This window comes from Agrococcus sp. DT81.2 (genome assembly GCF_049844935.1).
GTDB lineage: Bacteria > Actinomycetota > Actinomycetes > Actinomycetales > Microbacteriaceae > Agrococcus.
The window spans coordinates 332,340-387,337 of record NZ_JBNCLZ010000002.1 but is presented as its reverse complement, the minus strand read 5'-3'; the positions used below and the strand labels follow the sequence as shown (position 1 = coordinate 387,337).

The following is a 54,998-nucleotide window of genomic DNA, read 5'->3' as shown; positions in this document are numbered from 1 at the left end:
TCGAAGAGCGTCGACTCGCTGAAGAGCGTGGCGAGCTCGGTCGAGAGCAGTCCGACGCCGGGCTTCTTCATGTTCGCGTCGGTGAGCACCTGCACGAGGCCGAGGAAGATCGGCATCTGGATGAGCAGCGGGAGACAGGACGCGAAGGGGTTGGTGCCCGCCTTCTTGTAGGCCTCCATGGTCTCGCGCTGCATCGCCTCGCGCGAGAACTGGTCCTTCTTGCCCTTGTACTTCTTTTGGATGCGCTGGATCTCGGGCTGGATCTCGAGCGACTTCCTGGAGGAGACGATCTGCCGCACCGTGAGCGGGATCATCGCGCTGCGGATCACGAGCACGAGCCCGACGATCGACAGGACCCACGTGAGACCGGACCCGGGGTCGCCGCCCAGGGCGGTGACCAAGGTGTGGAATCCGACCAGGATCGCCTCGATGACCCACTTGATGGGCCACATCAGCAGGGCGAAGATGTCCAAGCTGTCACTGCTCCTTGCGAGCGAGGACGAACCCCGCTCGAGTCGTTGCGAACCGCGAGTGCGGCTCAGGGATGTCATCCACTCCACCGGCCGCCCAGGGGTGGCAGCGCAGGATGCGTCGAGCGCCCAACCAGATGCCGCGGACCACTCCGTGCTGCTGGATGGCCTGGAGGGCGTAGCTCGAGCAGCTGGGGTAGTAGCGGCACACGTCGCCGTAGAGCGGTGAGATCACCGCGCGATAGGCGACGAGGATCGCGACACAGATGTTGCGAGGAAGCAGTCCCAGCCTCATCAGGCTCCGACTCATGACCGACGCACCAGCAGCGGCGCAATGCCGGCCCTCAGTGTAGCGAAGTCGGCGCTGCCCGCCGCTGGCAGTGCACGGATGACGATGTCGGCCGTCTCGATCGAGTCGAGCTCCGCTCTGACGATCTCGCTGAGGCGCCGCTTCACGCGGTTGCGGATCACGGCGTTGCCGACCTGCTTGGACACGATGAACCCGAAGCGGCTGACTGCCGCTTCGGGCTTCGCGCGGTGCACCACCGCGAATGGGCCGCCCGCGCGGCGACCGGTGCGCACGATGCGACGGAAGTCGTCGCCACGCACGATCCGGTTCGCCTTCGCGAGCACCTCTTCGGCTACGCCGACAGCTCGGTGCGGCCCTTGGCGCGACGCGCGGCCAGGATGGCGCGACCGGCACGCGTGCGCATGCGGAGGCGGAAGCCGTGCTTCTTGGCGCGACGGCGGTTGTTCGGCTGGAACGTGCGCTTGCTCATGGTGATTCTCCCGTGGTCCGGCGCGAGCGCGCCGTAAGTCGTCTGGTCGAGCTGCGAGGCTCGACGATGCGCCGCACGACGGGCGCGGCAACCTGGCAATCATACGCGAGTCCTGGCATTCGGTCAACGGAGGCACGACGGCGGATGCGCCACGCCGTGCCCATGATGCCGGGACTTGCGAGGTGTGCGCTATGCGTGCAGACTCTTGGGATCCGCGCCGCGGCAGGTGCCCGGGGAGCAGCGCGAAGCGCGGATCTCTCATTCGCTCACCTGTGGATAATGGTGTGGACAGCACACCCCGTCCACAGCACCGAACAGGAACCGCATCCCGATGGCCCCGGACCCCCGAACCGGACAGCTCTGGTCCTCCGTCCTGGCGACCCTCGAGGGCGATGCGCGGATTCCCCCGTCGTTGCGCGGGTTCTTGGACCTTGTGGAGCCGCAGGGAGTCATGGGTTCGGTGCTCTACCTCGAGGTGCCGAACGACCTCACGCGCGACATGCTCGAGCAGCGGCTGCGCGTTCCCATCACCGACTCACTTGTGGACAACGCTGTGGACATCGCGTCGTTCAAGATCGTCGTGAACCTCGAGCTCGAGCGCGAGGAGCCGCTGCCGGACGTCATCGACGACCCGGGCTCGGAGCCCACCGTCTCGCCGATCGCCTCGTTCGAGCGCGAGCCCTCGGAGCAGTCCTCGCGCCGTGTCGACTCGCGGCTCAACCCGAAGTACGTCTTCGACAACTTCGTCATCGGCGGTTCGAACCGGTTCGCGCACGCCGCCGCGCTGGCCGTCGCCGAGACGCCGGCCAAGGCCTACAACCCGCTCTTCATCTACGGCGACTCGGGCCTCGGCAAGACGCACCTGCTCCACGCGATCGGCCACTACGCCGAGGGCATGTACCCGGGCATCCGGGTGCGCTACGTGTCGAGCGAGGAGTTCACGAACGACTTCATCAACTCGATCGCCAACAACCTGAACCAGTCGTTCCAGCAGCGCTACCGCGAGGTCGACGTGCTGCTCATCGACGACATCCAGTTCCTGCGCGGCAAGGAGTCGACGCAGGAGGCGTTCTTCCACACCTTCAACACGCTGCACGACCACAACAAGCAGGTCGTCATCACCTCGGATGTCGCGCCGAAGCACCTGCAGGGCTTCGAGGGGCGCATGGTGAGTCGCTTCGAGTGGGGGCTCATCACCGACGTGACCCTGCCGGACGTCGAGACCCGCATCGCGATCCTCCGCAAGAAGGCGGAGGCCGAGCGCATCCAGATCCCGGCAGAGGTGCTCTCGGTCATCGCCGACAAGGTGCAGTCGAACATCCGGGAGCTCGAGGGCACCCTCATCCGCGTCACCGCCTTCGCGAGCCTCAACCGGCTGCCCGTGACGATGGAGCTCGCCCAGACGGTGCTCAAGGACCTCTTCTCGTTCGACGAGGAGGCAGTGGTGTCGCCGAGCGACATCATCAGCCACACTGCCGCCTACTTCCGCCTCACCGTCGAGGATCTGCACGGCTCGTCGCGATCGCAGACGATCGCGCTGGCGCGGCAGATCGCGATGTACCTCTGCCGCGAGATGACGAGCATGTCGCTGCCGAAGATCGGCCAGCTGTTCGGCAACCGCGACCACACCACGGTCATGTACGCGAACAAGAAGATCGAGAAGCTCATGCAGGAGCGCCGCTCGGTGTACACGCAGGTGACCGAGCTGACGTCGAGGATCCGGTCGGTCTCAAGGTAGGGCGCCGTACGCCCCTTCCCGGGATCGAGTAGCTGCCGTGAGGCGGCACTTCTTCCCGTTGATCGAGTAGCTGCCGTGCGGCGGCACCTCTTCCCGTTGATCGAGTAGCTGCCGTGCGCCAGCACGGCCGCGTATCGAGATCGCGCCGGCGTCGACGGACGGGTCTCGATACGCGGCCGGCTTCGCCGGCTGCTACTCGACCTTGCTGCCTCCGCGCTCAACGCGACTGCGTCGCATTGAGCGCTTCGGCATCAGAACCTTCAACGTGCAGTTCATGTGGTTCGGGTGTGGACGGCGTCGGCGAGCCTGTGGACAACGGCGACGGGAACTGTGGACGGCGGACCACCATGCCCGCGCCGAGTCCACCGATCTGTGGATGCGCGTCAACAGCCGCTCAACAACTTCCACTCTTGTAGTTCCCAATCGGGCGACGGCGAGGAGGTGAGTCATCCACAGAACCCACAGGGGTTATGAATGACAGGTTTCGATGATGATGATCCGGCGAGTCACCAACCATGAGCGTCGAACGGCGTCGGCGCTGGGGTCGGCGGATGACAACCCTGTGCCAGAATCGACAGCGCCGTGCACGCCCTGCCGTGCGGCCTCTGCCCAGCAGGGCCACGTGCCACCGAAGGAGGATGCCGAGTGAAGTTCGTCATCAATCGCGATGTCTTCAGCGACGCCGTGTCGTTCGCCGTCAAGCTGCTCCCGCAGCGGCCGACGATGCCCATCCTCAGCGGTGTCCGCATCGAGGCCACCGCCGAAGGCGTGGTGTTCTCGTCCTTCGACTTCGAGTCGTCGGCACGCACGTCGGTGCAGGCCGCGGTCGACACCGAGGGCGTCGTGCTCGTCTCCGGCAAGATGATGAGCGACATCGCAGCGAAGCTGCCGCAGCGCGAGGTCCGCATCGAGGACGACGGCCAGAAGGTGTCGATCCGCTGCGGCAACTCGAACTTCTCGCTCGCCAAGATGCCGCTCGAGGAGTACCCGACGGTCCCGACCGTCGAGGGCCGCACGGGCGTCGTCGAGGGCAAGGCCTTCGCGGAGGCCATCTCGCAGGTCGCGATCTCGGCCTCCCGCGAGGACGTCACGCCGGTCATCACGGGCGTGCAGCTCGAGGCCGCCGACAACGTGCTGACGCTCATCGCGACCGACCGCTACCGCGTCTCGGTCCGCAGCATCCCGTGGGATGCCGGCGCGCAGACCGATGCACTCACGTCCCTCGTGCCCGCCCGCACCCTCACCGAGGTCGGCCGCACGTTCGGCGGCGCAGAGCGGATCGAGATCACGATGAGCGAGGCGGGGGAGCGGCAGCAGATCGCCTTCTCGACCGCCGACCGCACCGTCACGAGCCTGCTCATCAAGGGCAACTACCCGCCCGTGCGCCGGCTGTTCCCTGAGCAGGTCGAGCATCACGCCGTCGTCAACACCGCGGAGCTCGTCGACGCCACGCGCCGCGTGCAGCTCGTGCTCGACGCCGAGGCGGCCATCCGCTACACGTTCAGCGACGGCCAGGCACAGCTTGAGGCGATCGGCTCCGAGCAGGCCCAGGCCTCCGAGATCATCGACGCCGTGCTGCAGGGCGACGAGATCGTGCTCTCGATCAAGCCGCAGCTGCTCATCGACGGCATCCAGGCGACCCACTCCGAGTTCGTGCGCATCGCGTTCACGCACTCCGAGAACACGAACAAGCCCGGCCCGATGCTGATCCGCGGCCAGACCTCGCGCGACGACGCCGAGGCCACCGACTTCAAGTACCTGCTGCAGCCCAACCTGCTGCTGCGCTAGCCGCGAGCTCGAGGGAGCACCATGACGCACATCGGCCTGATCGGACTCGGCAAGATGGGCGGCAACATGCGCACCCGACTGCGCGCCGCCGGCATCGAGGTGACCGGCTTCGACCGCAATCCCGAGGTCACCGACGTCGCGAGCGTCGACGAGCTCATCGCGGCGCTGCCGGCGCCGCGCATCGTCTGGGCCATGGTGCCGGCCGGTGAGATCACGGATGCCGTGGTCACCGAGCTCGGCGAGAAGCTGTCCGCCGGCGACCTCGTGATCGACGGCGGCAACTCCCGGTTCACCGAGGACGAGCGCCACGCGGCGCAGCTCGCCGAGCGCGGCATCCGCTTCGTCGACGTGGGCGTCTCGGGCGGCGTCTGGGGCCTGGAGAACGGCTACGGCCTCATGGTCGGCGGCGACAAGGCCGACGTCGACGAGCTGCTGCCGGTGTTCGACGCGCTCCGACCGGAGGGACCGCGCGAGGAGGGCTTCGTGCACGCCGGCCCCACGGGCGCCGGGCACTACGTGAAGATGGTGCACAACGGCATCGAGTACGGGCTCATGCAGGCCTACGCGGAGGGCTTCGAGCTGCTCGAGCGCAAGGAGCTCGTGCACGACGTCGCCGGCAGCTTCAAGGCGTGGCAGCGCGGCACGGTCGTGCGCTCCTGGCTGCTCGACCTGATGGTTCGCGCGCTCGACGAGGACGACGACCTCTCCGAGATCGAGGGCTATGTCGACGACTCCGGCGAGGGGCGCTGGACGGTCGAGGAGGCGATCGCGAACGCGGTGCCGATGCCGGCGATCTCGGCCTCGCTGTTCGCGCGGTTCGAGTCCCGGCAGGACGACAGCCCGGCGATGAAGGCGGTCGCCGCGCTGCGCAACCAGTTCGGCGGCCACTCGGTCAAGAAGGCCTAGGTGCGCGTCAGCCGACTCGCGCTGACCGACTTCCGCAACTACGCCACGGCGGACGTCGCGTTCGAGCCCGGCGCCAACCTGCTTGTCGGGCGCAACGGGCAGGGCAAGACGAACATGGTCGAGTCCCTCGTGTGGATCGCGACCGGCTCGAGCCACCGCGTGCCGACCGACATCGCGCTCATCCGCGCGGGGGAGCAGCGCGCGATCATCCGCTGCTCGGTCACGAACGACGAGCGAGCGTTCCAGCTCGACGTCGAGCTCAACGCCAAGGGCGCCAATCGCGCGCAGGCGAACGGGCAGAACCTGCGCATCCGTGACCTGCCCCGCTACCTGCAGGCGGTGCTCTTCAGTCCTGAGGACCTGCAGCTCGTGCGCGCCGACCCCTCGGGCAGGCGCCGCTTCCTCGACGAGCTGGCCGTCATGCGTGCTCCGCGCCTCGCCGGCGTGCACAGCGACCTCGACCGGGTGCTCAAGCAGCGCAACTCGCTGCTGAAGAGCGCCCGCGCGGCGCGGCTGCGGCCCGACGACCTCACGACGCTCGAGGTGTGGGACGGGCGCCTCATCGATCTCGGGCTCGAGGTGATGCGCACTCGCCGGGCGCTCGTCGCCGACCTCGCGCCGCACGTCGACGCCGCCTACCGGGTGGTCGCGGGGGATGAGCATGCGGCGCGCATCGCGCTCGTGACGAACGTGCCGGATGACGCGGACGCGTTCCGATCGCTGCTGGCCGAGCGCAGGCGGGACGAGCTCGAGCGCGGCGTGAGCCTCGTCGGGCCCCACCGCGACGACCTCGAGCTGCATCTCAACGACCTCCTCGCCCGGCACTACGCGAGCCACGGGGAGTCCTGGTCGTTCGCGCTCGCGCTCAAGCTCGCCTCCGCGGAGCTGCTGCGCGACGGCTCGGGCGGTGACCCCGTGATGATCCTCGACGACGTGTTCGCCGAGCTCGACGCCGGGCGACGGCAGCGCCTCGCCGAGGCGGCGGGCGCCTTCGAGCAGGTGCTGATCACCGCCGCGGTCGAGGACGACGTGCCGGGTGCGCTGCGCGACCACCGCATCCGGATCGACGCCGGCTTGGTCGTGGAGAGCGCTGCGCTCGACAGTGCCGCGGCGGACAGCGCCGTGGTCGACGCCGCGGGGGTGGACGATGCGTGAGCTGGCGGCGAGCGAGCCGGAGCGGGTCTGGCTCCGGCTCAAGGCGAAGTTCGGCGACCCGGAGCTGGTCTCGCGCGACGGCCGCCGGAGGTCGAGGCGCGAGCCGGGCGCCTCGGTGCCCTTCGGGAAGGGCCGCGACCCGCGTGCGCTCGGCGACGTGCTGGTCGGATTCGCAGACGACCGGGGCTGGACCGCGACACTCGCTCGAGCGGACGTCATCACGCACTGGAGCGAGCTCGTCGGCGAGGAGAACGCCGACCGCACCGAGCCCGTGTCCTTCGACGAGGGCGTGCTGACCGTGCGCTGCGCGTCGACGGCGTGGACCCAGCAGATGCGGATCCTGCGAGCGGAGACGACCACGCGCATCCTGGCCCGCTTCCCGGACTGCGGCCTCGAGCGGGTCGAGTTCGTCGGCCCGAGCCTGCCCAGCTTCTCGCGCGGGCGGCGCTCGGTGCCGGGTCGCGGACCGCGCGACACCTGGGGGTAGCCGCCGGATCGACCCCTGCAAGGGTGAGTAGGCTGTCTGACATCTACGCTCGAGGAGGAGCAATGCCGAGGCCTTCGCGCACCCAGGACGCCGTCGACCAGCTGTTGGACGCGATCATCGCCGGCACGCTGACCGCGGGGGAGCAGCTGCCGCCCGAGGGTCAGCTCGCCGCCGAGTTCGGCGTCTCGCGGCTCACGCTCCGCGAGGCGGTGCGGCTGCTGCAGGCCCAGGGCGTCATCGTGCAGGTGCCCGGCAGCCGCCACCGCATCGCCCCCGTCTCCGAGTGGACGGGCATGGATGCCGTGGTGCGCCACGCGCGCAGCGCGGGGCAGCGACGCCGGTCGTCGTTCGAGCTGCTCGAGGTGCGCGTGATGATCGAGACCGGGGCCGCGCAGCTCGCGGCCGAGCGCCGCACGTCAGAGCACCTGGACGCGCTCCAGGCCTCGCTCGACCGCATGGTCGAGCACCACGAGGCCGGCGACGTCGAGGCGTTCGTGGCTGCCGACCTCGAGTTCCACGACACGATCCTGCACGCGGCCGACAACCGCATCCTCATCGCCGCGATGCTGCCGCTCACGTCGATGCTCGAGGAGACGCGCGGCGAGACGAGCGCCGTGCCCGACATCCGCGAGCACGCGATCGCCGAGCACGGCAGGCTGCTCGACGCCATCCGCGACGGCGGTTCGATCGCCGCCCGCGACGCGATGTGGCACCACATGATGCAGACACGCGACGACCTCGTCTCGCTCGTGCAGGATTGAGCGTGCGCGGTTGACATCCGGGCGCTCGCGCCCGATCATGTCTGATATCAGACAACGAGCGGTCCGCTAGGGCCCCGCGAACGAAGGAGTTCACGTGCACCTGGACGACCTGCTGGCGACTGCTCCTGCGGCGCTCGACATCCCCGCGGCCGCGGTCGCGGCCTCGCGCAGCGACGATCTCGTGTTCGTCGTGCTCGACGACGACCCCACCGGCACGCAGTCGGTCGCGGGGCTGCCGGTGCTCACCCGCTGGGAGGACGACGACCTCGACTGGGCGCTCGCGCAGTCCGCGCCCGCGGTCTACGTGCTGACCAACACCCGCTCGCTCGACGAGGACGACGCCGCGGCGCGAGGCCGCGAGGTCGTGGCTGTCGCTGTCGCCGCTGCCGCGCGCGCCGGCAAGCGCGTCTCGTTCGTCAGCCGCAGCGACTCGACGCTGCGCGGGCACTTCCCGCTCGAGACCGACGTGCTGAGCGCCGCGGCCGCCGAGCACACGGGCGCGGCTCCCGACCTCGTCATGCTGGTGCCCGCGTTCCCGGACGCCGGCCGCATCACCGTCGACTCCGTCCACTACTGGGTCGTCGACGGCGAGGCGACCCCGGTGGGCGAGACCGCCTTCGCCGCGGACGCCACCTTCGGCTACCGCTCTTCGGACCTCAGGGACTGGGTCGAGGAGAAGACAGCCGGACGCATCCGCCGCGACGACGTCGCCGCGCTCACGCTCGACATCATCCGCGCGGGCACGGAGGCTGTCACCGCCTTCCTGCGCGACCTGCCGGCCGGCACGGTCGTCGCAGTCGACGTGGTCGACGAGCACGACATGCGGCAGGTGGCGCTCGCGCTGCACGCGCTCGACAAGGAGGGGATCACGAACCTGCTGCGCATCGGGCCTCCCTACCTGCGCGCGCACATCGGCCAGGACATCGCGAGCCCCGTCACCGCCGACCGCATCGAGATGGTGCACGACCGCGGCGGGCTCGTCGTGGTCGGCAGCCACGTGCCGCTCACCACGGCCCAGCTCGCCGCGCTCCAGGCCGACCGGCCCGACACCGTGACGATCGAGCTCGACGTGCGCTCGCTCATCGACGAGCGCCGCGAGGCCCACCTGGACGAGCGGGCGGATGCGGTGGCGAGCGCGATCGAGTCGGGCACGGTGATCGTCCACACGAGCCGCGAGCTCGTCACCGGTCGCGACGGGGAGGAGAGCCTGGAGATCGCACGCCGCGTGTCATCCGGGCTCGTGGAGCTCGTCGCTCGCGTGCTCGAGGCGGCGCCGCCCAGATTCGTCATCGCCAAGGGCGGCATCACATCGAGCGACGTCGCGTCCGAGGCCCTGCAGATCCGTCGTGCACAGGTCGTCGGCCCGATGCTGCCCGGCATCGTCTCGCTCTGGCAGCCGCAGGTCGGCCCTGCTGTCGGCATCCCCTACGTCGTCTTCGCCGGCAACGTCGGCGAGCCCGGGTCGCTCGCGCTCGTCGTCCGCACACTCGCCGACTGACCGCCACCCCACTCGAGGAGAGCACCATGACCACCACCGTCGCAGTCATCGGCCTCGGCGCCATGGGCCTGCCCATGGCCGCGAGGCTCGCGGAGCGGTTCGACACCCGAGGCTTCGACATCGCGCAGCAGCGGCTCGAGCTCGCCGCTGAGCACGGCGTGACGCCGACCGACTCCGCTGTGGCCGCCGTCGCCGGTGCACGCGCGGTGATCGTCGCTGTGCGCACGGGCGAGCAGCTGCGCGACCTGCTGTTCGGCGACGCCGGGCTCGCCGGGCACCTCGACGAGGGCGCGGTCGTGATCCTCACGAGCACGGTCGGGACCGATGGCATCGCGGAGATCGCCGAGCGGCTCGACGCCGTCGGCGCCGCCCTCGTCGACGCCCCGCTCTCCGGCGGCCCGGTGCGCGCGGCCGAGGGCGACCTGCTCATCGTGGTCGGCGCGACGCCCGCCGCGCTCGAGGTCGCGAGGCCGGTGCTCGAGCAGCTCGCGTCGACGCTCTCGGTCGTGGGCGACCGGCCGGGGGACGGGCAGGCGCTCAAGACCGTGAACCAGCTGCTGTGCGGGGTGCACATCGCCGCCGCCGCCGAGGCGCTCGCGCTCGCCGACGCGCTCGGCCTCGACCGGGAGCGCACGCTCGAGGCGCTCACCGCGGGTGCGGCCGGCTCCTTCATGCTCGGCAACCGGGGCCCTCGCGCGCTGCAGGCGTACGACGAGGGCGGGGCGGCCGTGCTGAGCCGGCTCGACATCTTCGTGAAGGACCTCGGCATCGTCGGCGACGCCGCCCGGAAGGCGCATCTCGCGGTGCCGGTCGCGGCCGCCGCGGAGCAGCTCTTCCTGCTCGGCGAGGCGCAGGGGCTGGGCGAGCTCGACGACTCCGCGGTCATCCGCGTGGTCGCGCCGACGCGTCGGAGCGACGCCGACCGCTGACGCGTCGACCGGGTGCACGGCGAACACGTCGGGCGCCGACGGTTCTGACCGGGGGATCGTCCTCCCGCAAGAGCGTGCCCGGAACGGCCGTTGAAGGCCTCCTGAGCATCAGAACTCGACTTCGGCGGTGTGTTCTGTCCTCGGAAGTCGAGATCGTGGCTCAGAGGCGCGTTCGTCGCGGCGCTCCGACGCGATCCGGGGTAGAATCGGAGGGTTGCGCTGCCCCCGGTGGTGGCGCGGAAGGCGGACGCAGGAGCGATGGCGAACGAGCAGGATGCACGGCCCGAGGATCAGACCCGAGAGCAGCGCGAGCAAGGCGACTACGGCGCCGACCAGATCCAGATCCTCGAGGGTCTCGAGGCGGTGCGCAAGCGCCCCGGCATGTACATCGGCTCCACCGGTCCTCGCGGCCTCCACCACCTCGTCTACGAGATCGTCGACAACGCCGTCGATGAGGCGCTCGCCGGCCACTGCGACAACATCGAGGTGACCATCCTGCCCGACGGCGGCATCCGGGTGGCCGACAACGGCCGCGGCATCCCGGTCGACCCGCACTCGAGCGACCCCTCGAAGTCGACCCTCGAGGTCGTGCTCACGGTGCTGCACGCAGGCGGCAAGTTCGGCGGGGGTGGCTACGCGGTCTCCGGCGGCCTGCACGGCGTGGGCTCGTCGGTCGTGAACGCGCTCTCGTCGAAGCTCGAGGTCGAGATCCGCCGCCAGGGCCACGTGCACCGCCAGTCGTTCTCGGTCGGCGAGCCCGACGGCCCGCTCGTGACGGGTGAGAAGGCCGACACCACCGGCACCACGCTCACCTTCTGGCCGAGCACCGACATCTTCGAGACCGTCGAGTTCGACTACGAGACGCTCGCGAAGCGCTTCCAGCAGATGGCGTTCCTCAACAAGGGGCTGCGCATCGCGCTCGAGGACCTCCGGCCCGAGGCGCTGATCCAGCCCGACGGCGACGACAGTGCGGCTCCCGTGCAGCGCTCCGACGAGTTCCTCTACGAGCAGGGCCTCAAGGACTACGTCGCCTACCTCAACGAGTCGAAGAAGTCGGAGCCGGTGCACCCGGAGATCATCGACTTCGAGTCGGAGGACAAGGAGCGCCGCATCTCGGTCGAGATCGCGATGCAGTGGACCGGCTCCTACCAGGAGGCCGTGTACACCTACGCGAACACCATCAACACGCACGAGGGCGGCACCCACGAGGAGGGGTTCCGGGCTGCGCTCACGACGCTCGTCAACCGCTACGCCCGGCAGACGAACCAGCTCAAGGAGAAGGACGAGAACCTCACCGGTGAGGATGTGCGCGAGGGCCTCACCGCGATCGTCTCGGTGAAGCTCGGCGAGCCGCAGTTCGAGGGCCAGACGAAGACCAAGCTCGGCAACACCGAGGCGAAGTCGTTCGTCCAGCGCGTCACCGGCGAGCAGCTCGGCCACTGGTTCGAGTCGAACCCCGCCTCCGCCAAGGAGATCATCCGCAAGGCCATCCAGGCCGGCATGGCTCGGCTCGCCGCGCGCAAGGCTCGCGAGCAGACGCGCCGCAAGGGCCTGCTCGAGTCGAGCGGCATGCCCGGCAAGCTCAAGGACTGCCAGTCGAAGGACCCGACCATCTCGGAGATCTTCATCGTGGAGGGCAACTCCGCAGGCGGTTCGGCCGTGCAGGGGCGCGACCCCTACCGGCAGGCGATCCTGCCGCTGCGGGGCAAGGTGCTCAACGTCGAGAAGGCGCGACTCGACCGCGCGCTCGGCAACGCCGAGATCCAGTCGATGATCACGGCGTTCGGTGCCGGGCTCGGCGAGGACTTCGACCCCGAGAAGGCCAGGTACCACAAGATCGTGCTGATGGCCGATGCCGACGTCGACGGGCAGCACATCACGACGCTGCTGCTCACGCTGCTGTTCCGCTACATGCGGCCGCTGATCGACAAGGGCTACGTCTACCTCGCAGCTCCGCCGCTGTTCAAGATCAAGTGGTCGAACGCCGAGCACGAGTACGCCTACAGCGACCGCGAGCGCGACGCGATGATCGCGAGCGGCGCCGCCGGCGGCAAGCGCATCCCCAAGGACAACGGTGTGCAGCGCTACAAGGGCCTGGGCGAGATGAACTACGCCGAGCTGTGGGAGACGACCATGGACCCGAAGACCCGCACCCTGAAGCAGGTGACGATGGACGACGCCGCCGTGGCCGACTCGATCTTCTCGACCCTGATGGGCGAGGACGTCGAAGCGCGCCGCTCCTTCATCCAGAAGAACGCGCGCGACGTCCGCTTCTTGGACATTTGAGGCCGCAGCGCTCAATGCCGCGGAGCGGCGTTGAGCGCGGAGGCCTCAAGGTCGAGTAGCACGGCGAAGCCGCGCGTATCGAGACCCCCGGAACCTCCCTCCCCGACGTCACCCCCCACGCATCCGCACTCGCAGAACCGAGGCACCCATTGACTGACACCACCCCCGCCGAGCCCATCGACCGCGACGCGCCGGACCACGGCGCCATCGAGCAGGTCGATCTGCAGCTCGAGATGCAGCGGTCGTACCTCGACTACGCGATGAGCGTCATCGTCGGACGCGCGCTGCCCGAGGTGCGCGACGGCATGAAGCCCGTGCACCGTCGCGTCATCTACGCGATGTACGACGGCGGCTACCGTCCCGACAAGGCGTTCTCGAAGTGCTCGCGCGTGGTCGGCGACGTCATGGGCCAGTTCCACCCGCACGGCGACTCGGCGATCTACGACGCGCTCGTGCGCCTCGTGCAGCCGTGGAGCCTCCGCTACCCGCTGGCGCTCGGCCAGGGCAACTTCGGCTCCGCCGGCGACGACGAGGCCGCCGCCCCTCGATACACCGAGACGAAGATGTCGCAGCTGGCCATGGAGATGGTGCGCGACATCGACGAGGACACCGTCGACTTCCAGGACAACTACGACGGGCGCACGCAGGAGCCCGCCGTGCTGCCGGCGCGGTTCCCCAACCTGCTCGTCAACGGCTCCGTCGGCATCGCCGTCGGCATGGCCACGAACATCCCCCCGCACAACCTGCGCGAGGTCGCGGCGGGCGCGATCTGGCACCTCGAGCACCCGGATGCGTCGAAGGAGGAGCTGCAGGCGGCGCTGCTGCAGCGCATCCACGGTCCCGACTTCCCGACCGGCGCCCAGATCCTCGGCACCAAGGGCATCCAGGAGGCCTACCGCACGGGTCGCGGCTCGATCGCGATGCGCGGCGTGGTGACGGTCGAGGAGATCCAGGGGCGCACGGCGCTCGTGGTCACCGAGCTGCCGTACCAGGTGAACCCCGACCGCCTCGCGGTGCGCATCGCCGACCTCGTGAAGGACGGCAAGCTGCACGGCATCGCGAACCTCGAGGATCAGACGTCCGGCCGCACTGGCCAGCGCCTCGTCATCACGCTCAAGCGCGACGCGGTCGCGAAGGTCGTGCTCAACAACCTCTACAAGCACACGCAGCTGCAGGAGAACTTCGGCGCGAACATGCTCGCGATCGTCGACGGCGTGCCCCGCACGCTCTCGATCGACGGCTTCATCACGCACTGGGCCGACCACCAGGTCGAGGTCATCGTGCGCCGCACGCAGTTCCGCCTCGCCAAGGCCGAGGCGCGCATGCACATCCTCGAGGCGTACCTCAAGGCCCTCGACGCGCTCGACGAGGTGATCGCGCTCATCCGCCGGTCGTCCACGACCGAGGCCGCGCGCGACGGGCTCATGGAGCTGCTCGAGATCGACGCCGAGCAGGCGAGCGCGATCCTCGAGATGCAGCTGCGGCGGCTCGCTGCCCTCGAGCGGCAGAAGGTGCACGACGAGGCCGAGGAGCTCACCGTGCGCATCGCCGACTACAAGGAGATCATCGCGAGCCCCGTGCGACAGCGCGCGATCATCGTCGAGGAGCTCACCGAGATCGTCGACAAGCACGGCGACGACCGCCGCACCGAGATCATGCACGGCTACGGCGGCGACGTGTCGATGGAGGACCTGATCCCGGAGGAGCAGGTCGTCGTCAGCCTCACGAACGGCGGCTACATCAAGCGCACCCGCATCGACCAGTACCGGGCGCAGCACCGCGGCGGCAAGGGCGTGCGCGGCGCGCAGCTGCGCAGCGACGACGTGGTCGAGCACTTCAGCGTCAACTCGACGCACGACTGGATGCTGTTCTTCACCAACCTCGGCCGCGTCTACCGCATGAAGGCCTACGAGGTCGCCGAGGCCGGCCGTGATGCGAAGGGGCAGCACGTCGCGAACCTGCTCGCCTTCCAGCCGGACGAGCGGGTGCAGACCGTGCTGACGCTGCGTGACTACGCGCAGGCCGAGTACCTCGTGCTCGCGACGCGCGACGGCCAGGTCAAGAAGACCCGTCTCGAGCTCTACGACACGAACCGCACGGGCGGCATCATCGCCATCAACCTCGCCGAGGGCGACCGGCTCATCTCGGCGATGCTCGCGGATGCATCGGACGAGATCCTCGTGGTGACGAAGTCGGGTCGCGCCGCGCGCTTCGCTGCCACGGACGAGGCACTGCGTCCGATGGGCCGCAACACCGGCGGCGTCAGGGGCATCCGCCTCCGCGACGGCGACGAGGCGCTCGCGGCGATGGTGATCGGCGCCGAGGGCTACGTGTTCGTCGTGACCGAGCAGGGCTTCGGCAAGAAGACGCCGGTCGCCGACTACCCGTCCAAGGGCCGCGGCACGCAGGGCGTGCTCACCTTCTCGTCGGGCGACCACGACCGCGGCGCCCTCGTGGGCGCGACGATCGTCGGCGACGGCGAGGAGCTGCTCCTCATCCGCGCGTCCGGCAAGGTGATCCGCTCGCACGTCGATGAGGTGCGAGCGACCGGCCGCACGACCATGGGCGTGCAGTTCGCCGAGAAGTCGACCACCGACTTGGTGATCTCGATCGCCCGCAACATCGAGCGCGAGGTCGAGGAGGAGGCCGTCGCCGACGAGGTCGCCCACGTCGAGGACGCCGCCGAGGCCGCTGCCGAGGCCGTGGATGCAGCGGTCGCCGAGGCGGATGGCGCTATCGTTGACGCCACGGACGCGGCCGCGCCCGAGGCCGTCGAGGCCGATGAGTCCACCGAGGAGACCGACGGATGAGCATCGCCGAGAAGCTGACGAGCAAGACGCCTCGGCGCGGCGGATCCAGCAAGCAGGTGCGCCTGCGGCTCGTGCACATCGACTTCTGGTCGGCCATGAAGGTGTCGGCGGTGCTCGGTCTCGTGCTCGGCATCGTGCAGCTCGTGGTGACGTTCGTCATGTGGACGCTGCTGCAGGTCGTCGGCCTGTTCGGCAAGATCGACGAGGTGCTCCAGGACATCCTGGCGCAGCCCGAGTTCGCCATCACGTCGATCATCTCGCTGCCGCAGGTGATGATGTTCACGCTGCTCGTCGCGGTGCTGAACTTCGTCGTGATCACGGTGCTGGGTGCGGTCATCGCGGTGCTCTACAACCTCTCGGTGCGCATCACCGGCGGGCTGCAGGTGGGCTTCGCCAACCAGTGACCGGGTCCCCCGTGGCCGGCACAGTGCCGAGCATCGCGATCCTTCTGGTAGAGTCGATGCTTGTGCTCGGGGCTATAGCTCAGGCGGTTAGAGCGCTTCGCTGATAACGAAGAGGTCCCTGGTTCGAGTCCAGGTAGCCCCACCACGCACAACTCCCATGGCTTCGCCGCCACGGGGCCTTAGCTCAGTTGGTAGAGCGCCTGCTTTGCAAGCAGGATGTCGGGAGTTCGATTCTCCCAGGCTCCACAGTCAGACCCCCGGCCCCGCAGCCGGGGGTCTTCTGCGTCCCCGAGCCGCGCGCGTACCCTTGCCTTCCGCGACAGCGACAGGAGGCTCGACCATGGAATTCACGCCCCGCTCCGCCATCGTGACCGGCTCCGACTCGGGGATCGGCCGCGCGACCGCCGTGGCGCTCGCGGCCGGAGGCATGGACGTCGGCATCACGTGGCACGAGGACGAGGCCGGCGCCCAGCGCACCGCGGAGGAGGTCCGCGAGCACGGCCGCCGCGCGGTGGTCGCGCGCCTCGACACCACCGATCTCGAGGGCGTCGGGGGAGTGGTCGACGACCTCGCCGAGCGGCTCGGCGGCCTCGACGTGTTCGTCAACAACTCCGGCGTCGGAGCGAGCGTGCCCTTCCTCGACCTGTCGATGAGCGAGTGGCGCATGGTGCTCGCGACCGACCTCGACGGGGCGTTCGCCTGTCTGCAGGCCGCCGCCCGGCGCATGGTGGCGGGCGGCGGCGGCGGTCGGCTCATCGCCGTGACGAGCGTGCACGAGCACCAGCCGCGCGTGGGCTCGAGCGCGTACGACGCCGCGAAGCACGGCCTCGGCGGCCTCATGAAGACGATCGCGCTCGAGCTCGGCCAGCACGGCATCACGGCGAACTGCGTCGCTCCCGGCGAGATCGCCACGGCGATGACCGGTCAGGAGGACGAGGATCCGCGCTCCACCCACCGGCCTGGCGTGCCGCTGGGACGACCCGGTGACGCGCGCGAGGTCGCCGCCGTCATCGCGTTCCTCGCCTCCCCGGCGGCGGCATACGTCACCGGCGCCTCGTGGCCCGTCGATGGCGGGATGCTGCAGATGGGCCCGCAGGCGGGCTCGCACCTGACCGGAGACGAGTGGCGGGAGGGCTGAGCCGACCCCGAGCGCACCCGTGTCCGCTGCGGCATCCGGACGGATGCGACAATGGGCGGGATGGATCAGCGCAAGGACTGGCGGCAGCGCCTGGTGAGCGCGATCCGCACCGACCCCGCGTCCCGCCCGATGACCGAGGCGCTCCTCACCATCGATGAGGTGTATGCCCGGAAGGTCATCGACCTCGCGATGCGGATCGCCGAGGCGCTCACCGCCGTCGGGGCGTCGGCCAACGATGTGGCGCTGGCGACGATCCGCGTCGCGGGTGCGCTGGGCATCCGTCCCGTCCACGTCGACGTCACCTACAACTCGATCGGCGTCTCGTACCACCGTCACGACACCGACCTGCCGATCACGCTGCTCCGGGTGGTGCGAGCGCCCGTGCCCGACCACTCGAAGCTGCAGCGGCTGCAGGCCCTCGTCGCCGAGATCGAGGGCGGCCTCGAGCTCGAACAGGCTCGCGCGAGGTTCCACGGCATCCGCCGCACGCCGTTCATGTACCGGCCTGCGTTCATCGTGCTCGCCCAGGGCTTCCTGTCCGTCGGCGTCGCGCTGCTGTTCGGCGCCTCGCCGACCATCACGGTCGTGGCGTTCATCGCGGCGTGCAGTGCGGCGATGGCGCAGCGGCTCATGTCGCGCCTCCGGGTGCCGTTCTTCTTCTCGCAGATCGTCGGCGCCTTCGTCGTCACGGCCATCGCCGCTGCGACGAGCCGGCTCGCGCACCTGGGGGTGCCCCTGCTCGAGGACGCCCGGCCCTCGATCATCGTCGCCGCCGGCATCGTGCTGATGCTCGCCGGCATGTCGGTGGTCGGCGCCGCGCAGGACGCGATCGACGGGTTCGCGCTCACGGCGGGTGGCCGCATCCTCGACCTGGCCCTGCTGACCCTCGGCGTGGTGATCGGGATCGTCGGCGGGCTGTCGGTCGCGCAGGCACTGGGCATGGGCTTCGCCGTCTCGAGCGATGCCACGTCGCTCGGCAGCGTGCCGCTGCAGTTCATCGGCGTGCTCGTCATCGCGGTGTCGGTCGCGATCTGGAACGGCGCCGGCCTCCGCACCGTCGTGGTGAGCGCTGCGCTCGGCTGCATCGCCTGGGCGGGATATCTGGCCGGCTACGCCGCCGGGCTGGGCATCTCGGTCGCGAGCGCGCTCGGCGCGCTGGTCGCGAGCTTCATCGGCATCCTCATCGCCCACCGCCTGCACGTGCCATCGATCGCCGTCACCACCGCGGCGATCGTGCCCATGGTGCCCGGCTCCGCCGTGTTCCGCGGGCTGCTCGAGCTCGTCGGGTCGCAGGGCGACCCCGAGCGCCTCGTGCTCGGCGTCGCGACGCTGATCGGCGCGGGCGCGGTCGGCATCGCGCTCGCGGCCGGGTCCTCGCTCGGCCTGTTCCTCGGCGCCCCGCTGCGAGACACGATGGAGAGCCGCGTGCGGTCGCGCGGGCGCATCCGCTGACGCGCCCGGAGCGAACACGGATCGCGCGCACAGCAGATTCCTACTATCGTGTCGGGGTCGCGGAGGCGTAGATCTGACGTGCCGGCGGCGTAGCGGAACGACGGATGGAGATGCGATGAGCGAGACGACGACCCACGAAGAGCCTCCCCACAAGCCTCGTCGAGAGCGCTCGAACCGTCGCCCGAAGCCGCTCCACCCGGCGCTCGACGTGCCGCCCGTGCCGGCGAAGGACGCCGTCGGGCGCCCGCTCGACCGGGTCGTGTTCGGCGTCGCCGCCGCCGTCGCACTCGCGTTCGTGCTCTGGGGCGCGGTCGCGACCGAGTCGCTCGGCACGGCGTCCGCCGCCGGGCTCGGGTGGGTCGTGGCGAACACGGGCTGGCTCTTCGCGCTCGCCGCGAGCGGCTTCGTGATCTTCATCGTCTGGATCGCCGCGAGCCGCTTCGGCCGGATCCCGCTGGGCGACGACGGTGAGGACCCAGAGTTCAGCACCGTCTCGTGGATCGCCATGATGTTCTCGGCCGGCATGGGGATCGGTCTCATCTTCTTCGGCGTGACGGAGCCGGTCAGCCACCTCGTCACGCCGCCGCCCGGCACGGGCGGCGGCACCGAGGCGCACGCCGTCCGGACGGCGATGGCGACGACGATGTTCCACTGGTCGCTGCACCCGTGGGCGATCTACGCCGTCGTCGGCCTCTCGCTCGCCTACAGCGTGTTCCGCAAGCGGCGGGCGCTCACCGTCTCGGCGGCGTTCACGTCGTTGTTCGGCAAGCGCACGGTGGAGGGCCCTGTCGGTCGCACGATCGACATCTTCGCGATCTTCGCGACCCTGTTCGGCTCGGCGACCTCGCTCGGCCTCGGCGCGCTGCAGATCGGCTCGGGCCTCGAGATCGTCTCGGGCGCGGGACCGCTCGGCAACGGCGCGCTCGTGGTCATCATCACGGTGCTCACGGTGCTGTTCGTGATCTCCGCGGTCTCGGGCGTCTCGCGGGGCATCAAGTGGCTCTCGAACATCAACATGGTGCTCGCCGGCGTGCTCGCCCTCTTCGTCTTCGTCGTCGGCCCGACCGTCTTCATCCTCAACCTGCTGCCGACCACGGTCGGCGGCTACTTCGAGCAGCTCGCCATGATGGCGGCGCGCACAGAAGCGGCGAGCACCCCCGAGACCGCCGCATGGCTCTCCGGCTGGACGATCTTCTACTGGGCGTGGTGGGTCAGCTGGACGCCGTTCGTCGGCATGTTCATCGCCCGCATCTCGCGCGGCCGCACGATCCGCCAGTTCGTCACGGGTGTGCTGCTCGTGCCGACGGTCGTCTCGCTCGTGTGGTTCGCCATCTTCGGCGGGCTCGGCATCGATCTCGAGCTCGCGGGCGTCGATCTCGGCAGCTCCGGCACGCCCGAGGCGACCCTCTTCACGGCGCTCGCCGAGCTGCCGCTCGCGCAGATCACGGCCATCGTCGTCATGGTGCTCGTCGCGATCTTCTTCGTCTCCGGCGCAGACGCCGCCTCGATCGTCATGGGCACGCTCTCGCACCGCGGATCGCTGCGACCCTCACGGAAGACGGTCGTGTTCTGGGGCGTCGCGACCGGCGCCGCCGCCGCCATCATGCTGCTCATCGGTGGCGAGGACGCACTGACGGGGCTGCAGCAGGTGACGATCATCGCCGCGCTGCCGTTCGTGGTCATCATGATCGGCATGGCCATCGCGCTCTCGAAGGACCTCTCGCAGGATCCCGTCGTCGTGCGACGCGCCTACGCGTACGCGGCGGTCGAGCAGGCGGTCGTCGCGGGAGTCACCGAGCACGGCGACGACTTCCAGCTCACGGTCGAGCAGACGCCGCCGGGCGAGGGCGTCGGCGAGCTCGTGCCGACGCAGGCCATCGAGCCGACCGCCGACCCCGCCGACCCGGCACCGGGACCGGATGCGCCGGGCTGGAAGGCCGCGGACCGCGATGCAGCGCGCGCATCGGCCGCGCCACGTGACGCGCAGATCGTCGACGAGCACCGGCCGCCGGCGCAGTGACCCGGCCCTAGGATGGCCTGATGCGCATGCGAGTGGCCGCCTACGCCCTCATCACGAGGGGCGATGGCGATGCCGGTGAGATCCTGCTGCCGCACTGGAACGAGGGCGGCATGAGCGGGTGGACCCTCCCCGGTGGTGGCGTCGAGCCGGGGGAGCACCCCGCCGACGGCGCGGTGCGCGAGGTCAAGGAGGAGACCGGCTACGACGTGCGGCTCACCAGCCTGCTCGGCGTCGACTCGGCGGTGCTCTCGACGAGCCTCCGCGGCGACGAGATGCAGGCGCTGCGCATCCTCTACCGCGCCGAGATCACCGGCGGCGAGCTGGAGGTCGAACGCGACGGCACGACGGACGACGTCGCCTGGCACCCGATCGCGTCGGTGCCGCAGCTGCGGCACGTGCATGCCGTCGACTGGGCGCTGCGCCATCTCCACGACGCCGGCTCCCCGCTGCGCTGACCCATGCATCCGCTCGTCGTCGTCGGCCTCTGCGCCATGGTCGCCAGCTGCTTCGTCAGCGGGATCGACGCCATCCGCTCCATGCGCTCCGGACGCGAGCCGGAGCGGCGGATGCGCGCCTTCCTGATCGCCGGCGGGCTGCTGCTCGGCGGCGGCATCCTCGTGCTGATCGGCGTCAGCCTGGGCTGACGCACCGACGACGAAGGGGCCCGCGCCTCTCGGCAGGGCCCCTTCGATCGATCAGGGTGTGCTGGCGTCAGGCCTGCGGAGCGCCGGCCTCGGGCCCGTCGGCGAGACCGCCGGAGGGCTGGTCGACCGGTCGCGGCGGTGCGTCGATCGCGGAGTCCTCAGCGTCGGGGATCCACAGGTCGTCGTCGGCCCGCAGCGTCTGCCACGCGGCGTAGCCTGCGCTCACGACCGCGACGGCGCCGACGCCGATCAGCAGCCACTGCACGGCGTTCGGCCCGGTCTTCACGGGCTTGGCCGGCACGAGCTCGGGCATCGTGGCGTAGCGGCGCACGTTCTCGATCGCTTGACGCGGTCGTCCTTTGCGACCTGCGCCATCGCCGCGACCGAGCCGAGGCCGGATGCGATGACCGGCACGACGGAGGCGTTCCAGCCTCGCGAGGCGCGGGACAGGCGGTCGCGACCCAGGTCGACGCCGCGGTGCACGTAGCGCTCGGCGGTGGGGATGAGGGACTCGGCACCGTAGGCGCGGGCCTGGTCGCGCGCCTCACGCGCGATCTGGGCTGCGTGCTGGCTGACGACGCGCTGCTCAGCCCAGAGCTTGTCGGCCTGCTTGCGGAGCTTCTTGATCTCCTTCGCGCGCTTGCGCGTGAGTTCGAGCGACATGTTGTCCTTCCGTGGTCGAAGCCTGGGCGTCATCCTTGCAGGTTTTCCTGAGCACGTCACCCAGTCGCGGGCGGTTTCGCTCTCGTCGAACGGGCGCATCCCACGACGCTCGCAGAGGCTCGCTGTGGGAGGATCGAGCCATGGCTCATCACACCGCTGTCGCGACGATCCGGACCACCCTCGGCGAGATCAAGGTCAACCTCCTCGGTGACCACGCACCCAAGACCGTGCAGAACTTCGTCGAGCTCGCCACGGGCGCGCGCGAGTGGACGCACCCCGCCACCGGCGAGAAGTCGACCGCGCCGCTGTACGACGGCGTCGTCTTCCACCGCATCATCCCCGACTTCATGATCCAGGGCGGCGACCCGCTCGGGCAGGGCACGGGTGGTCCCGGCTACCAGTTCGACGACGAGATCCACCCCGACCTCGGCTTCAACGCGCCCTACGTGCTCGCGATGGCGAACGCCGGCAAGGTCGCCGGTCGCGGCACGAACGGCTCGCAGTTCTTCATCACGACGGTCGCCACCCCGTGGCTGCAGGGCAAGCACACGGTCTTCGGCATCGTCGAGGACGAGGCATCGCAGCGCGTCGTCGACGCGATCCAGGCGGTCCCCACGGACGGCCGCGATCGCCCGCTCGAGGACGTCGTGATCGAGTCCGTCGAGATCGCGCAGGCCTGACCCCCAGGTGAGCGCCGCGCCGCCAGCCGACCGCTGCTACCGGCACCCCGACCGCCGCAGCTGGGTGCTGTGCCAGCGGTGCGGCCGGACGGTCTGCGGCGAGTGCCAGCAGCAGGCGCCGGTCGGCGTGCGCTGCCCCGAGTGCGTGCGAGAGCTGCGCACCGAGCAGCAGACCATGCAGCGCGCGACCCGGCGGGCGGCAGGCGCACCGCGCACCGCCGTCGGTCGTCGCGCGCGCCAGTGGCTCGCCCAGCCGGCGCCCGTCACGATCGCCATCTTCGCCGTGACGGCGCTCGTCGGCGTGCTCCAGATCCTGCCCGGCGAGCTCGCCTCGGCGTTCGCGTACTTCCTGCCCTACTCGCTCTTCGAGCCGTGGCGCTTCGTGACGTACGCGCTCGTGCACGCCGGCGTGCTGCACTTCGCCTTCAACATGCTCGTGCTGTGGATGGTCGGGCCTCCGATCGAGCAGCGGATCGGTCGGCTGCCCTTCCTCGCCGCCTACGTCGTGAGCGTGGCGGGCGCCGCTGTCGCGGTGGCGTGGTTCACGCCGCTCTCCGCGGTGGTGGGCGCATCCGGCGGCATCTACGCGCTGTTCGGCATGCTCATCGGCATGCAGCGCATGGTCGGTCGCGTGCAGCCGTCGCTGCTCATCATCGTGGGCATCAACCTCGCGATCACGTTCCTGTTCGGCGGCATCTCGTGGCCGGCGCACGTCGGCGGGCTCGCGATCGGCCTTGCCATCGGCTTCGGGATCGGCCTCGCCGACAAGCGGATGCGGAGAGCCAGGACGTCGACGAGCTCATGGATCGTCATCGTCGGCGTCGCGGCGCTCCTTGCAGCGCTCTTCGCCGCTCGCGTCGCGACGCTGCTCTGACGCGAGGTTATCCACATTTCTCTCCACAGCTGTGGAGAACTACACCGGTGTAGTTCGCTACTTCCAGCGAGTGGTCATGATGAAGCCGATGAACATGATGCCGAAGCCGACGACGATGTTCCAGGAGCCGAGCGCGGGCACCGGCAGCGTCGTGCCCGAGATGTAGTACACGATCACCCACAGGAAGCCGACGAGCATGAAGCCGAACATCACGGGCTTGAACCACGCCGGGTTCCGCTGCTCGTCGTGCGGGGATCGCGCAGCTCGGGCTCGCGCCGCTGACGCCTTGTCGACGGACTTCTCGCTGGGGCTCATGGCAACCCATGCTAATGCAGTCGACACCTAGGATTGTCCCGTGACCAGCCAGCAGCGCGCGGACGGGCGGCGCCCCCGGCGCCGCGCGACCGCGGCGAGCGTGCTCGGTGAGCTGCTCGTGACGGCCGGCGTGCTGGCGCTCGGCTACGCCGGTTGGCAGGTGTGGCTGTCGGACGCCGTGATGGGCGGCGAGGCGCAGCAGGCGGCGCGCGTGTTCGCGGCGCAGCTGGGCCCGGTCGACGCGGCCCCGAGTGCCGCGGTGGCGCTCCGCACCGATGAGCCGCCCGCCGAGACGGCGGTGGCCGACGGCGAGTCCTTCGCCGTCATGCACATCCCGCGGCTGGGGCAGTTCCAGCGGGTCATCGGCGAGGGCACGAGCCGCGACGTGCTCGACTCGCTCGAGCAGGGCCTCGCCCACTACGCCGACTCCGCGCAGCCGGGCGCGCTCGGCAACTTCGCCGTCGCGGGCCATCGCAACGGCCAGGGCGGGCCGTTCACCCACCTGGATGAGATGCGGGTGGGCGACCGGATCTACGTGCAGACGGCCGAGGCCTGGTACGCCTACGAGTTCCGCAACCACGAGTACGTGCCGCCGACCGCGGTCGGTGTGGTCGCGCCGGTGCCGCAGCAGCCGACCACGCCCGCCGACGGGCGATACCTCACCCTCACCACGTGCAACCCGGAGTGGTCGGCGGAGGGTCGCCTCATCGCGTACGCGACGTTCGTCGGCTGGCAGAGCGCCGAGGACGGCATGCCGCTCGAGCTCGCCGACACGCTCGGAGCGGCCTGATGTACGCCGCGCTGTGGCGAGCGCTGCCGGGCCCCTTGGCGCTGCGGCTGCTGATCGCGCTGGCGCTCGTCGTCGGCGCCGCCCTCCTGCTCGTCTTCCACGGCTACCCGTGGGTAATGCAGACCTTCTTCCCGACCCCTGACCCCCTGATCCAGTGAGCGCACGCATGACCCGCATCCTCGTCGTCGACAACTTCGACAGCTTCGTCTACACCCTCGCCGGCTACCTGCAGGAGCTCGGCGCCGAGGTCGAGGTGGTGCGCAACGACGAGGTCGATGCGTCGACCATCGGCGACTGGGACGCCGTGCTGCTCTCGCCCGGTCCTGGCGCTCCAGGCGACGCCGGCGTCTCGATCCCGATGGTGCACGCCGCCATCGAGGGCGGCACGCCGCTGCTCGGCGTCTGCCTGGGGCACCAGGCGATCGCCGAGGCGCTCGGCGGCGTGGTCACCCACGCGCCGGAGCTCATGCACGGCAAGACGAGCCTCGTCGAGCACGACGACTCGACGATCTTCCGCGGCCTCCCGAGCCCGCTGACGGCGACCCGCTACCACTCGCTCGCGGTCGTCGACGGCACGGTGCCGGATGCCCTGCGCGTCACGGCACGCACGACCGGTCCCGCCGGGGTCATCATGGCGGTCGAGCACCGGGACGCGCCGGTCTGGGGCGTGCAGTTCCACCCCGAGTCGGTGCTCACCGAGGGCGGGTACCGCATGCTCGGCAACTGGCTCGAAGCCGCTGGCCTCACCGGTGCCGCCGCCCTCGCCGCGGGGCGGGCGCCGCTCGTCACGCTCGCGCCGCCACCGGACCACGTGGCGTAGCGGCGTCAGCCGCTGAGCCCGCGGCGCGGGCCGACAGATCAGCCCGCGGCGTCAGCCCTCGTCGTCCTCGTCGCCGCCGCCGCCATTGCCGCCGCCGTTGCCCCCGCCGTTGCCGCCGCCGTTGTTGCCGCCCTGGTCGGTCTCGGCGGGCGGGGGCGGCGGCGGCGTCGGCGTCGTGGGCGCGGTCGTGGGCCTGGTCGGAGGGGCGGGCGCCTGCCGGGGCGCCTGGCCGTTGCAGTAGAGCAGCGTGATCGTGCTGCCCTGCGGGTGCGCCCCGGGGGTCAGCGACTGCTCGACGACGTCGCCGCCGCGGCAGCGGCTCGTGAAGCGCTGCACCACCTCGAGGCCGAGGGCCGAGAGCTCCTCCGCGGCTGCGGCGACCGGCCGGTCGAGCACGTTCGGCACCTCGACGAGGCCGGAGGAGAGCACGAGGTTGATCGTCGCTCCTCGCGCGACCGCGGTGCCGGGGCTCGGGTCGGTGCCGATGACGAGGTCCTGCGCGATCGTGGGGGAGTTCTCGCGCGTGACGGCGCCGATCTCGAATCCGGCCGCCTCGAGCGCCTGCCGGGCTTGCGCCTCGCTGAGGTTCGCGACGCTCATGAGTGGCGCGGGCGGCGGGCCGTTCGAGACGACGAGCGTGACGGCAGCGCCCGGAGCGACGGTGATGCCCGCATCCGGCTCGGAGCGCAGCACGGTGCCGGCCTCCGCCTCGTCGATGACGCGACGCAGCTCCGGGGTCAGGCTCGCCTCCTCGACGGCGGCGACCGCCGCCTCCTCCTGCAGCCCTGCGACGGTCGGCACGACGGTCGAGAGGCCTGCGATGGGGATGCTCCCGCCCAGGCTGAGCGCCCAGACGACGGCGCCGACGACGAGCACGGCGATGAGGGCGACCGCGCCCCAGAGCCAAGCGAGATGCGGGCTCCGGGAGCGCTGCACCGGCTGGTCGATGTCGGGGTCGGCGTCGTCCGCGGCGAGCGCTGCGAACATCGTCGTCGCCGCGCTGATGTCGAGCGGCGCGGTCTCGGTGCGCTCGAACGGCACGAGCACGCCGGCGAGCGCGTCGTCGAGCGCCTCCTTGAACTCGGTCGCCGACTGGAACCGGTCGTCGCGCTTCTTCTCGAGCGCCTTCGCCACGATCGAGTCCATCTCGGGCGTGATGCCGGGCGTGATCGACGAGGCGAGCGGCGGCTCCTCGGCCACGTGCTGGTAGGCGACGCCCACCGCGGTGTCGGCCTCGAAGGGCGCGCGGCCCGTCAGGAGCTCGAACAGGACGACGCCGGTGGAGTAGAGGTCGGTGCGGGAGTCGACGGTCTCGCCGCGCGCCTGCTCGGGCGAGAAGTACTGGGCCGTGCCCAGGATCATGCCGGTCTGCGCGACGTTGGCGCTCGTCTCGCTCACCGCACGCGCGATGCCGAAGTCCATCACCTTGATCTGCCCGCCGGGCGTCACCATGACGTTGCCGGGCTTGATGTCGCGGTGCACGATGCCGGCGCGGTGCGAGTACTCGAGCGCGGTCAGGATGCCCTTGGTGATGCGGACGGCCTCGGACTCCGGGAGAGGGCCCTCGGCGATGATGTCCTTCACCATGCGGCCGTCGACGTACTCCATCACGATGTACGGCACGGCGGCCGGCTCCCCGTCCGGTCCGACGGCCGGTTCCTCGCCGGCGTCGAAGACCCGCACGACCGTCGGGTGCGACATCCGGGCGGCCGACTGCGCCTCCTGCCGGAAGCGCGTGCGGAACTCCGGATCGAGCGAGAGCTCCGGCTTGAGCAGCTTCACCGCGACGTGCCGGTCCAGCCTCGTGTCGCGGGCGCGGTGCACTTGCGCCATGCCGCCCTGACCGATCAGCTCGCCGATCTCGTAGCGGTCGCCGAGGGTGCGCAGCGACGCGATGATGCTGTCGGTCATGCGCTGCTCCTTCCCTCGTGCGCGGGCTGTCGGGGCGACCCCGCTCACGCCGGGATCGGTCGATTCTACGTCACGCGCCCGCTCAGGGCCCGTCCGTGGGCTCGACCGGCAGCGTGGGCAGCGGCTGAGTGGGCTCGGGCGGCGTCGTCTCGGTCGGTGCGGGCGCCGGCGTCGTCGGCGTCGTCGGCGCGGTGGCCGTCAGCGTGAGCGTCGGCGAGGCGCCGCTCGTCAGGCTGTCGCCGCCGGCGATGTCGCAGCGGTACGCGTACGACACCGTCGTCTGCCCGCTCGGCACGCTCGTGAAGTCGAGCTGCGCGTTGCCCGTCGGGATCGCCTCGTTCTCGCCGTCGGGCCAGACGACATTCACGGTGTAGTCGCCGAGGGTGTAGCCGGCCGGGCAGCTCGCCGGGTCCCACACGACCGAGAGCGCCGAGCCGGCGGTGACGGCCGCGGGATCCGAGCCGTCCGCGGTCCGCGGCGCCGAGGTCGGATCGGTGATCTCGGCCTGCGGTGCGTAGACGGTGCCGGTGATCGTGGACCCCTCCGGGACCAGGCCGGTCGGGTTGACGTCGTAGACCTCGCCGACGACCTCGGAGCCCGCGGCGGGATTGCCCACCTGCACGTTGGCGACGAGCCCGAGGTCCTCGATCGCGTTGCGGAACTCGTTCTCGTCCATGCCGAGGAACGTCGCCTCGTCGATCTCGACCGTCGCCGCCGTGCTCTGGGTCGGCGGCTGCGAGGTCTCGCTCGGTCCGGGCGGTGTCTGGCTGCCGTTGAACAGCATCACGGCGATCGCGATGCCGGCGGCGACGAGCAGCACGGCCAGGATCACGACGGGCCAGATCCACGGGTTCGTGCGACGGCGCTCCTCCGCGTGCAGCGTGGTGGCGCTCGTGACGGGCAGCGCCGCGGTGGCGGGGCTCGACTGCGTCGTGATCACGCGCGTCGCGGCCTGCGTCGGCGAGTCGATCGTCGCGAACGAGTCGGTCGACGCGATGCCCGGCACGATGGCGGCGGCACCGGCGATGTCGCCGCGGCGCAGCATCGTGGCGGCGCGCGAGAGGTGCGCGGCGGAGGTCGGTCGATCGGCCGGCGTCTTGGCGATGCACGACAGCACGAGGTTGCGCACCGGCTCCGGGATGGTGCCCGGCAGGTCCGGCGGCGCGTCGTTGATGTGCGCCATCGCGATCGCGACCTGCGACTCGCCCGTGAAGGGTCTGCGGCCGGCGAGCGCCTCGTACGCGACGATGCCGAGCGAGTAGATGTCGGTCGCGGGCGCGGCCTGCTGCCCTGAGGCCTGCTCGGGGGAGAGGTACTGCACCGTGCCCATCACCTGGCCGGTCGCGGTGAGCGGCACCTGGTCGGCGATGCGCGCGATGCCGAAGTCGGTGATCTTGACCCGGCCCTCGGGCGTGATGAGCAGGTTGCCCGGCTTGATGTCGCGGTGCACGAGCCCCGCCTGGTGGGCGGCGTGCAGCGCGGCCGAGGTCTGCGCGACGATGTCGAGCACCTTGTCAGCCGAGAGCGTGCGGTCGCGGTCGAGGATCGCGCTGAGCGGCTCGCCGGGGACGAGCTCCATCACGAGGAAGGCGCTGCCCTCCTCCTCGCCGTAGTCGAAGACGTTGGCGATGCCCTCGTGGTTCACGAGCGCGGCATGCCGGGCCTCGGCGCGGAAGCGCTCGAGGAACCCGGGATCCCCCATGTACTCGTCCTTGAGGATCTTCAGCGCCACGGTGCGGCCGATGACCTGATCGGTCGCCTGCCACACCTCGCCCATGCCGCCGATGGCAATGCGGCTGGCCAGCTGGTATCGCCCACCGAAGGTGAGTCCGCTGGATGGTCTCATGAGTTCAGCACCGCCTCGATCACTGCTCTCCCGATAGGTGCGGCGATCACGTTTGAAGTATCACCGACGATGTTCTCATCCGGGACGACGACGACCGCCACCGCCACGCTCCGTTCGTCCAGCTCGCCGTAGCCCGAGAACCACAGGTTGAACGGCTCGTTGTTCTCACCGGTCTCCGCGGTGCCCGTCTTGCCGCCCACGGTGACCCCCTGGATCCGCGCGTTCGTCGCGAGGCCCTCGCTCACGGCGAGCTCCATCGCCGCGCGCATCTCCGCGGCCGTCCCCGACGAGATCGGGTTGCCGAGGATGGTCGGCTCCGGGTCGTCGAGCACGTCGAGGTTGGGCGCGAGCACCCGGTCGATCATGTTCGGTCGCATGAGCGTGCCGTCGTTGGCGATCGCCGCGGTCGTCATCGCGATCTGCAGCGGCGTGACGCGCACGTCGTACTGGCCGAACGAGGTCAGCTGCACCTGCGACGGCTCGAGGTCGGTCGGGTACGTGCTCGGCGTCACGGGCAGCGGGATGTCGAGCTGCTGGCCGTAGCCGAACGCGGCGGCCTGCTCGGCGATCGCCTCCTCGCCCAGCTGCTCGCCCAGCATCGCGAACTGGATGTTGCACGACAGGATGAGCGCGGTCTCGAGCGTGACGGTCTCGCCCGGGCCGCACGTGGTCCTGGATGCGTTGCGCACCTCGGCCGTCGACCCGGTGAGGGTGAGCGACTCGGGGTTGGGGAACTCCGTGTCGAGCTCGAAGCGCCCGGACTCCAGGGCGGCGGCAAGCACGAGCACCTTGAACACCGAGCCGGGGTAGTACAGGTCTCCGCCGATCGTGCGGTTCTGCAGCGGCGCGCCGGGGTCGGCGATCAGCTGGTTGTAGGTCTCGGTCACCGCGGGGATGCTGTGCAGCGCGAACGCGTTCGGGTCGAAGGTCGGGCTCGAGTACATCGCGAGCACGTCGCCGGTCTCGGTGTCGAGCGCGACGACCGCTCCCTCGCGGTCGCCGAGCGCCTCCGCGGCCGCCTGCTGCGCCGCGCTCGAGATCGTCAGCTCGACCGAGGATCCAGCCGGGTCCTGCCCGGTGAGGGTGGCGACGATCTGGTCGAAGAACTGGCTGTTCGCGCTGCCGGTGAGCTCCTCGTTCATGGCGCCCTCGATGCCGGTGTTGCCCTGGCCGAGCGTGTTGTAGCCCGTCACGGATGCGTAGAGCGGCCCCATCGGGTATTGGCGCTGCCACTCGTACTGGTCGTCGGACGGCGTCGAGAGCGCGACCTGCACGCCGTCGACGACGATCGATCCGCGCTCGACCGCGAAGGAGTCGTAGAGCGTGCGCGTGTTGCGGGCGTCGTCGTGGAGCCCGTCGGCCTGCACGGCCTGGATCATCGTCGACGACGCGAAGAGCCCGACGAACATGATGAGCAGCAGCGTGCTGACGCGCCGGATGGGTCGACGCATGCTCTGCTCCCGATCGGTGCTGGTCATGCGATCCCCCTTCCGCGCACCGAGTCGCTCAGCCTCAGCAGCAGCGCGACGATGAGCCAGTTGGCCAGCAGCGACGAGCCGCCGGCGGCGAGGAACGGCGTCGTGAGGCCCGTGAGCGGGATGAGCCTCGTGACGCCGCCCACGACGATGAACACCTGCAGGCCGATCGCGAAGGCGAGGCCGACCGCGAGCAGCTTCGTGAAGTCGTCGGGCCCCTGGAACCCGATCCGCACGCCTCGCGAGACGAGCACGAGGTAGAGCGCGAGGATGGCGAAGATGCCGGCGAGCCCGAGCTCCTCGCCGAGCGAGGGGATGATGTAGTCGCTGTTGGCGTACGGCGTGATGTGCGGCCTGCCGAGCCCGAGCCCCGTGCCGAGCAGCCCGCCGTGCGCCATGCCGAAGACGCCCTGCACGATCTGGAACGATCCGCCCTGCGCCTCGTACACATCCGGGTCGAAGGCGTGGGTCCAGGCGTGGATGCGCCGCTGCACGTAGCCCAGCAGGAAGTACGCGGCGATGCCGCCGAGGGCGACGAGGCCGACGCCGATCACCATCCACGAGCGGCGGCCGGTGGCGACGTAGATCATCACGAGGAAGAGCCCGAAGTACAGCAGCGAGGTGCCGAGGTCGCGCTGGAAGACGAGCACGAGCATGCACATCGCCCAGACGACGAGGATGGGGCCGAGGTCGCGCAGTCGGGGGAAGCGGATGCCGAGGAATCGCTTGCCCACCACCGAGAGCGAGTCGCGCGCGGTCATGAGGTAGCCGGCGAAGAAGATCGCGAGCGCGATCTTGGCGAGCTCGCCGGGCTGCAGCGACACGAGGCTGCCGATGCCGATCCAGACGGTCGCGCCGTTGATCGTGCGGCCGATGCCGGGCACGAGCGGCAGCATGAGCAGGATGATCGCGATCGCCATGGCGAGGAAGCGGTAGCGGGCGAGCACCCGGTGGTTGCGCACCACGACGATCGTGAGGATCGCGACGACGATCGCGAGTCCGGTCCAGACGATCTGGCGCATCGACGCCGCATCCCAGCCCGTGACCCCCTCGGCGATGTCGATGCGGTAGATCATCGCGATGCCGAGCCCGTTGAGGGCCGTCACGACCGGCAGGATGATCGCGTCGGCCTCGCGGGCGACGACGCGCAACGCGATGTGCAGCGCGAGCGTGAGCACGCCGAGGCCCGCCGCGAGCTGCAGCGGGAACAGGTCGACGCGCTGCAGCGCACCGAGCTGCACGAGCGCCATGGCGCCGCCGGCGATGATCCAGGCGACGACGAGCAGGAACAGCTCGAGGTTGCGCAGCTTCGCGGGATTGCGGATGCGCACCTTGATCGCCTCGGTGACGTCGCGCAGCTGCACGATGCCCGTGTGCAGCGCGCCCGGAGCGGTGCGGTCGGACGCCGTCGTCTGATGCGTCATGGTGATCGCTCCAGTCGCTCGATGATGGCCTGCGCGTCGGCGAGCGAGCCGGCGGAGATCGTCTGCTCGACGTTGCGCTGGTTGAAGGGGCTGAGCTCGTCGACCGCGATGTCGGTCTCCTGCACCTGCGCGGCGAGCACGAGCGGGCCGATCTGCTGCTGGATGCCCTGGTAGATCGCGACGTTGCCCGCGTCGTTGACGCCGACGAAGTAGCGGTCCTGCGTCCAGGAGTAGAAGAGCAGCGAGAGCACGGCGATGCCGATGACGGCGAGCGAGGCGCCGACGCTCCAGCTGAGGCGGCGGTTGCGACGCATGCGGCGCTGCTCGGCGAGCAGCTCCTGCAGGAACTCCTCGCTCTCGGGCTCGAAGTGCTCGAACGCGGGCTGCTGACGCGACTGGAGGGGGTGGAGCAGCAGCTGCGAGAGGCTGACCGAGGTGCGCTCCGGCTCGACCGCCTCGTACGAGATGGGCGCGGCCGCGGAGCCGACCGTCGTCGGCTCGATCGACGACTGGCGCCGCTCGTCGATGTCGCACAGCACGACGGTGACGTTGTCGGGCGCGCCGCGGGAGAGCGCCTCGTTCACGAGGCGCTGCACGGTCGACGGGGTGTCGAGGCCCTGCTCGAGGATCGAGCGGATGCGCTCCTCGTCGACGTAGCTCGAGAGGCCGTCGGAGCACACGAGCCAGCGGTCGCCCGGCAGCGCGTCGTGCACGGCCGTGTCGATCTCGGGGTTCGTCTCGACGTTGCCGAGCACCCGCATGACGACGTTGCGGCGGGGGTGGTGCTCCGCCTCCTCGCGCGTGATGCGCCCCGCTTCGACGAGCCGCTGCACGAACGTGTGATCGGTCGAGATCTGCTCGAGCGCGCCGACCCGGTAGCGGTAGATGCGGCTGTCGCCGATGTGCGCCATGCCGACCCGGTCGCCGATCAGCAGGATGCCCGAGCCGGTGGTGCCCATGCCCGAGAGCTCCGGGTGCTCGACCATCGCCTGCTGCAGCGCGTCGTTGCCCTCGCGCAAGGCGTCGGCGAGGGCGTCGGCGGCCTCCTCGGCGCTCGCGTACTCGCGGTCGGCCTCGCGCGCCTTGCGCGTCACGATCGCGCTCGCCACGTCGCCGCCCGCGTGCCCGCCCATGCCGTCCGCGACGAAGAACAGGTGCTTGCCGGCATAGCCGGAGTCCTGGTTCTCCGTGCGGATCCGGCCGACGTGGCTGATCGCGGCGGCGAGCGGTGCGCTCAAGCTCAGCGCCTCAGCTCGAACGTGGTCGTCCCGATCCGCACCGAGCTGCCGACCCGCACGGGAGTCGACTCGGTGATGCGCTTGCCGTCGACGTACGTGCCGTTCGTCGATCCGAGGTCCTGCACCATCCACTGGTCGCGCCAGCGCACGATCTTCGCGTGCGAGCTCGACGTGTAGTCGTCCTTGATCTGCAGGCCTGCGCCGCTCGAGCGTCCGATCGACAGGCCGGTCTCCGGCAGGTCGAGCTCGAGACCGGAGCGGGGGCCCGACGTGATGACGATGCGGCCCGCTCCGGCATCGGGTGCGGCGCTCGGCGCGGCGCGCGGCGTGGCGGTCGTGGGGGCGTCGGCGGCGGGCGCGGCGGTGGCTCCGGCGGAGGCCGCCTCCCGCGTGCGCTGGCTCTGCACCGCGACCCGCTGCAGCGGCGTGAGCCGCGGCCCGAAGAGGTCGCTGCGGAGCGAGTACAGCACGATGAAGATGAACAGCCAGAGGAGGGCGAGGAAGCCGATCCTGATGATGATGAGGGTCAGCTCACTCACGCGCGCCCCTTCGGCTGCGCCAGCACGCGGTAGACGATGCGTGTGGCGCCGATGTCGATGATGGAGTCGGGCTCGAGCAGCGCGCTCTTCAGCGCTCGGCCGTTGAGGGTCGTGCCGTTCGTGGAGCCGAGGTCGCTGACCTGGGCGCGGGTGCCGTCCCAGACGATCTCGGCGTGCTTCCGGGATGCGCCGGCGTCGTCGACGGTGATGTCGGCGTCCGAGCCCCGGCCGATGATGGTCCGGCCCTTGCGCAGCGCATGGCGCTTGCCCTTGATGTCGACGACGGCCGTCCAGACGACTTCGCCCGACTCGCTGTCGGAGACGATCTCGAGCATGCCGGTCGTCTTGCCCGAATCGGGCTCGAGGCCGAGGTCGACCGGGCCCGCGAACGAGTAGCCCGACTGGCGTGCGTGCGTCTGCACGGTGCTGGTGAGCTCGTCGAGCAGGGCGTCGCCGAGCCGGCGCAACCGCTCGAAGTCGGCGGGAGCGAGGCGCACCGTGAGCCGGTTCGGCACGAGGATGCGGTCGCGCGAGACGACGGACGCGTTCGTGTCGAGCTCGCGCTTCAGCGCGCTCGCGATCTCGACGGGCTCGACGCCCGAGCGGAAGGTCTTCGCGAAGGCGCCGTTGACGGCCTTCTCGAGCCCCCGCTCGATCGAATCGAGGAATCCCATTGTCTGATCACCGTCCCTATGCCGCCGTTAGCGTACCTGCCGAGCCTAGGAACCTGATATTCTCGTGTGGTTGCCCGGTTCCGACCGGGTCTCGCGCGAGTGGCGGAATTGGCAGACGCGCTGGCTTCAGGTGCCAGTGTCCGCAAGGACGTGGGGGTTCAAGTCCCCCCTCGCGCACGATCGGCCCCGGGCTCCACCCCGGGGCCGTTCCTCGTCTCCGCGCGCGCTACGGCGTCAACACCACCTTGATGCAGCCGTCCTCCTTCTTCTGGAACGTCTCGTAGTACTCGGGTGCCTCGTCGAGGGGGACGAGGTGCGTCGTGAGGTCGCCGGTGCCGAGCGGGTCGGACGGGTCCTCGACGAGCGGCAGCAGCGTGTCGCGCCACGACTGCACGTTGCACTGCCCCATCCGGAGCGTGAGCTGCTTGTCGAAGAGCGTCATCATGGGCATCGGATCGGCCGAGCCCACGTAGACGCCGCTGAGCGAGACGGTGCCGCCACGGCGCACGGCATCGAAGGCGGTGTGCAGCGCCGAGAGCCGGTCCAGGCCCGCGTGCCGCATCATGGGCTTCGCCAGCAGGTCCGGCAGCGCGCCGACGAGCTGCTGCGCGGTGGCCGCGCCGGGCGCGCCGTGCGCCTCCATCCCGACCGCGTCGACGATCGCGTCCGGGCCGCGACCATCCGTCAGGTCGCGCAGCGCATCCGTCGCATCCGCCATGTCGAGCGTCTCGACCCCGTAGCGCTCGGCCATGGCGCGTCGCTCGGGCACCGGCTCGACAGCGATGACGCGATGGCCCAGGTGCCGGCCGATGCGCGCGACGAACTGCCCGACGGGACCGAGGCCCATCACGCCGAGCGTGTCGCCCGGCTGGAGGCCGGCGTACTCCACGCCCTGCCACGCCGTGGGGAGGATGTCGCTGAGGAAGAGGTACCGGTCGTCGGCGAGCTCCGTGCCGACCTTCGTCGCGTTGAAGTCGGCGAACGGCACGCGCAGCCGCTCCGCCTGGCCGCCGGGGACCGAGCCGTAGAGCGATGTGTAGCCGTATAGCGACGCGCCGGTGCCGGAATGGCGGTTCTGCGTCGTCTCGCACTGCGTCGTCAGGCCCTTCGAGCACATGTAGCACTCGCCGCACGCGATCACGAACGGGATGACGACGCGGTCGCCGACCTGCAGGCTCGAGACCGCCGAGCCCACCTCCTCGACGATGCCCATCGGCTCATGCCCGAGGATGTCGCCCTTCTTGAGGAACGGCGCGAACAGCTCGTAGAGGTGGAGGTCCGATCCGCAGATGGCGGTGGAGGTGATCCGGATGACGACGTCGGTCGGCTGCTCGATGCGGGGGTCGGCGACCTCCTCGACCGAGACCTTGCGCTTGCCCTGCCAGGTGAGTGCTCTCATGCCAGCACGCTATGCGGGTGGGGTACGCCGTCGGTACCCCACCCATCCGATTCACAGGTGCTTCAGCGGTCCTTCGCGACCTTGCCGATCAGCTCCTCGCCGATCGCGAGGCGTTCCTGGTCGTCGTCGCCCGGCACGCGGTCGCCGCGCAGGCTGCGTCCGGCGGTCTCGTTGAACGTCAGGATCGCGAGCAGTCCGACGATGCCCGCCGCCATCATGTAGAAGCCAGGCACGAGCGTCGAGCCGGTCTGCTCGATGAGCGCCTCGTTGATGAGGCCGGCGGGTCCTCCCAGCAGCGACGTCGCCACGTTGTAGCCGAGCGCGAAGCCCGCGTAGCGCACCGTCGTGGGGAAGAGCGCCGGCAGCGACGCCGAGATGTTGCACAGCAGCATCACGAGGAAGAGCCCGAAGATCGCGAGGCCGAGCACCTGCAGCAGCAGATTGCCGGTGTTGAGCAGCAGGATCGCGGGCACCGAGAACACCGTGAAGCCGATGGCGGCGGTCAGCAGCAGCGGCCGCCGGCCGATCCGGTCGGTGAGCGCCCCCATGGGGATGATCACCGCCATCATCACGAGCTGCACGCCCACGAGCATGAGCCCCGCCTGCGTCCCGTCCATGTCGAGCGACGTCTGGAGGAACGTGGGCATGTAGGTGAGCACGAGGTAGAACGCCGTGTTGATGAGGATGGTGATGCCCATGATCTTCAGCAGCTGCTTCGGCTGCTGCGTCACGAGGTCGCGCAGCGTCTGCCACGCGCTCGTGCGGGTGTCCTGCTCCTTGGCCTCCTCGAAGACGGCCGACTCGTGCAGGCGAGCGCGCATCGCGATGGCGACGAGGCCGAGGGGCAGGGTGAGCAGGAACGGCAGGCGCCACCAGCCCGCCTCCATGCCCTCGGTGCCGACGATCCACTCCAGCGCGGTGACGAGGATCGCAGCGAGCGAGAAGCCGAGCAGCGTGCCGAACTCGAGGAACGAGCCCCAGAAGCCGCGGCGGTCGTCGGGGGCGTGCTCCGCCATGTAGACGGCGGCGCCCGCGTACTCGCCACCGGCGGAGAAGCCCTGCACGATGCGCAGCAGGAACAGCAGCACCGGCGCGAGCCAGCCCACCTGGTCGAAGGTCGGCAGCAGGCCGATCGCCGCGGTGGCGACCGAGATCATCATGATCGTGAAGACGAGCACCTTCTGACGCCCGATCCGGTCGCCGAGCGGGCCGAGGATGGCGCCGCCGAGCGGGCGGACGAGGAACGAGACGGCGAAGCCGAACAGCGTCCAGAGGATCGCCTCCTCCGAGCCGCCGAAGATCTGCGTCGACAGGTGCACGGCCAGGTAGCCGTAGATGCCGTAGTCGAACCACTCGATGGCGTTGCCGGCCATCGCGCCCATCACCGACTTGCGCACGGTCTTGCGCTGGATCGGCGAGAGGTCGATCTCGCGGGTGATGGGTGGCGGAGTGCGGTGCGCAGGTGCTGTCTGCTCGGTCATGGCCGTATCCCTTTCCGGATGGGGTGGATCGTGCGGGCGGTGCAGGGTCAGTCGTGCTCGGGGTCTCGGCGGTCGGTGTCGTCGGTGTGCAGGTGGACGAGCATGCGAGTGTACGCGCGCGCCGCCGCTCCGAGGTCGGCGATGCGCACCCGCTCGTCCGGCTGGTGCGCCTGACCGGTGATGTCGCCGGGGCCGACGATGATCGTGGGGCAGCCGTGGTGCCGGGCGATGAACCCGCCCTCGCACGCCGCCGTCCATGCCTCGACGGGCGCGGCCGCGCCCTCGGCGACCAGCGCGTCGACCGCGGTCGCGACGAGCGGATGCGTCGGGTCGGTCTCGAAGCCCGGCATCTCCATGAGCAGCGACGCCTCGGCGCTGCATCCGTCGTCTGCGAGCGCCTCCCCGATGCCGCTCCGGAGCTGCGCGAGCGCCTCGGCGCCCGCCTCGCCCGGCATGAGCCGTCGGTCGACGAGCAGCGTGCAGCGGTCGGGCACGATCGACGTGCCGTGGCCGCCCTCGATGCGGCCGACGCTCCAGGTGGCCGAGCCCAGCAGGCCGGAGGCGCCCGCGCGCATCCGCGCGTGGTCGCCGGCGATCCAGTCGACGATGCGCGCGGCGGTGGTGATGGCGCTCGCACCGTCCTCCGGGCGCCCGGCGTGCGCGGCTCGACCCGCGACCTCGACCTGCAGGTTGGCGGCGCCGCGGCACGCGATCACCACGGCCATGTCGGTCGGCTCCGCGACGATGCACGCCCGGTGCACGGCGTCGGGCGGCGTCGCGGCGAGGTGCGCTTGGATGCCGGTCGCGAGGTCCTCCTCGTCGACCGTGACGAGGAGCTCGAGGGGTGCGTCGGGGAGCACCCGATGCACGGCGGCCATCGCCTGCAGCGCCGCCGCGATGCCGCCCTTCATGTCGGCCGCGCCCCGGCCGGTCAGCCAGCCGTCGGCGACGCGCGGGTTGAACGGGTCGGCGGCCCACCCCTCGCCCGCGGGAACGACGTCGCTGTGCCCGAGCATCAGCACGCCGGGTGCGGCCTCGGTGGCGTCGGGGCCGAACCGGATCGACAGGTTCGGGCGGCCGGGCGCCACGAGCTGCCTGCGGCTGCGGCCGCCGAGCCGCGATGCGATTGACTCCAGCACCCGCACCGCCACCAGCTCGGTGCCGCCCGGGTTCTCGCTCGCCGCCAGGATGAGCGACGAAGCATCGGCGACGACGGTCGCCTCGTCGACGAGCGCGAGCGCGCGCTCGACCGCCGCGGCCGTGGCGTCGCGCACGGCCGTCACGCCCCCTCCCGCACGATCAGCGCGCGCGGCGCGCTCGTGAGCACCTCGATGCCGTCGGCCGTGACCGCGATCGACTCGCTGAGCTCGCAGCCGTAGCCCGACATCCACATGCCGGCGATGATGTGCAGGCACACGCCGGGCTCGAGCACGGTCTCGTCGTCGCCGCGCACCGAGACGGTGCGCTCGCCCCAGTCGGGCGGGTAGCCGATGCCGATCGAGTAGCCGAGCCGCGACGGCTTCTCGACCCCGTGCTTCGCGATGTGGTCGCGCCACAGCGCGTGCACGTCGGCGACCGCGCGGCCGGGGCGCAGCCCGTCGAGCACGAGCTCGAGCCCCTCGGCAGTGATGTCGGCGAGGCGCTCCAGCCGTGCATCGGGCCGGCCGAGCGTGAGCGTGCGGGCGAGCGGAGCGTGGTACCGGCGGTGGGCGCCGGCGAGCTCGATCGAGACGGCCTCGCCAGCGTCGAGGCGGCGCGCGCTGAACGTCATGTGGGGCGTGTCGGCCGATTCGCCGGTCGGCAGCATCGGCACGATCGCCGGGTAGTCGCCCTCGGCGCCCTCGACGCCCGTCGCTTGCGCGAACTGGATGGCGGCGGCCACGTCGTTGAGGCGGGCGCCCTCGGCGACGGCGTCGATGCCCGCCTGCATCGCGGCGGAGGCGACGCGGCCGGCGGCGCGCATGAGCTCGAGCTCGACGGGGCTCTTCACGAGCCGCACCCAGTTGACGAGGTCGTGGGAGTCGACGAGCTGCCACTCGGGAATGCCCCGCTCGAGCGCGTGGAAGGCGCGGACGGAGAAGAAGTGGGCCTCCGACTCGTAGCCCACGCGCCCGCGGGTCGCGAAGCCGTGCTCCCGCAGCCGCTCGGCCGCCCAGTCGAACGGGTGCGCGTGCCGCTGGTGCACGAGCGACTCGGGGTAGCCGAGGATGCGCTCGGGCGGCGTGCTCGCGGTGCGGTGGGCGCCGCCCGCGTCCATCGCCCGCATGATGAGCAGCGGCTCACCGGCGAGCGGCACGAACAGCAGCTGCGGCATGTAGAACGACCAGGCGTCGTAGCCGGTCAGGTAGTGGAGGTTCGCGGGGTCGACGACCACCAGACCGTCGAGGCCCGCGCGCTGCATCCGCTCGCGCGTCCGGGTCAGCCTGGCGTCGAGCTCGTCGGTGCTGGGCGGCATGCCGAACACCCTACGTGCCCGCGCTCCGCGTCACTCCCGCAGGGGCACGAAGGCGTACCGCCCCCCGTCCTCGCGCACTCGAGGTACGCCGTCCCGCACGTCGACGACCGTCATCCGGCCGGCGACCGGCGCGACCATGCGCCCGCCCTCGGCCAGCTGCGCGGCGAGCGCATCGGGCATGCGGCCGAGGTCCGCCGAGACGAGGATGCGGTCGAACGGCGAGTCGTCGGGGAGCCCGAGGATGTGCGGAGCCGCCTGGCGCACGCGGGCACGGCTGCCGTGGGCGGCGAGGTTCTCGTTCGCGACGTCGACGAGCTGCGGTACGAGCTCGACGCCGAGGACGTCGGCACCGAGTCGCTCGAGGATCGCGGTCGTCCAGCCCGATCCCGCGCCGACGTCGAGCACCCGCTGGCCCTCGTGCACGTCGAGCAGCTCGAGCATCCGGGCGACCGTCGAGGGCTGCGAGTTCGTCGCGTCCCAGCCGATCCCGACGGGACGGTCGACGTCGGCCAGGTGCCGCACGACGGCCGGCAGGAACGTCGCGCGCGGGGTCTCGGTCATCGCGGCGCGCACGCGCCGGGCGGCCTCGGGCGGGACCGGGAGCGCGTCCATGCGAGTGACGCTACCGGGCGGCTCAGGCGAGCGACACCTTGCTGTTCCACGAGCGAGCCGTACGCCAGACCATGAGCGGCACCAGCACGAGCAGCGCCGGCACGAAGCCGATCGGCATGAGCTGCAGGTCGATGTCCTGCAGCATCGCGGTGAGCATGTCGACCGGCAGCAGCTCCAGCTCGCCCGACGTGGTGATGCCGAGCCCGAACGGGATCGCGAGGATCATCACGAGCATCACGAGCTGCGTCGCGGTGTGCAGCGCGAACCACACGAGCACGGGACCGCCAAGGCCGAGCCGGTGCATCCGCTGCTCCGACCCGAGCGACGCGGCGCTGAGCAGTGTCACCGTGTTGAGGCCGTACAGCAGCAGGAGCAGCACCGGAGCGGCGACGGCGGTGAGCCAGGGCGATGCCTTGAAGGCCAGCGCGAGCGCGTCGCCGACGAGCGGGAAGATGTCGAGCGGCTCGAGGCCGACCTGTGCGGCGGTGCCGAACCACACGACCAGGCCGATCGCGAGCGTGCCGGCGAGGCCGGCGACGAGCACGACGGCGCCCCACACCACCTTCGCCCAATAGATGCGCGAGCCGCGGACGGGCAGCGTCTGGGTGAAGTAGCCGATGCGGCCGTAGCTGCTGCGCCAGTAGTCGACCGCCTGAGCGAGCTGCAGCGCGGGGACGAGACCGAACGTGCCGGCGAGTCCGAGCAGCACGCCGAACTGCGACAGCACCGGCCACCCGGTGGCAGCGGTGAGCGCGCCGACGACCCCGACCGCCGACGCGGCGCCGGCGATGGTCAGCAGGAGGGCGCGGGTGCGGATCACCTCGTGCTTGATGAGCGTGCCGATCATCGGTAGACCTCCCTGAACAGCCGGTCGATCGAGACGCCATGCTCGGCACGCAGGTCGTCGACCTGGCCGGCGAGGGCGACGCGACCGCGGCGCATGAGCACGACGCTGTCGAGGATGGGCTCGAGGTCGTGGATCAGGTGGGTGGAGACGAGCAGCAGCGAGTCGGCGGAGAGGTTGCGCAGCACGCCCTGCAGGATGACGTCGCGAGCGGCCGGATCGACGCCGGAGATCGGCTCGTCCAGGAGGAAGACGCGCGCGTCCCGCGCCATGGCGAGCGCGATCTGCACCTTCTCGCGCATGCCCTTCGACATCTCCTTCAACCGCATCGATGCATCCAGACCGAAGAAGCCGATGAGGTCCCGGGCCCGCTCGGGGTCGAAGGCCTCGAAGCAGTCGTCGTAGAGCTCGATGCACGAGCGGACGCGAGCGCCGTCGGGCAGGAAGCTGACGTCCGGGAGGTAGGAGACGCGCGACTTCGACTCGGGGCCTGGCGCGTGGCCGGCGATGCGGACCTCGCCGCTGTAGTCGGCGAGCACGCCGGCGAGGACCTTCAGGAGCGTCGTCTTGCCGCTGCCGTTCTCGCCCAGCAGGCCCACGACCTGGCCGTACGGGAGGGTGAGGTCGAGCCCGTCGAGGGCCCGCAGGGGGCCGTAGGTCTTGACGAGGCCACGCAGCTCGATCGCGTCGGTCATGGTCTCATCCCGCCGATCCGTCGGCGGTGGTGCTGTCGCGGTCATGGTGGTCCCATCTCTCTGTCAGGAGGGTGTGCGCGTCCGTGATGCCGAGCCCGACCGCGATCGCGCGGCGCGCGAAGTCATCGGCGGCATCGGCGGCGAGCCGCCGTCGCAGGGTGCGGATGCGCTCGGTGTCGTCGGTCACGAAGCGCCCGGCAGTGCGCTCGGAGCGCACCAGCGCGTCGCGCTCGAGCTCGCCGAAGGCCCGCTGCACCGTGTTCGGGTTCACCTGCAGCTCGGCAGCGAGCTCGCGGACCGCCGGGATCCGTGATCCGGCTGGCCATTCGCCGGCGACGATGCGCCGCGAGAACTCGCCGATCAGCTGAAGCCAGATCGGCTGCGCAGTGTCGAAGTCCATCGGCGTCCTTGTCTTACTGTATTAGGTAACTAATACAGTACAGCGCGGCACAGCGCGTCGCAAGCGCGGCGTGGCGGAGGCCGGCGGTGCCGGTCGCGATGGCGATGCCGTGGAGGTCGCACGCGGGCAGAGAGAAAGCGGTGCGGACTGGCACATCGGCGCTTGCTCTATCGCAAGTGATGGTGAAGGCGCCTGGTCGGTCCGCACCGCTTGACTTGCCCGTGACTGTACGCCGCCGGGCGGCGGCGCGCAACGCTCTCGGGCGCCTGTGGAGGATCCGCGCTCAGTCGGGGAGCGCGGCTCGCGGCTTCCGGATGCCGGGGTGCGACGCCGGGATCGACGCGAACAGCACCCACCCAGAGACCGCGATGCAGACGATGATGAGCGGGTAGGTGAGCGCGGCGCGCATGATGGCGAGCCAGGTCGTCTCGTCCAGCCACCACAGCACGCCGAAGACCGCCACGCGGACGACGTACTGGAGCACCCAGATCCACGAGGCGAGCCGGTAGGCGCGCAGCAGCACCGGATCGCGGCGCCAGCGCGTGCGCGTGCCGATCAGGCCGCCGACGATGACGCCGAGGAGCGGCCAGCCGAGCGCGATGGAGACCATCCAGGCGAGGGCGCTCGCGGCGTTGGACAGCAGCTGGATGAGGAAGAAGTTGCGAGCCTCGCCGGAGTAGGAGGCGATCATCGCGGCGACGACGGTCATGAGCATGCCGATCAGGACGGCCTTTGGCCTCCGCCGCTCCACGAGGGCATAGACGAGCGTCGAGGCGCTCGCGAGCAGCGACCACAGCACGGCTGCCGCGAGGTCGCCGCTCGTCACGAGCCATCCGACCAGGAAGGCGAGGGGCGGCACGCTGCCCTCGAGCGCCGCCTTGCTGCCGCCCAGCAGCCGGGCGAGCGACTCCTCGCGCGTCGGGTCGCCGTCCTCGTCGAAGCCGGCGACCGGCCGCGAGGAATCAGATAGCGGCATGGAGGAAGGCTAGCCTCACCCGCTCGCGCGCACCAGGGCGGTCAGTTGCTGCGCCAGCCCCGCGGACCGCGGGAACCCGCCGGGTACTCGTGCATCGGCACCGCATCCGCGCGCCATGCCTCGAGCACCGGCTCGACGATGCGCCAGCACTCCTCTGCGGCATCGCCGTGCACCGCGAGCCGGGGGTCGCCGTCGAGGATCGAGGCCAGCACCTCGCCGTAGGGCAGCAGTGCGCCGCCTCCGAGCTCGCCGCGCAGCACGGTCTGCTCGAGTCGGAACGGGTCGCCCTTGCCGTTCGTGGTCAGGTGCAGCTCGAAGCCGTCGGGCTTGAAGTCGATGACGAAGCGGTCAGGGCTGCCGCGGCCGGAGAGCCCCGTCGGCACGTGCGCCGGCTCCTTCCAGTGCACGATCGCCCGCTTGCGCACGCCGGCGAGCGACTTGCCCGAGCGGAGGATGAACGGCACGCCCGCCCAGCGCTGGTTCGCGATCTCGATCTGCACCTCGGCGAGCGTCTCCGTGCCGAGGGCGGGGTCGACGCCCTCCTCAGCGACGTAGTCGGGGACCTCGCGGCCCTCGACGCTCCCCGCCGTGTAGCGGGCGCGGCGCGAGTGCCGGAGGGGGTCGACGACGCTCGCGGCGCGCAGCACCTGGCTCACGGCATCGCGCAGGTCGCGCTCACCGACGCTCGCGATCGGCTCGATGGCGAGGAACGCCATGACCTGCAGCAGGTGCGACTGGATCATGTCGCGGAGCGCGCCGTTGCGGTCGTAGTAGCCGGCGCGGCCCTCGAGCGTGACGGTCTCGTCGTACAGGATCTCGACCTTCTCGATGCTGTCGCGATCCCACGTCGGCTCGAGCAGCCGGTTCGCGAAGCGGAGGCCGATGAGGTTGAGCACCGTGTGCAGGCCGAGGAAGTGGTCGATGCGGAAGACCCGCTCCTCCGGCACGATGCGCGTGACGAGGGCGTTGAGCCGCTTCGCGGACTCGAGGCTGTCACCGAAGGGCTTCTCGATCGCGAGGATCGTGTCGTCCGGCACCCCGACCTGCTCGAGCGTGCCGCACACGAGCGCCGTCACGTGCGGGGGCAGCGCGAAGTAGATGACGAGTCGCTCGCACTCGATGCTCTCGAGGAGCGCGCGCAGGGCGGCGGGATCCGTCGCGTCCGCCGCGACGTAGCGCGTGGTCGCGAGCACCTGCTTCGCCGCGGCGCCCTGCGCGCCACCGACGCCGAGCGCGGTGCGCACGCGGTCGTGCCAGTCGGCCGGGGCGAGCGCGCGCAGATCGGCGCCGACCACCTGCACGCGCCTCGATGGCTCCTCGCGCAGCAGCGTCGCGATGCCGGGGAGCAGCAGGCGACTCGTGAGGTCGCCGGATGCGCCGAGGATGAGCAGGGTGGTCGCGCGACTCGGTGCCATGCACCGATCCTCGCACCCGCGGCTGTGTCGCTCGAGGGTGCGGGGACGCGGTCGCGGTCAGCCGCGCATCACCAGATGGTGCCGCCGCCGATCGAGATGCCGCCGTAGGTGAGGAGCACGAGCACGACCGCCACGACCGCCGGGGCGATGCCCCTGCCGCCGGCGTGGCGCGACTTGAACAGGGCGATGACGGCGAGGATCGCCGCGATCGCCGCGAGGCCGCCACCGAGGATGAGGCCGATGAACAGCGGGATGGGCATGAGGACGAGGCCGAGGAGGCCGATCCAGAACGCCCACCACGCCCAGGGGTTCGAGCGCTTGGTCTGCATGCCACCATCCTCCCAGCGCGAGGCTCGATGCCCGCTGAGGAGCTCAGTCAGCATCCTCAGGGGCGGCTGTCGTTGCCGTCAGGGGTTTGCGAACACTGTTGCGCATGCGTCGGCATGGGTCTTTGCTGGGGCGCAGGCAATCGCAACGACGGCTGTGCGAGCCCGACTGCACTGCCAGGCGCCGCTGATGGCGCCGCAGCCGGGAGTGGACGATGCGCGCAGAGGATCGACGGCGTCACCCGCCCCGATCGCGCGCGCCCGGGTTCGCTCGGCGCTCGCGGCGTCGCGTCGCGCGCGTGCTCGCCGGCGTGCTCGCCGCCTCCGTCGGCCTGATCGCGCCGCTCGCCCTCGCGCCGGCGATCGTCACCGCATCTGAGACGGCCGCGGTCGCGGTCGAGCCGAACGCGACCGAGGGGCCGACGGCGCAGCTGGCCCCGGAGCCCTCGGTGCCGGCCGAGCCCTCGGTGCCCGCCGAGCCCTCGACACCGGCCGAGCCGTCGACGCCGGATCCGACGCCTCCGGGGGATCCGGCGACTCCGGACCCCGGCACGGCGCCCACGGCCGCGACGCTGACGCTGCGGGCGCAGGTGGACAACGGGGATGGCGGCGGCGCCGCGAACACCGACTGGACGCTCGCCGCCGACGGGCCGACCCCCATCCGCGGCGTCGCGGAGTCGTCGGCGATCATCGCAGCCCTCGTCGAGCCGGGCGTGTACGCCCTCTCGACCAGCGGCGGCCGCGCCGGGTACGGCGCTCCGCTGTGGAGCTGCGAGGGCGGGGCCCTCGATGGCTCGACCGTGACCATCGGCGAAGGCGACGCCGTCGTCTGCACGGCCACCCACGATGACGCCGCAGTCGACCTCGCGCTGACGATCGACGACGGCGACGCCGTGGTCGCCAACGGGGGCGCCTTCGAAATGACGATCACGGTGCGCAACATCGGCGGCCGCGACGTCGACCTGGACGAGCCCGTGACCGTGACGGCGGCGCTGCCGGCCGGCGCTACCCTCCTCGACAGGGGCGGTTGCACGGCGGGCGGGCAGACCGTCACCTGCAGCATCGCCCCGATGCTGCTCGTCGCCGGTGGGACCGCGCTCATCACCATGTCGGTCCGCCTCGAGGAGGATGCGCTCCCGGGCGGCTACCGGACGCTCGCGGTCGTGACGACCGCCGACGACCGCCCGGCCATCATGACGTGCGAGAGCCGCTCGAACAGCGTCGACTGTGAGCGCACCGAGCTGCGGTACCCGACGCTCACCCTCGTGCAGGCCGTCAGGAACGACGACGGCGGTGACGCCTCGGTCGCCGACTTCGCGCTCAGCGCCCAGGGCGCCGTCGGCATCGCGGGGACGTCCGGCACACCGTCCGTCACCGCGGCATCCGTGCCTGCAGGCGCCTACCGGCTCGCCGGTGCAGCCGTAGCGGGCTACGCCTCCGGCAATTGGGTCTGCGTCGGCGGCGCGTTGTCCGGCGCGACGCTCACGATCACCGGCATCGCCGACGTCACCTGCACGATCCTCGCCGACGACCGCCCGGTCGACCTCCGGCTCACCACCGACCGGCGGGACGAGGTGGTGAGGGCCGGCGGCGACGCACGCCTCGCGCTCACCGTGTCGAACGCGGGCGCTCGCGCCCTCGACGCCGATGAGAGTGCCACCATCAGCGCGGAGCTGCCCAGCGGGCTGACCTACAGGTCGAGCGAGCATCCGTGCTCGGCCGCCAACACCACCGTCACGTGCACCGTCGCCGCGGCAGCGCTCGCCGCCGGCGCCTCCGTCACGATTGAGATCGTGGTCGCGGTCGCGCCCGCGCTGCCCACCGGCACGTACCGCACGGAGGCGACCGTCTCGACGGAGGACGATCCCGGCCCGGCACCGGGCGGCTGCGAGCGCCCGTCGAACAACGTCGCCTGCGCGGAGACCGCGGTGGGCAGGGGGGTCGTGGCGGCCGAGAAGTCGGTGTGGGAGCAGGCGGACGACGGCTGGCTGGCGTCCGACGGGGCCGTCGGCTTCGGCGACCTCGTGCAGTTCCGCATCGTCGTGCGCGCCGAGGGCGACGCCCCGAGCACCGGCGTCGGCATCGTCGACCAGCTGCCCGGTGGACTCCTGGCCGACGGCGCGGCGACGTGCTCGGTGCCGTGCAAGGCCGAGCTGGATGCAGTCACGGGCACGCACCGCATCGCGATCGGCACGATGGAGCCCGGTGCAGTGGTCACGGCCACGATCGCGGCCCGCGTGCCCGGCGTGCCGTCGCAGGCCGACGGGACCGTCGTGCGGGTGGCGTTCGACAGCGTCGCTGCGGTCTCGAGCGACAGCCTCGAGAGCGCCTCCACCAACGTCGTGACGGTGCGCGCGAGCCACGCGCTGCCGTCGCGCGCACGCACGGGAGGCGACATCCCCATCGGCGGCATCAGCCTCGCGCTCGCGCTGCTCGTCGCCGGCGGTCTGCTGCTCGTCCGATCCCGGGAGCTGAGCCTCCGCTGACCCGATCGTCGACCCCGAGCCCTCGCTCGTCGTGACCGGGCGGGGGCTCGGCCCTCTGTCCGAGCAGGATCGGCCGTGGCAGGCTGGGGCCATGACCCGCGAGCTCCACATCACCGGCGACGACGACGCCGACCGGCTCCTCTCGGAGGACGACTTCGCGCTGCTCACGGGCATGCTGCTCGACCAGCAGGTGCCGATGGAGACCGCGTTCGCTGGGCCCGCGAAGCTGCGCGACCGGCTCGGGCAGCTCGACGCCGCCGAGGTCGCGCGCATGGATCCGGACGCCTTCCAGGCCGCGTTCGCCGAGAAGCCCGCGGTGCACCGCTTCCCGGGGTCGATGGCGAAGCGGGTGCAGCAGCTGGCCGCGGTGGTCGCGGAGGAGTGGGGTGGCGACGCTGGCGCCATCTGGCGCAGCGGTGATCCCGACGGCGCGGAGGTGCTGCGCCGCCTGCAGGCGCTGCCGGGCTTCGGCGAGCAGAAGGCGCGCATCTTCCTCGCGCTGCTCGGCAAGCGCTCGGGCTTCGACGGCGCCGGGTGGCGGGATGCGTCGGCGCCGTACGGCGAGGAGGGCGCGAAGCGCTCGGTGGCCGACATCGTCGACCAGGAGTCGCTCGCCGAGGTGCGGAAGGCGAAGCAGGCGGCGAAGGCCGCCGCGAAGGCCTCCGCCGGCTGACCGTGTCGAAGCCCCGGCTACCCGACCAGCGGCGGCTGCCGCAGCAGCTCCCGCACGTGCGCGAGCGCGGGCGCGACGGACTCGAGCGCCTCGCGCTCATCGGCCGGCAGGGCGCCGATCGCCCGCACCACATCCGTCGTCCAGGCCTCGGCGATCGCCTCGTGCTCCGCGACGCCATTGGGCGTCGCCCACACCCGCACGACGCGGCGGTCCTCCGCGCTCGTCGCGCGCTCGACGAGGCCGCGGTCGCCCAGCGAGCGCAGCGCGGCGCTCGTGTTCGACTGCTGCAGGCCCAGCGCGCGGGCGAGCTCGCCGACGGTCGAACCCGGCACGTCGACGACCTGCTTCAGCAGCGCGATCTCGGTCGTGGGGATCGGCCCGACGTCGGCGCGCTCGGGCGCGCGGCGGTGGATCGCCCAGGCGATCTCGCGCAGGGTCATCGCCAGCCGCTGCTGCACGGCATCCTCGAGCGCGGGCGCTTGCGGATCTCCGGCCGTCGCTCCCATGGGGTCCAACTCTAGGCTTCCGCCGGCGCGCGGATCAGTACGGCTGGGCGAGGGTGTCGAGCACGAGGTTCGTCGCGGCGATGTTGTCGAAGCCCGGCTTCTGGCCCTTCTCCCACTCCGCGATCGCGAGGCACGTGTCGACGACGAGCTTGCACCGCTCGTAGCGGCGGGCCGTGTACGCGTCGAACGCGGCCTCGAAGTCGTCGTGGCGCTGCAGCTCCTCCGCGAGCACGATCCCGTCCTCGATCGCCTGCGCGGCGCCCTGTCCCAGGTGCGGCGTGACGGTGTGCACGGCGTCGCCGATGAGCACGACCCGGCCGCGGTGCCACGGGGCGGGCGAGATGAGCGACTCCTCCGGGCGGATGACGATGTCGGCGTCCGCCGTGAGGAACTCGTCGCGGAAGCGGCCCGTGAGCCAGCCGAAGCCCTCGAGCTTCTCGACGAGCGCGGGATAGATGGCGTCGCCCTTCGGGCGCTGGTCGCGCTCGCACTCGATGTTGAGGAAGAAGTAGGCGAGGTCCTTGCCGATCGGCACGAAGCCGGCCATGCCGCCGGGGCCCGGCTGCAGCAGGATGCGGTCGATCTCGGGCAGGCGGGGCATGTTCACGCGGAAGGCGCTCTGGCCGATGTAGTGCGGGCGCAGCTCCGCGTCGAGCACGTGCTCGCGCACGAGCGAGCGCACGCCGTCGGCGCCGACCACGAGGTCGAAGCGGCGCTCGCGCCCGTCCGACGCCTGCACGGTGACGCCGTGCTCGTCCTCCTCGAGCGACACGAAGGTCGTGGAGTAGACGACCTCGACGCCGACCTCGATCGCGCGGGCGGTGAGGATCTCGTGCAGCCGCGGGCGGGTGATGCCGTTCATGGCCGGGTAATCGGCGCCCGCGATCTTCGTCGCCTTCATGTCGCGGATCTTGTTGCCGTCGACGTCGTGCATCGAGCCCCACTCGGAGGCGCCGTAGCCGTCCGCCATGCACGCCTCGGCGCAGCCGATCGCGTCGAGCGCCCGCATGGCGTTCGCCGGCTGGATGATGCCGACGCCCCACACCGAGGAGTGCAGGTCGGCCTGCTTCTCGATGACGGTGACGTCGAAGCCGGCGTTGGCCCGGAGGGCGATGGCCGTGGCGAGCCCGCCGATGCCGCCGCCGACGACCAGGATGCTGCGTTCGTTCACGGGAGTCCCTCACCTCGGCCTGCTGGTGCACCGTTGCACCGGAACGACAGGCTGCCGGTCTGCCGATCGGCATATATATCGTCACATAACGGTCGGCGAGGATGGGTTCCGTCGGCTGCATCCTCACGTTGCGGCCGGTGCACACCGGAGCCGCTTCGCGCCCCGGCTCCGCGTTGAGCACGGGCTACGCTGGCCGCGACGGCGGTCCGAGGGAGTCACCGAGGGAGTCATGATGCGTGCGCTGATCCAGGATCGGTACGGACCGGTCGATGCCGTGCGCCTCGGTGAGCGGCCCGTGCCCCGGCCCGGGGAGGGCGAGGTGCTGGTGCAGGTGCGAGCCGCGTCGCTCAACGGCTCGGATCGCGAGAACCTCGCCGGCCGTCCCGCGTACGCGCGCTTGGGCGGGCTGCGGCGCCCCAGGCATCCCGTGCCCGGCTCCGACATCTCGGGCGTCGTCGTGGCGCTGGGGAGCGGCGTGACGGCGCTCGCCGTCGGCGACGAGGTGTTCGGCGAGCTGCGCGGGTATCGCGGCGCCCTGGCGGAGCACGCCGTGGCGGCGGTCGACACGCTCGCGCCGAAGCCGGCCGCGCTCTCGTTCGCGCAGGCCGCGGCGATCCCGCAGGCCGGGTGCATCGCGCTGCGCGCGACGGCGGGGCTGCGGGAGGGGGACCGGCTGCTCGTCAACGGCGCCGGCGGCTCCGGCGGCGCGTTCGTGCTCGCGCTCGCGAGGCGCCTGGGCGCGCACACGATCGGAGCGGACCGTCGAGCCAAGGCGGAGCACATGCTGCGCGTGGGCGCGCTCGAGACCATCGACTGCGACGCCCACGACCGGGCCGACGACCGCGGCAGCTACGACCGGATCGTCGACCTCGTGGGGCACCGCGCGCCGCACCGCGTGCACCGTGCGCTGCGTCCGGAGGGCGCGTATCTCCTGGTGGGCGGGCAGACGAGGGTGCTCCTCGCCACCGTGATCGCCGGCCCGCTCCTCGGGCGGGTCACGGGCAAGCGCGTGCGCGTGCTCGCGGTGCCGCAATCGCGTGCGCTGCTCGAGGAGGTCGCCGGCATCCTCACGGCCGACGACGTGGAGCGGGCGATCGAGCGGACCTACCCGTTCGACGATGCACCGGCGGCGCTCGCGCGCCTGGCCGCGGGGGAGACCCGTGGCAAGCTCGTCGTCGAGATGCCCTGACCGGTCGCTAGTCGTCGAGGATCGCCACGACGTCGCAGTGCACGAGCGCACCGCCGCCGAGCGTGGCGGCCATCGCCTGCCGGGCCGGCCGCGACGACGCATCCGGGAACATCGCGAGCCACTCGCGATTGAGCGCGTCGCGGTCGTCCGCGTCCGCGAGCCAGAACGTGAGCTTGACGATGTCGTCGGTCGAGCCGCCGGCCGCGGCCATGAGCGCGCGGATGTGCGCGAACACGTTCGCCATCTGCGCGTCGAGGCCATCCGCCATCTCGCCGCTGCGGGCGTCGCGTCCCGTCAGCACGCCGGAGTAGAGGTGCGGGCCGATGCGGCTCGCCGCGGGGATCGGGTTGCGATGCGAGAACCCGGGCATGTGGATGCTGACGCGGCGAGCCATGGACCTAGCGTGCCGCAGGCGTCGGCACAGGCTCGGCGATGACGGTGTTCTCGATCGCGCCGAGCTCCTGGATCTCAGCCCGCACGACATCGCCCACCCTGAGGAAGCTCCCGGTCGGTGCGCCGATGCCGGCGGGGGTGCCGGTCGCGAGGATGTCGCCCGGCTTGAGCGTCATGACCTGCGTCAGGTAGGCGATCTGCTCGTAGATGTCGTAGATCATGTCGTTCGTCTGGAAGTCCTGGCGCACCTCGCCGTTCACCGTCAGGCGCATGCGCAGGGCGAGCGGGTCGTCGATCTCGTCGTCGGTCGTGAGCCACGGGCCGATCGGCCCGTGCGTGTCGAACGACTTGCCGAGTGTGAACGTGGGGGAGCGCTTCTGCAGCCAGTCACGCACCGAGACGTCGTTCGCGACGAGGTAGCCGGCGATGACCGATCGCGCGTCCTCGACGGCGACGTGGCGGCACTCGGTGCCGATCACGACGGCCAGCTCGATCTCGTAGTCGAGCGCATCCGACACGAGCGGCTTGTGGATGTCGTCGAACGGGCCGACGATGCACGACACCTGCTTGTTGAACCACAGCTGGCTCGTGGGCGTCGGGATGCCCGCGGCCGCAGCCTCCTCGGCGTGCTCCTTGTAGTTCATCCCGATGCCGAGGAACTTCTGCGGGTCGTCGATCGGCGCTTCGAGCCGCACGTCGGTGAGCGCGTGCGTGGTGCCGACGGCCGACTCGATCGCCTCGCGCAGCGCCGCGAGCCGCGGCAGGATGGCGCGCAGCGAGGTGCCGATCGCGCCGCCCTGCCCGTCGGGCGCGTCGCTGACGTCGGTGAGGGTGTCGCCGTCGACGCGGCCGATGCGGATGGGGCTGCCGGGGATGCTGAATCGTGCGAGTCTCATGGTGGTTCCTGTCTAGCCGTGGTGGGTCGGCTGCTGCCCGATCGGCTGGTGACCGCTCGGCCGCTGCGGGGTCGGCTGCCGCTCGGAGGGCAGCGGATCCCACGCCTGTGCGGCGGTGGGCGTCATCTGGAACGAGACGAAGCGCCAGCCGAGCGCCGCGTCGTCGGCGCGGACGAGCACTTGGGTGGCGACGCCGCCGAGGGTGCGCTCGCCGCCCTCCTTGGTGCGCAGCCGGTTCACGAGGTCGCCGGTGATCACCGCGACGTCGCCGACGACGCGGATCGTGAGCTCGCCGCGCGACGTGCCGAGGTAGGGGCGCCGCGTCGCGACGTGCTCGAGCAGCTGCGCCTTCGAGTGCACGAGCCCGGGCGCGTGGATGTGCACGAGCGACTCGTCGAAGAGGTCGTCGAGCGTGGCGAGGTCGCCCTCGAGCAGCGCCTGCAGCCTGCGCTCCTCGATGGCGCGCAGCGCCGCGACCGTCTCGGCGTCGGCGAGCTCGACCCCGCTCACAGGAGCCCCTCCGACGACCCGCCGTCGACCTGGATGTTCTGGCCCGACATGTAGCCGGCCTGCGCGCTGCAGACGAACGCGCACGTGTCGCCGAACTCCTCGGGCCGGCCGAGGCGCTTGGCCGCGATGGTCGACGCGATGCGGCGCCGCGCCTCGCCGCGGTCCACGCCCTCGCGCTCCATCAGCCGCTGTGCCATGAACTCCTGCCTGGGCGTGTCGATGCGCTCCGGCAGCAGGTTGTTGATGGTGACGTTGTCGGCGACGACCTCCTTCGAGATCGACTTGCTGATCGCCGTGAGCGCGGCTCGCGCCGATGCCGACAGCCCCATCTCGTACGAGGGGCGCTTCACCATCGCCGAGGTGATGTTCACCACGCGCCCGAACCTGCGCTCGCGCATCCCCGGGATGTAGTGGCGCATCAGCTCGACCGCGGGGATCATGTTCGCCTGCATGGCGCCGACGAGCGACGCCTCGTCCCAGTCCTCGAGCTCGCCCGGCGCGGGTCCCGCGTTGTTCGTGACGAGGATGTCGACGTGCGGCAGTGCCGCGGTGATGCGCTCGCGCCCCTCGCGCGTGGTGAGATCAGCCGCGACGACGTCGAAGGCGGCACCCGGGACGGCAGCGCGAGCGAGTTCCGCGGCCTTCGCGAGCTTCTCCTCGTCGCGCCCGTTCAGCGTGACGCGCACGCCCTCGCGGGCGAGCGAGAGGGCGCACGCGAATCCGAGGCCCTGCGACGAGGCGGCGACGAAGGCACGCCTGCCCTGGATTCCCAGTTCCATGTCCGTGTCCGTCGCAGCGCTAGGAGGCGTGCTCGGCGGAGGCTTCCCAGGTGCGGAAGCCCGTCGCCTCGACGGCGTCGATGCCGGGTCGCGGCTGGCCGACGAGGCGGTGGTAGCCGCTGAAGATCTCGTCGGCCTCCGCGAGCGGCAGCACCTGCTCGATGTCGTCGAACGGCTTGCCGTCCGTGCGCTCGGCCACCATGCGGCGGATGACCTCGTAGCCCTCGCCGCGCATCGACATGACGATGCGGTTCACGCCCTCGCGGCGCAGCGCGTCGTACGCCTGGAAGGCCTCGTGCGGGTCGTCGTGCTTCGCGAGCTGCTCGGCGACGACGCGCGCGTCGAGGAACGCCTGGCAGACGCCGTTGCCGCCGCGAGGGAACATCGCGTGCGCGGCGTCACCGAGCAGCGTCACGCGGCCGTCGACCCAGCTGTCGAGCGGCTCGTGGCGGATGAGCGGGAACAGGTAGACCTCGCGGGCGTCGCGGATGAGCTGCTGGATGTCGACGTAGTCGATGTCGACCGTCTCGTACAGGGGCACGATGTCGTCGACCGAGCCGATCTGGTTCCAGTCCTCGATCGTCTCCTCGCCCTCGCGCTCGACGACCCAGTTGATCAGCTGCTTGCCGGTGCCCTCGAAGTCGTCGGCGATCGGGTAGACGATCATCGTCGAGATGCGGGGATCGCCGATGTGCAGGATCGTGTGGCCGTTGCGGATCGGCTCGCGCAGCGTCGTGCCGCGGTACATGGTGATGCCGGAGTAGACGGGCTCGGCCTGCGTCGGGTGCATCTGCCGGCGCACGGGCGACTTGATGCCGTCGGCGGCGATGACCGCGTCGTGGCGCACCTGCTCCCTGCGGCCGTCGCGGTGCTCGATGTCGAGCGTCACGCCGGAGTCGTGCTGCGCGTAGGCGACGACGCGCGCGCCCAGCACGACGGCATCGGCGCCGAGGCGCTCGAGCACCGTGCGGTAGAAGAGCATCTGCAGGTAGCCGCGGTGCACGAATCGCTGCTCGTGCGCGTAGCCCATGTGCACGCCGCACTTCTCCGCGTAGATCTCCTGCCCGTAGTGGTTGTAGAAGATCGAGTCGACCGCGTCCACCGACATGGCGCGGAACTCCTCGAGCAGACCGAGCTCCTCGAGCTCCTTCGTGCCGTAGACCTTGATGTCGACGCCGACGCCGAGCGGCTGCAGCTCGACCACCGACTCGTAGATGGTCGGGCGGATGCCCTGCTGGTGCAGGCGCAGCGCCGTGACGAGGCCTCCGGGGCCGGCGC

Annotated in this window: 56 protein-coding genes and 3 tRNA genes (2 of these 59 cut by a window edge); 27 read left to right on the top strand and 32 right to left on the bottom strand. The window is 71.0% G+C overall.

What is annotated here, in order from left to right; all coding sequences use genetic code 11:
• The 4 genes in view from yidC to rpmH are tightly spaced (at most 11 nt apart) and all read right to left on the bottom strand, a layout consistent with a single transcriptional unit that may run on beyond the window.
• Positions 1-473: the 5' end (the start) of a membrane protein insertase YidC gene (gene yidC, locus ACLQ21_RS05165; protein WP_425662147.1), read on the bottom strand. The gene continues 487 nt to the left of window position 1, outside the view; the window shows 473 of its 960 coding nt (coding positions 1-473); the start codon lies at positions 471-473; its stop codon lies beyond the left edge, outside the window.
• A 4-nt stretch (positions 474-477) separates the two neighbouring features.
• A complete protein-coding gene (gene yidD, locus ACLQ21_RS05160; protein ID WP_425662145.1) occupies positions 478-765 on the bottom strand; it encodes a membrane protein insertion efficiency factor YidD in 288 nt (95 codons plus the stop codon).
• Positions 766-776: 11 nt separating this feature from the next.
• The gene (gene rnpA / locus ACLQ21_RS05155; RefSeq protein ID WP_425662143.1) at positions 777-1,103 is read right to left on the bottom strand and encodes a ribonuclease P protein component; all 327 of its coding nucleotides are present in this window, start codon (positions 1,101-1,103) and stop codon (positions 777-779) included.
• A gap of 8 nt (positions 1,104-1,111) precedes the next feature.
• Positions 1,112-1,249, bottom strand: coding sequence for a 50S ribosomal protein L34 (rpmH, locus tag ACLQ21_RS05150; RefSeq protein ID WP_071299798.1), 138 nt, complete (start codon positions 1,247-1,249; stop codon positions 1,112-1,114).
• Between the two features lie 331 nt (positions 1,250-1,580).
• Between rpmH and dnaA the strand changes: the two genes are divergently transcribed.
• The 18 genes from dnaA to ACLQ21_RS05060 all read left to right on the top strand — a co-directional run bounded on the left by dnaA (position 1,581) and on the right by ACLQ21_RS05060 (position 21,265).
• Positions 1,581-2,987: a chromosomal replication initiator protein DnaA gene (gene dnaA, locus ACLQ21_RS05145; protein WP_425662140.1), complete on the top strand. Its 1,407-nt coding sequence runs from the start codon at positions 1,581-1,583 to the stop codon at positions 2,985-2,987.
• Positions 2,988-3,632: 645 nt separating this feature from the next.
• Positions 3,633-4,775 (top strand): DNA polymerase III subunit beta, encoded by a 1,143-nt coding sequence (gene dnaN, locus ACLQ21_RS05140; protein ID WP_425662138.1) that lies wholly within the window; start codon positions 3,633-3,635, stop codon positions 4,773-4,775.
• Positions 4,776-4,796: 21 nt separating this feature from the next.
• On the top strand, positions 4,797-5,681 hold the full coding sequence (gene gnd, locus ACLQ21_RS05135) for a phosphogluconate dehydrogenase (NAD(+)-dependent, decarboxylating) (RefSeq protein WP_425662136.1): 885 nt from the start codon (positions 4,797-4,799) through the stop codon (positions 5,679-5,681).
• Positions 5,682-6,836, top strand: a complete 1,155-nt coding sequence (gene recF / locus ACLQ21_RS05130) for a DNA replication/repair protein RecF (RefSeq protein WP_425662134.1) — start codon at positions 5,682-5,684, stop codon at positions 6,834-6,836.
• Positions 6,829-7,323, top strand: a complete 495-nt coding sequence (locus tag ACLQ21_RS05125) for a DUF721 domain-containing protein (RefSeq protein ID WP_425662132.1) — start codon at positions 6,829-6,831, stop codon at positions 7,321-7,323. Before recF ends, ACLQ21_RS05125 begins: the two co-directional genes overlap by 8 nt.
• A 62-nt stretch (positions 7,324-7,385) precedes the next feature.
• Complete coding sequence (locus tag ACLQ21_RS05120) at positions 7,386-8,084, top strand: FadR/GntR family transcriptional regulator (RefSeq protein ID WP_425662130.1); 699 nt, start codon at positions 7,386-7,388, stop codon at positions 8,082-8,084.
• A 94-nt stretch (positions 8,085-8,178) separates the two neighbouring features.
• Entirely contained in the window at positions 8,179-9,582 is a 1,404-nt protein-coding gene (locus ACLQ21_RS05115) for a four-carbon acid sugar kinase family protein (protein ID WP_425662128.1), read from the top strand.
• A gap of 26 nt (positions 9,583-9,608) precedes the next feature.
• Complete coding sequence (locus ACLQ21_RS05110; RefSeq protein ID WP_425662126.1) at positions 9,609-10,511, top strand: NAD(P)-dependent oxidoreductase; 903 nt, start codon at positions 9,609-9,611, stop codon at positions 10,509-10,511.
• 258 nt (positions 10,512-10,769) lie between these two features.
• The gene (gene gyrB / locus ACLQ21_RS05105; protein ID WP_425662124.1) at positions 10,770-12,797 is read left to right on the top strand and encodes a DNA topoisomerase (ATP-hydrolyzing) subunit B; all 2,028 of its coding nucleotides are present in this window, start codon (positions 10,770-10,772) and stop codon (positions 12,795-12,797) included.
• A gap of 233 nt (positions 12,798-13,030) precedes the next feature.
• Positions 13,031-15,607: a DNA gyrase subunit A gene (gene gyrA, locus ACLQ21_RS05100; protein ID WP_425662411.1), complete on the top strand. Its 2,577-nt coding sequence runs from the start codon at positions 13,031-13,033 to the stop codon at positions 15,605-15,607.
• Positions 15,604-16,011 (top strand): DUF3566 domain-containing protein, encoded by a 408-nt coding sequence (locus ACLQ21_RS05095; protein ID WP_425662122.1) that lies wholly within the window; start codon positions 15,604-15,606, stop codon positions 16,009-16,011. Before gyrA ends, ACLQ21_RS05095 begins: the two co-directional genes overlap by 4 nt.
• A 68-nt stretch (positions 16,012-16,079) precedes the next feature.
• Positions 16,080-16,156: transfer RNA gene (locus ACLQ21_RS05090), tRNA-Ile, on the top strand.
• A 28-nt stretch (positions 16,157-16,184) separates the two neighbouring features.
• A tRNA-Ala gene (locus tag ACLQ21_RS05085) sits at positions 16,185-16,257 on the top strand.
• 94 nt (positions 16,258-16,351) lie between these two features.
• The gene (locus ACLQ21_RS05080; protein WP_425662120.1) at positions 16,352-17,149 is read left to right on the top strand and encodes an SDR family oxidoreductase; all 798 of its coding nucleotides are present in this window, start codon (positions 16,352-16,354) and stop codon (positions 17,147-17,149) included.
• A 60-nt stretch (positions 17,150-17,209) separates the two neighbouring features.
• The gene (locus ACLQ21_RS05075; protein ID WP_425662118.1) at positions 17,210-18,601 is read left to right on the top strand and encodes a threonine/serine ThrE exporter family protein; all 1,392 of its coding nucleotides are present in this window, start codon (positions 17,210-17,212) and stop codon (positions 18,599-18,601) included.
• Positions 18,602-18,716: 115 nt separating this feature from the next.
• Positions 18,717-20,621 carry a BCCT family transporter gene (locus ACLQ21_RS05070; protein ID WP_425662116.1) on the top strand — a complete coding sequence of 635 codons (1,905 nt, stop codon included), beginning with the start codon at positions 18,717-18,719 and terminating at the stop codon, positions 20,619-20,621.
• 20 nt (positions 20,622-20,641) lie between these two features.
• On the top strand, positions 20,642-21,076 hold the full coding sequence (locus ACLQ21_RS05065) for an NUDIX hydrolase (protein WP_425662114.1): 435 nt from the start codon (positions 20,642-20,644) through the stop codon (positions 21,074-21,076).
• A gap of 3 nt (positions 21,077-21,079) precedes the next feature.
• Complete coding sequence (locus tag ACLQ21_RS05060) at positions 21,080-21,265, top strand: hypothetical protein (protein WP_425662112.1); 186 nt, start codon at positions 21,080-21,082, stop codon at positions 21,263-21,265.
• Positions 21,266-21,332: 67 nt separating this feature from the next.
• Here the strand turns inward: ACLQ21_RS05060 and ACLQ21_RS05055 are convergent, their stop codons facing one another.
• Entirely contained in the window at positions 21,333-21,566 is a 234-nt protein-coding gene (locus tag ACLQ21_RS05055) for a hypothetical protein (protein ID WP_425662110.1), read from the bottom strand.
• Positions 21,548-21,928 (bottom strand): hypothetical protein, encoded by a 381-nt coding sequence (locus ACLQ21_RS05050; protein WP_425662108.1) that lies wholly within the window; start codon positions 21,926-21,928, stop codon positions 21,548-21,550. Before ACLQ21_RS05050 ends, ACLQ21_RS05055 begins: the two co-directional genes overlap by 19 nt.
• Positions 21,929-22,068: 140 nt before the next feature.
• Between ACLQ21_RS05050 and ACLQ21_RS05045 the strand changes: the two genes are divergently transcribed.
• Together ACLQ21_RS05045 and ACLQ21_RS05040 are read left to right on the top strand one after the other, a co-directional pair.
• On the top strand, positions 22,069-22,608 hold the full coding sequence (locus tag ACLQ21_RS05045; RefSeq protein ID WP_425662106.1) for a peptidylprolyl isomerase: 540 nt from the start codon (positions 22,069-22,071) through the stop codon (positions 22,606-22,608).
• A 7-nt stretch (positions 22,609-22,615) separates the two neighbouring features.
• A complete protein-coding gene (locus tag ACLQ21_RS05040) occupies positions 22,616-23,482 on the top strand; it encodes a rhomboid family intramembrane serine protease (protein ID WP_425662104.1) in 867 nt (288 codons plus the stop codon).
• 57 nt (positions 23,483-23,539) lie between these two features.
• Here ACLQ21_RS05040 and ACLQ21_RS05035 read toward each other — a convergent pair whose 3' ends face one another.
• Positions 23,540-23,797 (bottom strand): cell division protein CrgA, encoded by a 258-nt coding sequence (locus ACLQ21_RS05035; protein WP_425662102.1) that lies wholly within the window; start codon positions 23,795-23,797, stop codon positions 23,540-23,542.
• A gap of 40 nt (positions 23,798-23,837) precedes the next feature.
• Here ACLQ21_RS05035 and ACLQ21_RS05030 point away from each other — a divergent pair, with 40 nt between their 5' ends.
• The 3 genes from ACLQ21_RS05030 to ACLQ21_RS05020 are packed head-to-tail and all read left to right on the top strand — an operon-like array spanning position 23,838 to position 25,407.
• Positions 23,838-24,587, top strand: a complete 750-nt coding sequence (locus tag ACLQ21_RS05030; RefSeq protein WP_425662100.1) for a class E sortase — start codon at positions 23,838-23,840, stop codon at positions 24,585-24,587.
• Positions 24,587-24,745, top strand: coding sequence for a hypothetical protein (locus ACLQ21_RS05025; protein ID WP_425662098.1), 159 nt, complete (start codon positions 24,587-24,589; stop codon positions 24,743-24,745). Before ACLQ21_RS05030 ends, ACLQ21_RS05025 begins: the two co-directional genes overlap by 1 nt.
• An 8-nt stretch (positions 24,746-24,753) precedes the next feature.
• Complete coding sequence (locus ACLQ21_RS05020; protein WP_425662096.1) at positions 24,754-25,407, top strand: anthranilate synthase component II; 654 nt, start codon at positions 24,754-24,756, stop codon at positions 25,405-25,407.
• A 51-nt stretch (positions 25,408-25,458) separates the two neighbouring features.
• On the opposite strand, the gene pknB is transcribed toward ACLQ21_RS05020, so the two are convergent.
• From pknB to ACLQ21_RS04985, 7 genes are all read right to left on the bottom strand, one after another.
• Entirely contained in the window at positions 25,459-27,318 is a 1,860-nt protein-coding gene (gene pknB, locus ACLQ21_RS05015; protein WP_425662094.1) for a Stk1 family PASTA domain-containing Ser/Thr kinase, read from the bottom strand.
• Between the two features lie 82 nt (positions 27,319-27,400).
• Positions 27,401-29,164 (bottom strand): protein kinase domain-containing protein, encoded by a 1,764-nt coding sequence (locus ACLQ21_RS05010; protein WP_425662092.1) that lies wholly within the window; start codon positions 29,162-29,164, stop codon positions 27,401-27,403.
• Positions 29,161-30,642 (bottom strand): peptidoglycan D,D-transpeptidase FtsI family protein, encoded by a 1,482-nt coding sequence (locus ACLQ21_RS05005; RefSeq protein ID WP_425662090.1) that lies wholly within the window; start codon positions 30,640-30,642, stop codon positions 29,161-29,163. The genes ACLQ21_RS05010 and ACLQ21_RS05005 overlap by 4 nt, the downstream gene beginning before the upstream one ends.
• Entirely contained in the window at positions 30,639-32,063 is a 1,425-nt protein-coding gene (locus tag ACLQ21_RS05000) for an FtsW/RodA/SpoVE family cell cycle protein (RefSeq protein ID WP_425662088.1), read from the bottom strand. The genes ACLQ21_RS05005 and ACLQ21_RS05000 overlap by 4 nt, the downstream gene beginning before the upstream one ends.
• On the bottom strand, positions 32,060-33,301 hold the full coding sequence (locus ACLQ21_RS04995) for a PP2C family protein-serine/threonine phosphatase (protein ID WP_425662086.1): 1,242 nt from the start codon (positions 33,299-33,301) through the stop codon (positions 32,060-32,062). Before ACLQ21_RS04995 ends, ACLQ21_RS05000 begins: the two co-directional genes overlap by 4 nt.
• A gap of 2 nt (positions 33,302-33,303) precedes the next feature.
• Complete coding sequence (locus tag ACLQ21_RS04990) at positions 33,304-33,840, bottom strand: FHA domain-containing protein FhaB/FipA (RefSeq protein ID WP_425662084.1); 537 nt, start codon at positions 33,838-33,840, stop codon at positions 33,304-33,306.
• A complete protein-coding gene (locus tag ACLQ21_RS04985; RefSeq protein WP_425662082.1) occupies positions 33,837-34,514 on the bottom strand; it encodes an FhaA domain-containing protein in 678 nt (225 codons plus the stop codon). The genes ACLQ21_RS04990 and ACLQ21_RS04985 overlap by 4 nt, the downstream gene beginning before the upstream one ends.
• Before the next feature lie 93 nt (positions 34,515-34,607).
• On the opposite strand from ACLQ21_RS04985, the gene ACLQ21_RS04980 reads away from it, so the two are divergent.
• Positions 34,608-34,691: transfer RNA gene (locus ACLQ21_RS04980), tRNA-Leu, on the top strand.
• A gap of 49 nt (positions 34,692-34,740) precedes the next feature.
• On the opposite strand, the gene ACLQ21_RS04975 is transcribed toward ACLQ21_RS04980, so the two are convergent.
• The 11 genes from ACLQ21_RS04975 to ACLQ21_RS04925 all read right to left on the bottom strand — a co-directional run bounded on the left by ACLQ21_RS04975 (position 34,741) and on the right by ACLQ21_RS04925 (position 45,120).
• Entirely contained in the window at positions 34,741-35,913 is a 1,173-nt protein-coding gene (locus tag ACLQ21_RS04975) for a zinc-dependent alcohol dehydrogenase (RefSeq protein WP_425662080.1), read from the bottom strand.
• 62 nt (positions 35,914-35,975) lie between these two features.
• Positions 35,976-37,394, bottom strand: coding sequence for an MFS transporter (locus tag ACLQ21_RS04970; protein WP_425662078.1), 1,419 nt, complete (start codon positions 37,392-37,394; stop codon positions 35,976-35,978).
• 47 nt (positions 37,395-37,441) lie between these two features.
• A complete protein-coding gene (locus ACLQ21_RS04965) occupies positions 37,442-38,677 on the bottom strand; it encodes a M20 family metallopeptidase (protein WP_425662076.1) in 1,236 nt (411 codons plus the stop codon).
• Positions 38,674-39,849, bottom strand: coding sequence for a M24 family metallopeptidase (locus ACLQ21_RS04960; RefSeq protein WP_425662074.1), 1,176 nt, complete (start codon positions 39,847-39,849; stop codon positions 38,674-38,676). Before ACLQ21_RS04960 ends, ACLQ21_RS04965 begins: the two co-directional genes overlap by 4 nt.
• Before the next feature lie 30 nt (positions 39,850-39,879).
• A complete protein-coding gene (locus ACLQ21_RS04955; RefSeq protein WP_425662072.1) occupies positions 39,880-40,461 on the bottom strand; it encodes a protein-L-isoaspartate O-methyltransferase family protein in 582 nt (193 codons plus the stop codon).
• A 22-nt stretch (positions 40,462-40,483) separates the two neighbouring features.
• On the bottom strand, positions 40,484-41,308 hold the full coding sequence (locus ACLQ21_RS04950; protein ID WP_425662070.1) for a hypothetical protein: 825 nt from the start codon (positions 41,306-41,308) through the stop codon (positions 40,484-40,486).
• The gene (locus ACLQ21_RS04945) at positions 41,305-42,000 is read right to left on the bottom strand and encodes an ABC transporter ATP-binding protein (protein ID WP_425662068.1); all 696 of its coding nucleotides are present in this window, start codon (positions 41,998-42,000) and stop codon (positions 41,305-41,307) included. The genes ACLQ21_RS04950 and ACLQ21_RS04945 overlap by 4 nt, the downstream gene beginning before the upstream one ends.
• Positions 42,001-42,004: 4 nt before the next feature.
• Entirely contained in the window at positions 42,005-42,400 is a 396-nt protein-coding gene (locus ACLQ21_RS04940) for a GntR family transcriptional regulator (protein WP_425662066.1), read from the bottom strand.
• Positions 42,401-42,683: 283 nt separating this feature from the next.
• Positions 42,684-43,376 (bottom strand): DUF3159 domain-containing protein, encoded by a 693-nt coding sequence (locus tag ACLQ21_RS04935; protein ID WP_425662064.1) that lies wholly within the window; start codon positions 43,374-43,376, stop codon positions 42,684-42,686.
• 41 nt (positions 43,377-43,417) lie between these two features.
• A complete protein-coding gene (locus ACLQ21_RS04930) occupies positions 43,418-44,791 on the bottom strand; it encodes a glucose-6-phosphate dehydrogenase (RefSeq protein ID WP_425662062.1) in 1,374 nt (457 codons plus the stop codon).
• 68 nt (positions 44,792-44,859) lie between these two features.
• Positions 44,860-45,120 carry a hypothetical protein gene (locus ACLQ21_RS04925; RefSeq protein ID WP_425662060.1) on the bottom strand — a complete coding sequence of 87 codons (261 nt, stop codon included), beginning with the start codon at positions 45,118-45,120 and terminating at the stop codon, positions 44,860-44,862.
• 296 nt (positions 45,121-45,416) lie between these two features.
• On the opposite strand from ACLQ21_RS04925, the gene ACLQ21_RS04920 reads away from it, so the two are divergent.
• Positions 45,417-47,603, top strand: a complete 2,187-nt coding sequence (locus ACLQ21_RS04920) for a hypothetical protein (protein ID WP_425662058.1) — start codon at positions 45,417-45,419, stop codon at positions 47,601-47,603.
• Positions 47,604-47,694: 91 nt separating this feature from the next.
• Entirely contained in the window at positions 47,695-48,276 is a 582-nt protein-coding gene (locus ACLQ21_RS04915) for an HhH-GPD-type base excision DNA repair protein (protein WP_425662056.1), read from the top strand.
• A 17-nt stretch (positions 48,277-48,293) separates the two neighbouring features.
• On the opposite strand, the gene ACLQ21_RS04910 is transcribed toward ACLQ21_RS04915, so the two are convergent.
• Both ACLQ21_RS04910 and ACLQ21_RS04905 read right to left on the bottom strand, forming a co-directional pair.
• Positions 48,294-48,782: a MarR family winged helix-turn-helix transcriptional regulator gene (locus ACLQ21_RS04910; protein ID WP_425662054.1), complete on the bottom strand. Its 489-nt coding sequence runs from the start codon at positions 48,780-48,782 to the stop codon at positions 48,294-48,296.
• Positions 48,783-48,816: 34 nt separating this feature from the next.
• Positions 48,817-49,953 carry an FAD-dependent oxidoreductase gene (locus ACLQ21_RS04905; protein WP_425662052.1) on the bottom strand — a complete coding sequence of 379 codons (1,137 nt, stop codon included), beginning with the start codon at positions 49,951-49,953 and terminating at the stop codon, positions 48,817-48,819.
• 229 nt (positions 49,954-50,182) lie between these two features.
• Between ACLQ21_RS04905 and ACLQ21_RS04900 the strand changes: the two genes are divergently transcribed.
• A complete protein-coding gene (locus tag ACLQ21_RS04900; protein ID WP_425662050.1) occupies positions 50,183-51,142 on the top strand; it encodes an NAD(P)-dependent alcohol dehydrogenase in 960 nt (319 codons plus the stop codon).
• Positions 51,143-51,149: 7 nt separating this feature from the next.
• Here ACLQ21_RS04900 and ACLQ21_RS04895 read toward each other — a convergent pair whose 3' ends face one another.
• The 5 genes in view from ACLQ21_RS04895 to ACLQ21_RS04875 are tightly spaced (at most 19 nt apart) and all read right to left on the bottom strand, a layout consistent with a single transcriptional unit that may run on beyond the window.
• Positions 51,150-51,536 carry a RidA family protein gene (locus tag ACLQ21_RS04895; protein WP_425662048.1) on the bottom strand — a complete coding sequence of 129 codons (387 nt, stop codon included), beginning with the start codon at positions 51,534-51,536 and terminating at the stop codon, positions 51,150-51,152.
• A 4-nt stretch (positions 51,537-51,540) separates the two neighbouring features.
• Positions 51,541-52,431, bottom strand: a complete 891-nt coding sequence (locus ACLQ21_RS04890) for a fumarylacetoacetate hydrolase family protein (protein ID WP_425662046.1) — start codon at positions 52,429-52,431, stop codon at positions 51,541-51,543.
• Between the two features lie 12 nt (positions 52,432-52,443).
• Entirely contained in the window at positions 52,444-52,941 is a 498-nt protein-coding gene (locus tag ACLQ21_RS04885; RefSeq protein WP_425662044.1) for a nuclear transport factor 2 family protein, read from the bottom strand.
• On the bottom strand, positions 52,938-53,720 hold the full coding sequence (locus ACLQ21_RS04880; RefSeq protein WP_425662042.1) for an SDR family oxidoreductase: 783 nt from the start codon (positions 53,718-53,720) through the stop codon (positions 52,938-52,940). The genes ACLQ21_RS04885 and ACLQ21_RS04880 overlap by 4 nt, the downstream gene beginning before the upstream one ends.
• Before the next feature lie 19 nt (positions 53,721-53,739).
• Positions 53,740-54,998: the 3' portion of an FAD-dependent monooxygenase gene (locus tag ACLQ21_RS04875; RefSeq protein ID WP_425662040.1), read on the bottom strand. 22 nt of this gene lie beyond the right edge of the window; the window shows 1,259 of its 1,281 coding nt (coding positions 23-1,281); its start codon lies beyond the right edge, outside the window; the stop codon is at positions 53,740-53,742.

Coding starts and splice junctions, on each gene's coding strand:
- yidD (WP_425662145.1), bottom strand. CDS start 765: ATGAGGCTGGGACTGCTTCCTCGCAACATCTGTGTCGCGATCCTCGTC.
- rpmH (WP_071299798.1), bottom strand. CDS start 1,249: ATGAGCAAGCGCACGTTCCAGCCGAACAACCGCCGTCGCGCCAAGAAG.
- dnaA (WP_425662140.1), top strand. CDS start 1,581: ATGGCCCCGGACCCCCGAACCGGACAGCTCTGGTCCTCCGTCCTGGCG.
- gnd (WP_425662136.1), top strand. CDS start 4,797: ATGACGCACATCGGCCTGATCGGACTCGGCAAGATGGGCGGCAACATG.
- ACLQ21_RS05125 (WP_425662132.1), top strand. CDS start 6,829: ATGCGTGAGCTGGCGGCGAGCGAGCCGGAGCGGGTCTGGCTCCGGCTC.
- ACLQ21_RS05120 (WP_425662130.1), top strand. CDS start 7,386: ATGCCGAGGCCTTCGCGCACCCAGGACGCCGTCGACCAGCTGTTGGAC.
- ACLQ21_RS05110 (WP_425662126.1), top strand. CDS start 9,609: ATGACCACCACCGTCGCAGTCATCGGCCTCGGCGCCATGGGCCTGCCC.
- gyrB (WP_425662124.1), top strand. CDS start 10,770: ATGGCGAACGAGCAGGATGCACGGCCCGAGGATCAGACCCGAGAGCAG.
- gyrA (WP_425662411.1), top strand. CDS start 13,031: ATGCAGCGGTCGTACCTCGACTACGCGATGAGCGTCATCGTCGGACGC.
- ACLQ21_RS05095 (WP_425662122.1), top strand. CDS start 15,604: ATGAGCATCGCCGAGAAGCTGACGAGCAAGACGCCTCGGCGCGGCGGA.
- ACLQ21_RS05080 (WP_425662120.1), top strand. CDS start 16,352: ATGGAATTCACGCCCCGCTCCGCCATCGTGACCGGCTCCGACTCGGGG.
- ACLQ21_RS05075 (WP_425662118.1), top strand. CDS start 17,210: ATGGATCAGCGCAAGGACTGGCGGCAGCGCCTGGTGAGCGCGATCCGC.
- ACLQ21_RS05070 (WP_425662116.1), top strand. CDS start 18,717: ATGAGCGAGACGACGACCCACGAAGAGCCTCCCCACAAGCCTCGTCGA.
- ACLQ21_RS05065 (WP_425662114.1), top strand. CDS start 20,642: ATGCGCATGCGAGTGGCCGCCTACGCCCTCATCACGAGGGGCGATGGC.
- ACLQ21_RS05060 (WP_425662112.1), top strand. CDS start 21,080: ATGCATCCGCTCGTCGTCGTCGGCCTCTGCGCCATGGTCGCCAGCTGC.
- ACLQ21_RS05050 (WP_425662108.1), bottom strand. CDS start 21,928: ATGTCGCTCGAACTCACGCGCAAGCGCGCGAAGGAGATCAAGAAGCTC.
- ACLQ21_RS05045 (WP_425662106.1), top strand. CDS start 22,069: ATGGCTCATCACACCGCTGTCGCGACGATCCGGACCACCCTCGGCGAG.
- ACLQ21_RS05035 (WP_425662102.1), bottom strand. CDS start 23,797: ATGAGCCCCAGCGAGAAGTCCGTCGACAAGGCGTCAGCGGCGCGAGCC.
- ACLQ21_RS05025 (WP_425662098.1), top strand. CDS start 24,587: ATGTACGCCGCGCTGTGGCGAGCGCTGCCGGGCCCCTTGGCGCTGCGG.
- ACLQ21_RS05020 (WP_425662096.1), top strand. CDS start 24,754: ATGACCCGCATCCTCGTCGTCGACAACTTCGACAGCTTCGTCTACACC.
- pknB (WP_425662094.1), bottom strand. CDS start 27,318: ATGACCGACAGCATCATCGCGTCGCTGCGCACCCTCGGCGACCGCTAC.
- ACLQ21_RS05010 (WP_425662092.1), bottom strand. CDS start 29,164: ATGAGACCATCCAGCGGACTCACCTTCGGTGGGCGATACCAGCTGGCC.
- ACLQ21_RS05005 (WP_425662090.1), bottom strand. CDS start 30,642: ATGACCAGCACCGATCGGGAGCAGAGCATGCGTCGACCCATCCGGCGC.
- ACLQ21_RS05000 (WP_425662088.1), bottom strand. CDS start 32,063: ATGACGCATCAGACGACGGCGTCCGACCGCACCGCTCCGGGCGCGCTG.
- ACLQ21_RS04985 (WP_425662082.1), bottom strand. CDS start 34,514: ATGGGATTCCTCGATTCGATCGAGCGGGGGCTCGAGAAGGCCGTCAAC.
- ACLQ21_RS04975 (WP_425662080.1), bottom strand. CDS start 35,913: ATGAGAGCACTCACCTGGCAGGGCAAGCGCAAGGTCTCGGTCGAGGAG.
- ACLQ21_RS04970 (WP_425662078.1), bottom strand. CDS start 37,394: ATGACCGAGCAGACAGCACCTGCGCACCGCACTCCGCCACCCATCACC.
- ACLQ21_RS04960 (WP_425662074.1), bottom strand. CDS start 39,849: ATGCCGCCCAGCACCGACGAGCTCGACGCCAGGCTGACCCGGACGCGC.
- ACLQ21_RS04955 (WP_425662072.1), bottom strand. CDS start 40,461: ATGGACGCGCTCCCGGTCCCGCCCGAGGCCGCCCGGCGCGTGCGCGCC.
- ACLQ21_RS04950 (WP_425662070.1), bottom strand. CDS start 41,308: ATGATCGGCACGCTCATCAAGCACGAGGTGATCCGCACCCGCGCCCTC.
- ACLQ21_RS04945 (WP_425662068.1), bottom strand. CDS start 42,000: ATGACCGACGCGATCGAGCTGCGTGGCCTCGTCAAGACCTACGGCCCC.
- ACLQ21_RS04940 (WP_425662066.1), bottom strand. CDS start 42,400: ATGGACTTCGACACTGCGCAGCCGATCTGGCTTCAGCTGATCGGCGAG.
- ACLQ21_RS04935 (WP_425662064.1), bottom strand. CDS start 43,376: ATGCCGCTATCTGATTCCTCGCGGCCGGTCGCCGGCTTCGACGAGGAC.
- ACLQ21_RS04930 (WP_425662062.1), bottom strand. CDS start 44,791: ATGGCACCGAGTCGCGCGACCACCCTGCTCATCCTCGGCGCATCCGGC.
- ACLQ21_RS04925 (WP_425662060.1), bottom strand. CDS start 45,120: ATGCAGACCAAGCGCTCGAACCCCTGGGCGTGGTGGGCGTTCTGGATC.
- ACLQ21_RS04915 (WP_425662056.1), top strand. CDS start 47,695: ATGACCCGCGAGCTCCACATCACCGGCGACGACGACGCCGACCGGCTC.
- ACLQ21_RS04910 (WP_425662054.1), bottom strand. CDS start 48,782: ATGGGAGCGACGGCCGGAGATCCGCAAGCGCCCGCGCTCGAGGATGCC.
- ACLQ21_RS04900 (WP_425662050.1), top strand. CDS start 50,183: ATGATGCGTGCGCTGATCCAGGATCGGTACGGACCGGTCGATGCCGTG.
- ACLQ21_RS04895 (WP_425662048.1), bottom strand. CDS start 51,536: ATGGCTCGCCGCGTCAGCATCCACATGCCCGGGTTCTCGCATCGCAAC.
- ACLQ21_RS04890 (WP_425662046.1), bottom strand. CDS start 52,431: ATGAGACTCGCACGATTCAGCATCCCCGGCAGCCCCATCCGCATCGGC.
- ACLQ21_RS04880 (WP_425662042.1), bottom strand. CDS start 53,720: ATGGAACTGGGAATCCAGGGCAGGCGTGCCTTCGTCGCCGCCTCGTCG.